Raw genomic sequence first — 57,671 nt, forward strand, 5'->3', positions numbered from 1 at the left:
ACCGGCCTGCCCCGCGGCACCACCACCGAGGCAACCCCCCAACCGTTCCGCTACACCGGCGCCTACCTCGACCCGACCGGCCTGTACAAGATGGGTCACCGCTACTACGACCCCCAGCTCGGCCGCTTCACCCAGCCGGACCCGTCCGGACAGGAAACCAACCCCTACCTGTACGCCGGCGGCGATCCCATCAGCAACAGCGATCCCAACGGGCTGTTTCTTCAGGCAGCCGTAGATGTGGTCGGGGATGCCCTGACGGGATTTGATGCTGGCACCGCTCTGGGCCACTTCGCACAGGGAGACACCCAGGGACTTCTCGGCGACCTGGCAGGCGCGGCCGGCGGGTTGGCCGGCGAGTTCGCCTGCTACTTCGCAGCCGGGTTCTTCGCCCTGCCCACCGCGGGCGTAGGCGGAGCCTTGGTTGCCGCTGGTTGCACCGCTGTGGGCTTTGCAGCAGGCCAGCTTGCGAGCAGTGCCGTGGGGTAAGCGAACGGAAATGTCCCGTGGGGTGAGCCCTCCTGCTCACCCCACGGGACACAGCGAAACGAGGGGAGAGAAAATGCCGCGATTCAATCGCGAGTTATACGGTTCCCGCTCCGCGATGCGTCGCAACGCCGCCGGAGCAATAGCGGCGGGAGCGTGCGCCATCATCGTGGGCCTGGTCATCGTGGTGGGAGGAAACAAGGGCGGTTGGGTCGTCGCCGCTATCGGTGCCGCTGCGGTCTCGCTGGTGACTGTGCTCCCCCGTGTCGTGGGACAACGACGTAACCAGCCCTGACCATGCGCGATTAAGGAGAATCATGAAACAGCTGAACCTCGCTAGCTTCGAAGAGTCCTGGCACCTAGCTCGTGGCGGAAGCCTCCCCGGTGGAATGACGACGGCATTAGTACTTGCCGTGATAGCCATCGTCTGTCTCACTGCGGCGTACCTTATGAAACGCAATCGGTAACCTAGGCATTCGAGTCGAGGATGTGCAGCTGGACGTCGGGGGTTTCGTCCTAGCCGACGGCGCGCCAGCGCGGGCCGGCCATGTGACAGCCGCCCGCGTGGACCTCGGCGGGCTCGCGGCCGGCGCCGATACCGAAGGCGGCGACCCACTCCGGGGGCGCGGGCCGCCGCTGACGGCCCCGCTCTTCCTCGGCCTGCCGCTGCCGCACTGCCGCGATCTTCCGGTCGATGCGCTGCAGCCACATCGCTTGCCACACCCGCAGGGTGAGCAGGCGCTCAAGGTCGGGCGGCAAGTCATCGAACATATTTTTGATTCTAACTTCGAAGATCGACCTCGCGACCTTACGTGTTCGATTTGCCGTCCGATAACGTGGTGGCGGAGGAGGGGAGGGTGATGAGCCCGAAGGCGCGGCCGCAGCGGCATGCGGTGGTGGCGATGTGCGCTGCCCCGACCGCCTGCCGGAGCAGACGTACCGCCAGGTCCTGGAGGAGCTGGCCGGTCTGTCTGCGGTGGTGCAGGCGCTGCCGCCCGCCGCGGCGCTGGTGAACCTGACCGGTGCCCTGTGTTACCACGGCACCACCGCGCACCGGCTCGGTCAGGTCCTGCGGATCCGTATGCTTTCCCGCCTCGGCACCGACGTCCGGGTCGGTATCGGCCCGTCCGTCACCGCCACCGCCTCCGCCACCGCCTCCGCCCAGATCCCCTTGCCCGGCGGCGTCCTCACCATCACCCCCGACCAGGCCGCCGACTGGCTCGCCCGGCTCCCGGTCGACGGCCTGCACGGCATCGGACCCCGCCAGGCCGCGGTACTGCGCGACTACGGCATCCACAGCGTCGGCCTGCTCGCCGCCGTCCCGCCCGCCAACGTCCAGCGCCTGATCGGCGGCCGCGCCGGCCGCCTCGCCGCCGACCGCGCCCGCGGCATCGACCCCCGGCCCGTCGTCCCCCGCGCCCTGCCCGCCTCTGCCACGGTGCGCTGCTCCTTCGACCGGCACACCCTGGACGGAGCCCCCGTCCGCGCCGCCCTCCTCGACCTCGTCGTCCGCCTCGGCGCACGCCTGCGCCGCCGCGGACAGGCCGCACGCGCCCTCACCTTCACTCTGCGTTTCGCGGGCGGCACCTCATGGGAGAAGACCCGCCGCCTGGCCGAGCCGTCCGCCCACGACGATGACCTACGGCAGCTCGCCAACCAGCTGATGGACGCCGCTGGCCTGCAACGTGGCCGCCTCACCGGCATCGTCCTGCGCGGCGAAGACCTCATCGACGCCGACCGGGTCGCCCAGCAGATCAGCCTTGATGACACTCGCGAAGCCCGGCTGCTGGCGGAGCGGACCGTGGTCCGCGACAAGTTCGGGCCCGCCGCCATCGGACCGGCGGCCGTCTTCCGCCGCGCTTCCTGACCAGAGTGCTCGGCAGCGACGTCGGGCCGGAGTCGGCGGGGCAGGGTTCGGGTCGGGTGCGATGAGTTCTGAACCGGGGAGGCGCTTGGTTGGGCTCCGGCATGCTCCCGTCCGCCCGGCCTGGACGAGTGCGGTGAAGAAACGCGCTCCCGCGGTCTCGGCGAGCGGCCAGGCGGCGCAGGTTGAGTCCCACGGGAGTTCGGGCGACGGGCTCCCTGGCTACGTGCATCCCGAGGATCGAGGCATAGGCGACGGACAGAGCCGTTTTGTCTGAAAGGCCCCTGTCATCTAGAAGTGGGTGAATGGTGGGATCACCTTCATGAAAAGGATCTTATCGCTCGCTGCCACCGCGGTATTCGCGGCTTCGCTCATGTCCGGGACGGCCAGTGCTGGTCCGATTGCGCCGATGCCTGTGATGCCGCACCCCTGGGACAAGCGGGTCAAGTGCGCAGCGCAGGAGGACCCGGAGGGCAGGCGCATTGTCACCCGCTACGGGAACTCGGAGCTGGGCTGGCACCACTTCACCGGACGTCACAACATCAAGAAGTGCGCCACTCTGTACGCAGCGTTGAAGGGTCGCGTGGACCGCAACGACCACCACGGTCACCTGGAGTACGACGGTGTTGTCTTCGAGACGGGCGTGCCGAGGCCAAGGCAGGTGAAGTTCACTGTCGTCGTTCAGTACACGCGCAAGACGAAGGATGAACGCTACGACGCCGGCCGTGGTCAGAAGATCGGCGTTATCACAGCGTTCTGCCACAACCAGCCAGGGAACAAGTGTCCAAAATGGGCAAAGATGTGAACACCTCTGAACCTGCCGATGAGCAAGCGGCCACAGGCCGCCTGCTCGATCTCGTTCGCTCCTTCGTCACCACCCATGTGGAATGGAAGCCGCTGTTCATCGGCGCGGTCATCACCGCAGACGACCGCATGCGCCTCTATTTCCGATCACCTGAGCGGGACCGTACGTACGGCGTGGATGTCTTGATCAGCCAAACAGGTCCCGGCCTGCTCGGCGCTCTGGTTTCCCCCGCGTTCCTGGCGAACGAGCACATGCACCAGCCCTCCGGCGATCCGCACTGCGATGTGGTCGTGGATCTCACCGACTACTGAAGGCCGGATGCCGGACGGACCTTTCCCGCAGCGGGGTGGTTGATTCCGTGCGGCAGTCTGGTCGCCGCCCGCTCCCGCTGCCATGAGGCGCGCTTCGGGCGGCCCTTGCTCCGTGACCACCTGCTTCTGTTCGTAAGGGGCAGGGCGTGGACGCGGAATAGGGCTCATTCCCCACCATGGAGCTGCACGAGAACACCGTGGCCTCCGCGCTCTACGACGAGATCGTGGCCGCTGAGGTCTGCGAGGCGTTGGGATTGGCGACCGGACTGGGCACCGTCACCCTGGGGCGCTGGCCTGTGATGGAGATTCCGGGGTGCCGCACGAGCTGATCCGTTGGTGCCTCACGGCGCAGCGACCAGATCGCCACTTGCCTCTCCGAACTGGAGCACGATTACGTCACCGCTTCGACGACGACGGCCACCGGAAGTTCTTGCCCGTGGTCTCCGAGGGGGCACGCGCCGGCTGAACCGGATTGCCGCCCGCGAGAGGCGCCGGACCCATGCAGAAGGCCCGGTCACTCGCCCAGTTGCGCGCGTGGTGGAAGACGAGCGCGGTCCTCACCTCGGGAGTGGCGTCGACATCCAACTCCCTCCTCGAGTACGTCGGCGCCGTTGCTGTGGCGATCGGGGCCTCGGGCGCCACCTGGTCGACGTCGCCCTGGCGGCCGTGGACGTCGCCGCGACGGAGTTCGTGATGAACGGCGGCGGCCGGTTCCACCGCCGGCCCCAGGCCGCGAAATCGCGGCGGGCAGGCGTGGCCGTCGGCGGCGACGTTCGTCGGTTCGTGGCACACCCTCTAGTAGTGCTTCGTTAGGTTCTGGTTCTGCGTGTGGTGAGGGGGCGGCCGCAGGTGGTGCAGGTGCCGGGACAGCACCTCAGCAGGTCCTGGAGTGCGTCCAGGACCTGGTAGAGGGTCAGGCCGGCGTGCTTTTGGGTCGTGCCGCCGCAGGGTGGGGAAGGCCTGGGCGGCGGTGACGAGGGTGACGTGGTGGTGCCAGCCGCGCCAGGTGCGGCCCTCGAAGTGGTCCAGGCCCAGGCCGTGCTTGAGCTCGCGGTAGTCGTGCTCGATCCGCCAGCGCATCTTCGCCCATCGCACCAGGTCGGCGACCGGGGTGGTGGCGGGCAGGTTGGTCATCCAGTAGCCGGTCGGTTCGTCGGCTTCTTCGGGCTGCTCGACCAGCAGGGTCCGTAGCGGCAGCACCCCGTCCCACCGGCTGCGTCCGCCGGCCTGTTCCTGAGCCGCGCGGCAGGCTTCCTTGCCCGACGGCCTCACCTCCAGCACGGCGAAACGCGAGGTCATCATGCCCTTGCTGCCTTGCCGCCAGGTGACCTCCTTGAAGGAGGTGTCAACACCGACGAACTGGGTCAAAGGCCGGGGGCTTCGCGGTAGCGGGGCAGGGTGGGTGGGTCCCAGCCCGCCGTAGAGGGGCTGACAGGCTCGGCAGTGGCCGGGCGGGCTATCTCCTTGGGGGCCACCGCCACCACGTATGACCAGCCGCGTTCCTCCAGAGCGAGCCGGAAGGCCACGCTGCGGCCGTAACCGGCATCGGTCACGATCACCGGAACCACCAGTCCCTGCGATGCCAGCCGGTCCAGCAAGCCCATAGCCAGGCGCGTCTTGGACACATGCCCGACCTCCTCAGGGACCCCCGGTCCGTCGGCGCCGCTGGTCGTCGTCCACCCACTCCCGGGGCAGGAACAACTCCCACTCCAGCGGGCACGACGCGCTGTCGGTGGCCGCGTGGACGCTGACCGCGACCTGGCAGTTCGCCCGTTTGCCCAGGCTCCCGCAGTACTGGTGGGCCACCCCGACCGACGCAGTGCCGCACTTGGGAAACGACACATCGTCGACCACCCACACCTCGGGCCGGATCGCCTCGCACAACCGCTGGGCGATCCGCTGCCGCACCGGCAGCGGATCCCACGGCGACTGGTTCACGAACTGCTGCAGGGCCTGCATGTTCCCGTCCGGCAGCCGCTCGGCCATCGGCTGGATCGACTTCCGCCGCCCGTCCAGCATCAGACCCCTCAGATAACACTCACCCCACCGCCGCTGATCCCGCCGCGGCAACGAGGCGAACACATCGGCAACGAACTCCGCTAACTCACCCCGGCGCCGTTCCACCTCCCCCAGCCTCATACCGGAGAAGATGCCCACCACCAGACGAGATCACCCAACGTAACGAAGCACTACTAGGCAGTTTCGTTTGGATCGCTCGGTGGTTGGTCCGGTTGTGCCGTTGACCGACGCGCAGTGGGCGCGGATCGAGCCGTTACTTCCGGACCGAACACCGAAGCGGGGTGGTCGCTGGCGGGATCATCGTGAGGTGATCGACGCGATCGCCTTCAAGTTCCAGACCGGCACGCAGTGGGTGCAGCTGCCGGAGAAGTACGGCAACTGGCGGGGTGTCTACAACCGGCTGCGGATGTGGGCCGTCGATGGAACGTGGGAGCGGGTGTTCACCGCTTTGGTGGCCCAGGGCGACGCGGACGAGGACCTCAACTGGGCCGTCTCGGTCGATTGCACGATCGTGCGGGCCCACCAGCACGCGGCTGGGGCCCGCAAAAAGGGGCCCCGGCCGGCGAACCGGACGACCATGCCATCGGCCGGTCCCGCGGCGGACTGACCACAAAGATCCACCTCGCTGCCGATGCCCGCTGCCGGCCCCTCGCGTTCGTTCTCGGCCTTGGGGAACATCGTTGGCGCTGAGAACGATCATGGTCGGCTAGCACAGCGATCATCCCCAGAACTGGGGTTCGCCGAAAGATCGTCGATCACGGGTGGGGCCTGGCTACGGTCCGCGTCATGCCGGTGGAGTTCTTAACTGGTGATCAGGCCGAGGCGTACGGGAAGTTTGCCGAGGAGCCGACGAGACCCGAGCTGGAGCGGTTCTTCCTGGACGACGTGGACCGGGATCTGATCGCTGCGGCGTACGAAGCATCATCAGCTGGGCTTCGCCCTCCAGATGTGCACGGTCCGCTACGTGGGGCTGTTTCTGGAGGACCCTCTCATGGTGCCGTGGCCGGTGGTCGAGCACCTGGCCGTACAGCGCGGCATTCAGGACCCGTCGTGCGTGAAGCGGTGCACCGAGCGGCTGAAGACGGCGTACGAGCACGCGTGGGAGATCCGGGACGCCTACGGCTACCACCCGTACGAAGATGCGGAGTGGGGGCGGAAGTTCCGGACGTTCCTGCACGGCCGGGCGTGGACCCATGCGGAGGGGCCGGTCGCACTGTTCAACCAGGGGGTGGGCTGGCTGCGGCGGAACCGGGTGCTGCTGCCGGGTGTCTCGGTGCTGGCCCGGCAGGTGGCGGAGGTTCGCACGATCGCGGAGAAGCGGCTGCACACCACCGTGGCCGGGGCGGCTCACCGCGCGGACCCTGCGCTGCCGGCGGACCTGGTGGCCACGCTGGTGACGCCGGAGGGCGGCCGGTACTCGGAGTTGGAGCGGCTGCGCCGGCCGCCGACGCGTACGACGGGCACGGCGTTCGCGCGGTCGCTGGAGCGGGTCGACGAGATCGGTGCGTTCCAGCTGGGGCGGTTGAAGCTGTCGCAGATCCCGCCGAACCGGCTCGCGGCGCTGGCCCGTTACGGGCTGGGGTCCAAGGCTGCGAGCCTGAGCGGGCCGCGGAGCCCAAGCGCACGGCGATGCTCACCGCGGTGATGCGCGTGAGCGCGGACGGCCGCTGCCGCCCGCTGTCCCCGATCGTCACCGCAGGCCAGCGAGCGGACTGCACCCAGTTCAAGCCCGTCCCGGACAAGGCCCGCGTGCCCCGGCCAGGGCCGGGCAGACCCCGCAAGAGGCCGGACAGTCTCGCCGCCGACAAGGCCTACAGCAACGGCCCCGTCCGCGAATACCTGCGGCGACGCGGAATCCGGCACACGATCCCAGAGAAGACCGACAGCCTGGCCGCCCGCCTGCAAAGGCCCACGCGGCGGACGGCCACCAGGCTTCGACGAGGACCGCTACAAGAAGCGCAACACCGTCGAACGAGCGATCAACCGCCTGAAACAGCACCGGGCCGTCGCCACCCGCTATGACAAGCGCGGCTACGTCTACCTCGGCACCGCGACCGCGGCAGCCCTCACCGTCTGGCTACGAACTTGATCGGCCGGACAAGTCCTAGGCGACGCGCGCGTACGAGTGTTCAAGGGCAAGACGGACGGCTGCGTTCGCGCGGTCATCCGCCCGGGCGGATGAGCCGAGCAGTGCCGGGTGCTGGTGTCAGGTGGCGGCGGGCCGGGCCTGGGGCGCAGCCACGGTCGGATGGGCGGTGCAGGCGGGGTCGGTCGGCGGCTGACGTTCACTGGCCGGGGTGGACGGCCTGGACGCCGGTGCCCGCGTACGCCTTCGGCGTCAGGGTGAGCAGAAACCGGCCGCTGGGGTGGGCGGCGGAGGGCCGGGCGGCGTGGATGGCGTGGACGGCGGCCCAGGAGTGCCCGAAGCGCAGCAGTTCGGTGGCGGTGACCGCGGCGTCGGTGTCGAACGCCTCGATCCGGATGAACCGCAGTCCCTTGATGTAGCCGAGGAGCCCGGGCCGCTCGGCGTCGCCGGCCGTCAGCGACAGCACCGGTGCATACAGATCGCCGAGCCCACCGGAGGCCTGGACGTAGAACGCGGCGACCGCCTCGTTGAACGGGTCCTTCGGGTCGTACAGGGCCGTGGCGGTGGTGTGGTCCAATACGACCGCGATCGTCGCCACTACGCGGCCGCCCGCGGCCCGTGCGAGGCGGCGCCCAGGCGCTCGAGCAGAGCCCGGGCTTTCGCTTCGGCCTCCGGGCTCGGCGCGCTGCCGAGGGCGGAGGCGAGCTCGGCGCGGGCGAGCTCGGCCCGCTCGGCGTACTCGGCCTGGGTCGGAGTGCTCTGGGCGAGGTCCTCCACCAGGCCGCGGATGGTGGTGCCGTGCTCGGCCGCCAGCTGGGCGAGCCGGTCCCGCGCGGCCGTGCTCACCTTGATGCTCGTCTCGTCTGCTGCCATAGTCCCTACTCTACAGCGCCCCTCTACCGATGGTAGAGGAAGCGTGTCTATACGGCAGGACGCTTCGCAGTCACGCGCGGAAGACCGCGCTCGTAGGCGCCTCGTGTCCGGGCGGGGGCACGCCTTGCGCGCGGTGCTCGAGCAGGGCAGAGGTGCCCATGTCCCGAAGCCGGGCCACCGGCATCAGGCGGTGGTGGTCCGGCCGCAGCTCACGCCGCAGACTGAGACGCGCCTGCTTCTGCCGGCTGGCGTGGAGCTCTGGGTCCGCCCTCTTGCCACCTCCGGCAGGCGACAACGCCCTTCATCGGTGAAGAACAGCATCGTTCTGGGTCGTAGTTCCGCAGCTGGACGACTCTGAGTAGCTCTTTGGGGCGGAGCTTTAGGGACGACGGCCAGGTGCTGCTCGTGGACCGTGCGATATCGGACTCAGCTGCGTTCGAGGCGAGCGAGGAGATCGCCGCGGCCCGTGACGGGCCCGCACGTTCCTGGCGGACGTGCAGGCGGTGCATGGGCTACCGGTGTCGAGTGGGCGATGGACATGGTCGAGTTAGGAGCTGTTCGGCCGATCATGACGGGCGCCTCGCGACACGTTCAGGAGGCAGCTCTTGCGTGCCATGATCAACGCATGAGCGAGTACGCCTGGTCTTCTGAGAACGGCAGATGCCAAGCAGCCGGTGCCGCGGCGGCCTGGCCTGAGACGGTTCGCTCTCTGCCTGTCGGTACCTCGATCACCGGTGAGGTCATCGGTAGACAGCCCTTCGGTGTCTTCCTCTCCGTTGACGGCTGGCCTGAAGCTGTTGGCCTGGCCAGAGTCGACAGGATGCCCAGGTGCATGGAACTGCCGCCCGTAGGACAGCTCGTCACCGGCGAGGTGGTCTGGCATGCCGAGCACAATCACCAGGTGGGCATCGTGCTCCGTGAGTGGGCGGAGCACGAGGACTTGCTCCCTCGGTTCGTGGAGCGTGTCGGTCAGACTGTCACCGGACGTGTCACGAAGATCGCGCCGATTGGTTTCTTCGTGCGCATGGCCGACTGCGTCGAAGGGCTGGTTCCGCTCACCGAGCCGGTCGCGGACATTGCGAAGAGTGTCCGCGAGGGCCAGACAGTATGGGTGCGGGTAGTCGCCGTCGATCTGGAACGGACCCGTGTTGTCCTGGCAGCCGAAAGCGTCGCCTAGAAGTCCCCCAGACCCATCAGGTGCGGGAGCCAGATGGTCAGGGCCGCGACGGTGGCGGTGCCGAGGTAGACGTAGCGACGTTTGTCGTAGCGAGTGGCCACCGCCCGGGCCTGCTTGAGCTTGTTGATCGCCCGTTCGACGGTATTGCGCTTTTTGTACCGCCCTTTGGCGCCGGGGGCGGCGGCGGATCGGTTCGGGCGCGGGCCGCGTGCTGATGCGCCCGCACGAGCGTGGAATCCACCGCGATGTCCCAGTCGATCTCACCGGCAGCGTCGGCTGCGGCCTGCACCCGCTGCCGCAGTCGTTCCCAGGTGCCGTAGGCCGACCACAACCGGTGGCGTTCATAGACGGTCTTCCACGGGCCGAACCGCGAGGGAAGGTAGCGCCACTGCACACCGGTCCACACCCGGTGCAGGATGCCGTCGATCACCTGCCGGTGATTCCGCCGCCGGCCCCATCGGCCGTCGTGACCGGCAGGAACGGCTCAAGCCGTGCCCACTCCGCATCCCTCAAATCCCCGCCCCGTGCCCACATCAACGACCCAGACACGCAGCGGTCACATGATCTCTGGGTGGTGGTCGGTGAGGTGCTGGAGGTTGGTGACGAGGCGGTTCAGGAGGTGGGCGAGTTGGGTGTGTTCTTCGTGGGTGAAGCCGGTGAGGGCTTCGGCATCGATGCCCGAGCGGAGGGCTTGGACGTCGGCTTGGATGGTGCGGGCTTTGTCGGTGAGGTGGACCAGGGCGCGGCGGGCGTCGGCGGGGTCGGGGGTGCGGGTGATGAGGCCGTCGCGTTCCATGCGGCGGAGGTTGACGGCCATGGTGGGCTGTTCTACTCCGGTGCGGCGGGCGAGTTCGCTCTGGGCCTGGCCGTCGGTGGCGTAGAGGGCGAGGAGGGTGGGGAGCTGGCCGGTGGTGACGCCGAGGGCGGCGAGGCGGTGGGAGATGGCCTGGCCCAGGAGCCGGGCGGCGTGGTTCACGGTGTAGCAGACCATCGCCTCCGCCTCTGATGCGGCTGCTGGGCCGGCCGGAGTAGCGGGGTCGCTGTTGGTGCGTGCCGCCATGGCCACCTCTCTGCGTCGCGTGATGAATCGGGTTGCCTTGACATCATTCCATAGCTATCTATGCTTGGACGAGAAAGCATAGATGGCTATGGATGTGGTGCTGGGGTTTCCGGCACTGGTGACCGGCGGTTCCCGCGGGTTCATCCGGCTGTCACGAACGGCAGAGAAGTGTGGCCATGCGTGCCTTCGCGATCGACTCCTTCGGGCAGACTCCGCGGCTTAAGGACTTGCCAGTGCCCGAGCCGGGCCCGGGTGAGGTGCAGATTAGGGTTCGTGCGGCTGCGGTGAACCCGATCGACTGGAAGGTGGCCGCCGGGGCGCTGGCGCGTCCGGGCGCCGACTTCCCCTTCCCCTACACCCTCGGGTTCGACCTCGCTGGCCAGGTGACCGCTGCCGGTGAGGGCGCGGCGTTCGGGGTGTGGCAGGAAGTGTTCGGGATGCGGCGGCCCGCGACCGCGGCCCAGCATCCGCATGGCTCCTACGCCAAGTACATGACCGCGTCCCGTGACACCGTCGCCCTGGCTGTGCGGCCGGACGGCCTGGACGCGGCGTCGGCGGCGGCACTGGCGATGACCGGGGGCACCGCCCTGGCCCTGACCCGCTGGCTGGACCTCGCCGAGGGCGAGACGCTGCTGGTGGTCGGCGCGACCGGGGGAGTGGGCTCCTACGTCCTGCAGCTGGCCGCCGCCCGCGGTGTGCAGGTGATCGCGGTCGCCGCCGGTGAGGACCACGACTACGCCCGCAGTCTCGGTGCGGCCGAGGTGATCGACTACCGCACCAGCGACGTCGCCGACGCCGTCCGCGCCGCGCACCCTGACGGCGTGGATGCCGTGCTCGACCTCGTTGACGGCCGTGAGGTCGTCATGGGGAAGATCGCGCCGCTGGTGCGTGACGGCGGCCGGCTGGCCACCACCGTCTTCGCCGCCGACCCCGATGCCCTGGCGAGGCGGGGCGTGCGGGCGATCAACTTCGTCTACCAGGCGACCGACCAGGACATGGCCGAACTCGCCGAGCTGGCGACCTCGGGCGCTTTGCAGGCCGCTGAGACGACCACCTTCAAGCTGGCCGCCATGGACGAGGCGTACGCCGCTTCCACCAGCGGTCACGTCCGCGGAAAGCTCGTCATCACCACCGACTGACCACCCGGCCTACGGGCGGCGGCGGGCAGCCCGGCATTCCGCGTGCTTCCCGCTCGGCCTGCAGTACGGACACCATCCCTCCTCCCTACCTGGAAAGGCGCCATCGTCATGGCTGAGAAGTTCACCCCGTTCACGCCGCGGGACAGCGTGATGCTGCTCTCGACCACCAGCAGGGCACGCTCAAGTTCTGCCGCAACATCTCCCAGAAGACCATCGTGCAGAACGCCCGCGCGCTGGCCCGTATCGCCAAGGCCCTGGACATGCCGGTGGTGCTCACCACCAGCCAGGAAGACCACGCTCAAGGGCCGCTGATCCCGGACATGCAGGAGATTCTGCCCGAGGCGTACGAGGCGCGGATCAAGCGCTCCGGGATGGCCAATGCCTGGCACGACGAGAACTATCGCAACGCCGTCCTGAAGGCGGCCGACGGCCGCAAGAACATCATCATGGCCGGTCTGACCAACGACGTGTGCATCGTCTACCCCTCGATCAGCATGGTCGAGGAAGGCTTCCGCGTGCAGGTCGTTCAGGACGCCGGCGGCTCGCCGAACGCGATCGGCGAGGACGCCGCTCGCCGCCGCTGGGAGAATCACGGCGTGGTCACCACCTCCACCAACCAGCTGGTCGCCGAACTCGGCGTCGACTGGTCCACCGAGGCCGGCGGCAAGCTCATCCAGATCACCTTCGAGGAAGTCATCGCGCACCTGGACGAGATGTAGCCCCCGCAGCACCACGGCCGCCCGCACTCATCTGCGGGCGGCCCCGGCCGCCGCACCACCCATATCCCGCACCAACTCGACGGCGACCGCTCCCCGCCGCGCCCGCAAGGACACACCATGAGGTCCCTACCCAAGCCGGTCAGGCATCTGCTGCGCAGGCCGATGCGCGGCCGTGACCTCAGGGAGGAGCACGCACCGCCACCGCGCTGGAGCTCTTCTTCGACCTGTGCTTCGTGGTGGCGGTCTCCCAGGCGTCGACGCAGCTGGCCGAGCAGGTCGTCGAAGGCCACCTCGCCCGGGGCCTGGGCTATCACGCGGCCGTGTTCTTCGCGATCTGGTGGGCGTGGATGGGCTTCAGCTGGTTCGCCTCCGCCTACGACACCGACGACGTCCCTTACCGCATCGCGACTTTCGTACAGATCGCCGGAGCCCTCACCCTGGCCGCCGGCATCCCGGGCGCGTTCGAGGGCGACTTCACCGTCATCACCGCCGGATACGCCGTCATGCGCGTTGGCGTCGTCAGCCAATGGCTGCGCGCGTCACTGGAAGACCAAGACCCCGCCCGCCGTCGCGTCGCCCGCCGCTACGCCGCGGGCATCAGCCTCCTGCAGGCCGGCTGGATCGGACGGCTGTGGCTGCCCGAGCAGGGGCAGATGCCCTTCTTCGCCCTGCTCGTGATCGGCGAACTCCTCGTGCCCGTGGTCAGCGAGCGCGGCGCCCGCGCGGCCTGGCACCCCATGGCCTGCACGGTGAGCACTTCTTCGAGCTGTGCCTGATCGCGGCGGGCGGGCTGCTGACCGTCTTCACCATGTGGTGGATGTACTTCGCCCAGCCGGGAGCCGCGCTCATCACCACCCAGAGACAGGCTTTCCGCTGGGGCTACGGCCACTACCTCATCCTCGGCGCCGCCGCCGCGGTGGGCGCCGGACTCGAAATCGGCATCGCCCTGCTGGAACACCACAGCGACGTCTCCGGCTTCACGGCGGCATGGATCTTCTCCACCGCCGTAGCCGTCTTCCTCGTCCTGGCCTGGCTGCTGCAGTCCGCCCCCACGGCACCCGCCCCGCCCGCTCCTGGCTGCACCCCGCCATCGCCCTCCTGGTCCTGCTCACCCCCTTCACCGGACAGACCTACCTCACCACCGGCCTGCTGACGACCCTCCTCCTTGTCCTCTCCCTGGCCGCCGCAACCCGGCAACCCCACCCTGCCGGACACTGATCGCCCCTGCTGTCGGCGTTCGCTTCAAAGTGCACCGAGCGGTACACGCGAACGTGCAGCACGCGCCATGGCCGGCCTCACGGGAGTGTCATGGAGTGGCATTGCCGTCTCGGCCGAGACCCTCCAGAAACTGCCGTTGGTCGTCCAGGAATCCGTCCGCGAAGAGCGAGCGGGGGGCGAAGAGCGCGGTGAGCGTGGTCTTGAGGTCCGACTGCTCGATGGACCGTTTGAGCAGTGAATGGGCCGCGTCCGGGTAACGCTTGACCGTCAATGCACCGCCTGCGTCCAGCGCCTTGCGGTAGCCGCGCTCCGTGTCGGCGGTGTCCACGTTGATGTCGTGGCCTGCGAGGGTCAGCAGTACTGGTACGCCGCGCAGAGCGGGGAGATCCTGCGTGGCGTCCGCAGTGTAGTTCTTGGAGATGAAACCCCAGCGATCGACGGTCATGCCGTTCGCGTCCCCGCCCATCGCCGTGACGTACTCCTCGAAGGTCGCGTGGCGTGCCAGCAGCTGGCGGGTGTGGTCGCTCTTGGCGATCTCGGCCTTGGTGCGGGCTGCCGATGCGCCGTCGGCGCGCAGTTCGGCGAGGAGGTTGTAGCGGCCCTGCTGGAGCCAGTTGATCGCGGGTGAGACGGCGATGACGAAGCTCACGGGCGTCTTGGCGGCGACCTTCGGCAGAACCCAGCCCGCCTGGCTGGCGCCCCAGAGCCCGATCCGGTCGCGGTCGATGTCCGGGCGGGCGCGCGCCCAGGCGATGGCCGCGGCTGCCTCGTTGGCCCGGTCGTCCATGGACTGGTCGAGCCAGTCGCCGGGTGCGCCCGCGACGCCGGGCTTGTCCCAGGACAGGGAGGCGTACCCGGCCTTGGCGTTCGCTTCCCACATGGGCTTGTAGCCGTCGTCGTGGGTGGCGTCGATGGGGCCGTCGCCGTGGACGTACACGACCAGGCCATGGCGCTCGCGGCCGTCCTTGGGGGCGGCCAGTACGCCGTTGAGGGTATGGCCGCCATGGCGGATCGAGACCCGCCGCACGTCCATGTCGTAGGAGTTCTGCCTCAGCACCGCACCGGTGAGGCCGGCGGCCACGACCAGGACGGTGACGAGTGACCACACGGTGGCGCGGAGCCCGCGCCTTCGGGGCTGGATCTTCGGGCACATGAGATCTGACCGCCTCTGTCCGGGGTTACGGCACCGAAACTATCACTACAAGCACGACCGTAGGAGAAGTGATAGTTTTTGTGTGAGGCTGGACGAAGAAGTGGGGGCACGGACATGGGACTGGACGCGACGGGTGCCGGCATTGGGCCGGTGACGGTACGGCGGGGCGTTCCAGCGGGTGCCGAGCAGCGGGCGGCTGAGCTGTACTGGGACGCCTTCGGCCGCAAACTCGGCCCCGCCCTGAACCCGCCGGACAAGGCGGTGCCCTTCATCGCCGCCCACCTGAACGCCGACCGCGCGGTCTGCGCGCTCCTCGACGGGCAGCTCGTCGGCCTCGCCGGCTACCAGCTCGGCGGCCGGGCCCTCACCGGGGGCTCGGCCGCCGCCGTGCTGCGCGCGTACGGATATCTGCGGGGGCTGCACCGACTCCTGCTCCTCGCCCTGTTCGAACGCAAGCCGGCCCCCGGGCAGCTCCTCATGGACGGGATTGCCGTGGACCCAGGCATACGCGGCCGCGGCGTCGGGAGCCTGCTCATCGAGGAAGTGGCCGCCGTCGCGGCGGAGCAGGACTGCCGGGAGATCAGACTGGACGTGATCGACACCAACCCGCGCGCCAGGGCCCTGTACGAGCGGCGCGGCTTCACGGCCGTACGGACCGAGCACACGCCCTACCTGCGCGGGCTGATGGGCTTCGGTGCGGTGACCACCATGCACCGCCCCGTCGGAACGAGAGGAACGACAAGGCCGTGAGCGCCGAGACGGACTACATCGAGGTCCCCACCCGCATGCTCGTCCACGCGCTCATCCGCGAGGACGGCACCGTCGGCGCGGACGAGCTGTACAGCGTTGCCAACACCCTCGGCATGAGCGACCAGCAGGTACGACTGTGCATCAAACGCCTCGTGGCCGAAGGCCGGTTCTTCCATGAGGGCCGAGGCCGCAAGGCGAAACTGCACGCCACCGAAGACACCACGCGTACCCTCGCCCCGAACGCCGACTTCCTCCGGCACGCGTTCCAGCAGGACGCCGGGCTCGCGCCCTGGAACGGTGTTTGGCACCTGGCCGCCTTCGCGGTGCCCGAATCGGCGCGCACGGCCCGGGACTCCCTGCGCGAGACGCTCGTCCATCTCGGGGGCGCCCCGCTCCAGGGCGGACTGTACGTCTGCGCCAACACCTGGGAACCGTACGTCGAAGAAGCGGCCCGCCGCCTCGGCGCCCATGGCGCACTCACCCTCCTCACCACGACGGACCTGCGAAGGGGCGCCACCCAGGAGCCCGCCGAACTCGCCCGCCATCTGTGGCCCCTGCAGGAGATCGCCGAGCGCTACCGCCGCCTCAGCCGCCTCGCCCAGCCCCGCCTCGCCCGGCTCACTGGATCCGACCGGCTCTCCCCCTCCGCACTCCTCACCATCGCGGTCGAACTAGCCGCCGAACTCACTCGCGCCATGGAACCCGACCCACTCCTGCCGCCTCAGCTCCTGCCCCAGCCATGGCCCGGCACCCAGGCCCGGGAGCTCATCGCCCGGTGCTGGGCCGCCCTGCACCACCGAGAACACGGCGAAGCCCGCCCGGCCCTCTTTCGCCTCTACGCCGACATCACCCGAGAAGTAGCAGACCGTGCCGCGCACTGAAAAAGGGTGAGGCACCGCGAGAGCCCCTTCCGGGCAGACGGGCATCAGATCAACGTTGTGCGCTTTGATGCGTACCGACCGGTGCACGTTCGGGCGTACGCCGACACCCTGCGAAAGCAGCCGCGGCAGCGCCTCGTGACCACGACAGGTCAGGAGTGGGTGATGTGGTCGAACCCGCTCAGCACCGGTGTCAGCTCCTGAGCGCACCCGCACAGCGGGCCGTTACCACGTGCAGATCCCGAGCCGGACCAGGCGCGAGCTGGCTAGAGACTTCGACCTCTCCGATCACCGTGGATACCCGGACCGCTTCATGGCGCTGATGGGCCGACTGTGGCACCTGGACAACGACCCGCTGAGCGGGTGGGCCACCTCTAACAACAGCCTCCGCGACCAGATCAACCGCCACGTCGTCAGGTTCCCGGGCGACTGGTCGACCGAGGAACTCTTCGAACAACTCGGCGCCTTCGAAGCCCCCCATCCACGCTTCGGAGCCTTCCTCGAGGGGCTGGCCTCCGCAGCCGTCCTTCCCGACGAGCAGGCACAGCACCGCTGCGTCGAGCTCGTCAACCGGCATCTTCAACCCGTGGGCGCCATGCTGAGCCAGGACGGAGAAGTAGACGGCTACCCCGAGTTCCACCTGGTCCAGCACGGCCGCGGCACCGCGCGCCGGCCGCGCAATCTCATTTTCGCCACCTTGGGAAAGCCGGACATCCGCTTCACCAGCGCCCTCGACAACGACATTGAGGTCGCCGAACGCGCCGACGAGGTGTTGGTCTACGACCGCCCCGTCGGCAAAGAGGGACTGCTCTGGCACCACTTGCTGTCCTGGTGGCAGGAGACCGGCTCGGCCTGGAGTGGGCGGAGCCGTAGCGGCGCGAGGCAGCGTTAACCTCATGAACGCCGGTCATGTGCGATCGCAGGTGCGAACGCAACTGCGTACGCGAAACCCCACAGTGGAACTCGACGAGACGACGAAGGGTAGCGGGAGCGGACTCTGGCCAGGTACGTGCGCTGGCAAGGCCGTACCACTCCGGTGTGTGGACGCGCTTGAGCCGTTTTGCGCCCGACGATGTTTTCGCCGCTTGACCTTGACGCAACGGCAGGGTTTCTACTGGCGGCATGCGAATCGGAGAGATCGCCGCGCTCGTGGGGCTCACCACCCGGGCGATCCGGCACTACCACCATGTCGGGCTGCTTCCGGAACCGGAGCGGCGCCCCAACGGCTACCGGGCCTACAGCGTCCGCGACGCCGTCCTGCTCGCCCGGGTGCGCCGGCTCACCGAACTCGGCCTCGGCCTCGATGAAGTGCGCGACGTCCTCGCCGACGATGCCGGGCGCGAACTGACCGAGATATTGGAAGAACTCGACGCCGACCTGGCCCGCCAGGAAGCCGACATCAGGGAGCGCCGCGGCCGGCTCGGCGCCCTGCTCGCCGAGCCGCCCGGCGCGACCGGGCCCGTCTCACCCGCCCTCGCCGCACTGCTGGCACAGGCCCTCCGAACAGACTCGCCGAGCGCGGCCAAGGACCGCGAGTACCTCACGCTGCTGGACGCCACCAGCACCGGTAATCAAGAGATCTTCGGGCTGCTCGGGACGCTGGTCGCCGATCCTGCGGTTGTCGAACTGTATGAGCGCCTTGACGCGCTCGGCGATGCCACCACCGACGATCCGAGGATCGCGCCCCTGGCAGCTGACCTGGTGGCAGCCGTCCCCGAGGAGCTGTTCGCCGCGATCCCCGAGGACGGGGTGGTCGTGACCGGATTCAGGGAGGCGCTGCTCGCCGAGTACACCCCAGCTCAGGCGGAAGTCGTGGGCCGACTCATGGAGGTTCTCGTGGAAAGGGGTCGGGGATGAGCGGCCGGGCAGGGGGCGTACGGGCGGCGCAGGTCGCGGTAGCCGCCGTACTGCCGGGGGAACTGGCACTGGCGGCCTGCCTGCTGGCCGGGGTCCGGCCGCCCGGGTGGGCGCTGGCGGGCGCCGAGGCGCTGGTGCTCGCAGTGTTGCTGCTGGAAGCCTGGGTGCTGCGCTCTCTGTACGTTGCCGCGCGCGCCCGCGGCGCGGACCGCCGGGCAGCGCGGCGAGCCGCCGTACGGGAGGCGGTGCCGGTGACGGTCCGTCGCCTGGTCCTCCACGAGCTGCGCGCCCTCGCCTCCCTGGGGCGGTGGGTCCGGCGCGGCACGCACGGGGTGCGCCCCGGAGACCTCGCTGCCGCGTACACCGGGCCCCAGACCGCGATGATGTACGGGCTGCTCTTCGTGATGGTGATCGAGACGGTGGGCCTGGCCTTCCTCATCCCTTGGCCGGCAGTCCACCGGGTGATCCTGGTACTCGACCTGTACGGCGTCGTCCTCGTACTGGCATTGCACGCCGCCTGCGTCACCCGACCGCACGTCGTGCGCCCCGACGGTTCTCTGCGGATCCGCTACGGAGCCCTCTTCGACCTCGCCGTACCGCCGGACGCGGTCGCCTCGGTCCGGGTCGACCGGCGCTATCCCGAGGGCCGCCTCATAAACCTCTCCGAGGACGGGGTCCTCGACCTGATCGTGGGCAGCCAGACCTCGGTGACCCTGGAGCTGAACCGGCCACTCCCCTTCACCCGCCCGCTCGGCGCGACGGAAGAGGCCCACACCATCCGCTTCCATGCCGACGCCCCGCGCGCACTGGTCAGCGCACTCCGTCAGCCCGCCTGAGCACATCTTCGCCGCGACGTGGCGCCAGGCAAGGCGCTCCGATCGGTTACACGTCCGGCTTCTCGGCATTCTCACAAAGCTGACCGCTTCGAACGTGAGTGCAGGAAGTGTTCCGGTCGAAACACTTCGCAGGAGGAGACCCGGAAACGTCACGACTGGAACGTTCCCGACTTGCCTTACTTGCCTGACACCCGGTGAAGCTGCCTGCCTGCACAAAGCGCCTCTGCACCCTAGATAAAGCCCGCAGCACAGGACATCCCAGCTCGCTGTGCTCGCCGCGTCGGCCAGGACCCCCACGCCCAGGGCGCGGCCAAGATTCGCCCGGTTCTCACGAAGCAACGGCGAAGTGAAGTAGCCCTCTTATTCGCGGGCTTCGGTGTTCTCTCGGATCGCCGCGGCAACGTCCAGCAGTGCGTACGCGATCGCCGCCAGCCCCTCCCCGATGGCCGCGGTCTGCTCATCTGGTCCTCGCCAGCTCTTCGCGCCCTCCGCGAGGATGTCCGCCTGGTGCCCGTGCGTGCTTGCCTCCGCCATGGTGTGTCCTCCCCGCCCGCCGGTCTGTCCGGCGGGTGCCTGCACCCTCCCCACCCCGGGCGGTGCTGAACCTCCGCACCTGGCCGGGCCGCCGGAGCCGGGCTCGCTACAGACAGCTACTTGTCACTTCGCCGTTGCTTCGCGAGAACCGGGCCGGTTCCCGTGCGTTCTCATGTCTCCCCTTTTGACGTCGGATAACCTCTCCTTATCCGACGCCAGAGCTGCTCAGGACTTTTGGGCCTTGAGATAGGGCGGCCGTCCTGGTTCCGCCGGCCCCGCGACACCGCGGGCACGACCGTGCTGCGGACCGACCCACCCGCCCGGCTGCGCGGCCGTGTCCTCGGCGTGTGGGGCAGCATCGGCACCCGCTGGGGTCTGGCGGGTCCGCCCGCGCTCGGCCTGCTGATGGACCTCGCCGGCGCCCTCGTCGCCGGCGGCCTGATCATCGCCGCCGCCATCACCACCGGCCACCTCCTCCACCGCCGCCGCACCCGGCCCGCGGTCACCCGCTGCGCACCCTGGAGCGCATGCCGCAGGTGGAGACGGCGGCCTGAGAGTGCGGCCGTACGGCGCGGTCGCGGGCGGTGCATCCGGCTCAGCGACGGGTCGGCACGTTCACCGGTGGGGGAGCGGCCGTGCCGTGCCGTGCCGGGGTGCGGGCGGGGAGCGGTTCCGGGAGGTTCCGCACGGCTGCCAGGACCTCGTCCACCGTGATGCGGAGCAGCCGCTCGTCCGGCATCCGGCCGTGTGCGTCGCCGGGGCGCGGGGACGGGTCGTCGCCGGGGTGCCAGAGGACGTGGTGGCGGGGATCGGGCGGCGGGCCCCACAGGCGGGGGGAGACCGGGCCGAAGAGCACGACGGACGGGGTGCCCAGGGCGGTGGCCAGGTGGGCGAGGCCCGTGTCGCCGGCCACCACGCAGCGGGCGCCCGCGACCAGCGCGGCGAGCCGGTCGAACGGCACGTCGGCGGTCCCGCCGACGACGTGGTCCGGGGGCAGTCCGGCGCGCGCGGCGACACATCCGGCGAGGGCGGTCTCGCCGGCCCCGGCGGTCACCACCACCCGGTGGCCCTGCGCGCGCAGCGCCCGTGCCACGGCCGCGAAGCGCTCCGCGGGCCAGCAGCGGGCGGCGGCGTCCGCGCCGGGGTGGACGACGACCGCGCCGGGCGCGGGGGAGGGCGTCGCGGGCACCGGGATCGACAGGTCGGCGGGGTCGGCGGGGATGCCGTACCAGGTGAGCAGCCGGCACCAGCGGTCCCGCTCGTGTTCGTCCTCCCGCCACACCGGGCCCGGGACGCCGGGGGTGCCGGGGTGGGCGTAGGCCAGCAGCCGGCCGGGCCGCAGCCGCTGGAGCAGGAGGTGGCTCGGCGGGCCGTTGCCGTGCAGGTCGACGGCGAGGTCGGGGCCGGGTCCCGGCCAGGCCAGGGTGGTGGGCACGGCCCGGCCGGGGGCCTCGGCGGGCAGCAGCCGGTCCACGACACCGGTCGCGGCGGCCGCCCCGGCCAGCCGCTCGGGTGCGGCGAGCACCAGTTCGTGGCCCGGCAGATGGCGGCGCAGCGCCCGCAGGGCGGGTACGGCGGTCAGCAGGTCGCCCAGCCCCAGCGCGCGCAGCACGAGCACGCGCGGATGGGCGGTACGCCGGGGCGGCTGTGGGGTCGCGCTCACGCCGCCGGTCCTCCGGGCTTCAGCGGGACGGCCGCCAGCGCCGCCCGGCGGGCCAGCACGGTGGTGGACCGGCCGTCGAGGTACGGCAGCACCACCGCCTGCCCGCCCCACGCGCGCAGCGTCTCCGCCTCGGGCAGCTCCTGCACGGAGTAGTCGCCGCCCTTCACCCACACGTCCGGCCGCAGCCGGCTCAGCAGCCGCTGCGGGGTCGCCTCGTCGAACACCGCGACGGCGTCGACGCTGCCGAGCGCCTGAAGGACCCGGGCGCGGTCCGCCACCGGGTTGATGGGCCGGCCGGGTCCCTTGAGGCGGGTCACCGAGGCGTCCGAGTTGAGGCACACGATGAGGCAGTCGCCGATCCGCCGGGCGCTCTCCAGCAGCCCGACGTGCCCGGCGTGCAGCAGGTCGAAGCAGCCGCCGGTCGCCACCACCGTGCCGCCGCGCGCCCGTACCTGCTCCGCGAGCGCGAAGGGGTCCGTGGCCGGGGTCTGCCGTACGGAGGTGTCGGGCTCGGTCCGCCACAGCGCCGGGTTCCCGGCGCCGCCCGCCGACACGAACGCGGCGGCCTCGGCGACCGCCCGCTGCACCGCCTCCTCCGGCAGCGCGCCGTCCGCGAGCGCGGCGGCGGCCGTCGCGGCGAAGCAGTCGCCCGCCCCGCACGGATCGCCGCTCGCCCGGTACGGCGCCGGGACCAGCATCGGCGTGCCCCCGGCGGGCCGGGTCAGCAGCACCCCGCGCTCGCCGAGCGTCACCGCGACGCCCGCCGCCTGCCAGCGGTCCGCGAGCCGGGATCCGCGCTCGGCGTACGCGCGCAGCGACTCGCCGTCGCCGGGGCACAGGCTGCGCGCCTCGGCCGCGTTCGGCGTGACCAGGCGGGCGCCCGGCACCGGCGGATCGCCCTTGGGGTGCGGGTCCCAGACGAGCGGGGTGCGGGGGACGACCGACTCCAGGTGGCGGCGCACCGCGCTCGCCGTGTGCCGGCCGTAGTCCGCGACCAGCACCGCGTGGGCCTGGGCCAGCGCGTCGCGTACCGCCTCGTCGGGTTCCCCGGGCTCGCCGCCGCCCCGGTCGATGCGGACCAGCGGCCGGCCGCCCGCCAGCACCCGGGTCTTGACCGGCAGGCTGCCGTGCAGCGGAATCTCCACCAGCCGTACCCGGCCGCGCAGCTGCCGGCGCACCGCGTGACTGGCCGCGTCGTCGCCGAGCGCGGTCACCAGGACCACCTCGCGTCCGCCGCGGGCGGCCAGCGCGGCGGCGAGGCCCGCCCCGCCGGGGTGGCGCCGGTCGTCGGTGACGTCCACGACGGGCGCGGGCGCGTCCGGGGCGAGCCGGGTGGCGACGCCCTCGACGTCCTCGTCGAGCAGCACGTCCCCGACCACGACCAGCGGCCGCGGCGCCGTCACGACGCCCTCCCGGCGATCGTGGCCCGCTCCCGGACGGCGCTCCCGGTGCCGAGGGCCGCGTCGAAGGCCTCGCAGAGCAGGTGTACGGCGACCAGGTGGGCCTCCTGCACGGTGGCCGTGGTGTCGGCGTCGACGCACAGCGCCTCGTGCGCGGCCTCGGCGAGCGGGTTCGGGCCGGGCCCGGTCAGCGCCCACACCCGCAGCCCCGCCCGGCGGCCCGCGACGGCCGCGCCGATCAGGTTGGCGCTGCGGCCGGAAGTGGACAGCAGCATCAGCACGTCCCCGGGCCGGCCGTGGGCGGCGACCTGCCGGGCGTACACCTGGTCGAAGCCGTAGTCGTTGCCGATGGCGGTGAGGCTGGAGGTCTCCGCGTGCAGGGAGATCGCCGAGAACGCGGGCCGCTCCTGGCGGTAGCGGCCGACCAGTTCGGCGGTCAGGTGCTGGGCCTGGGCGGCGCTGCCGCCGTTGCCCGCGGCGAGCAGCCGGCCGCCGGGCGGGAGGACGGCGGCCAGCCGGCCGCCCCAGTCCGTGATCCGGCCGAGGCCGTCGGTGCGCAGTCGGACGAGTGTCTGCTCCAGGGACCGGCAGTGCAGTCGGGCGGCGGCGAGTGCAGGGGATTCGCTCATGCTGGTCGGGCGTGACCGCGTCGCGGGGACGGCGGCGGGGCCCGCACCTCCTTCGGACGTCGGGGGTCGCGGCGGGGACGGGGGGACGGTCGGTGCTCCCTCGGACGCTGCCTGGGGGGACGGTCGGTGCTCCCTCGGACGCTGCCTCAGACCACCCCCGTCACGGCCGCCGGGGCGGCGTCCAGGACGGCGCAGTACGCCGCCTCCGTCTCGGCGGCGACCCGGTCCCAGGTGTAGCGGCGCAGCACCCGGCGGCGGCCGGCGGCGCCGCAGGCCAGGCGGGTCTCCGGGCGGGCGAGGAGATCGGCGACCGCCCGGGCCAGGGCCCGCGGGTCGCGCGGCGGCACCAGGCGGCCGGTGCCCGGGTCGGCGACGGTGTCCAGCTGGCCGCCGACCGCGCTGGCCACGACCGGGACGCCGCAGGCCATGGCCTCCAGCGGCACGATGCCGAACGGCTCGTAGTCCGCCGGGCACAGCACCACGTCACAGCCGCGCAGCAGCGGCGGCACCTGCCGGCTGGGCACTCCGCCGGTGAACCGGACCCGGTCGGCGACCCCGGCGCGCCGCGCGATCTCGCGCAGCCGGCGCACCTCGGGGTCCTCGTCCAGCCGGTCCGCCGGGGGCCCGCCGGCCACGACCAGTTCGGTGTCGGGCAGCAGGCTGAGCGCGGCGATGGACACCGCGGCGCCCTTGCGCGGGACCAGGCGGCCCAGCTGGAGCAGCCGGTAGGGCTGGGGGCCGCGCGGGGCGGCCGGGCCCTGCGGGGTGAACAGCTCGGTGTCGACCCCGCACGGCACGACGCTCACCTTGCCGGCGGGCACGCCCATCCGGGCCAGTTCGACGACCTCGTCGCGGCAGGTGGCGATGACCCGGTCGCAGCCGAGGCCCACCTCGGTCTCCAGCGTGACGCGCTGCGGCGGGCTGGTGTCGGCGAGCCGCTGGTGGCGGCGCTTGACCGTGCCGAGCGCGTGATACGTGTGCAGCAGCGGCAGGTCCAGGGCGCGCACCGCGTGCAGCGAGGCCAGGCCCGACATCCAGAAGTGCGAGTGCACCACGTCAGGGGAGCGGGCCCGCCACACCCGGGTCAGGTAGTGGCCGAACTCGTCCATGTGCGGGAGCAGTTCGTCCTTGGGCAGCGGCTCGGGGGGTCCGGCGGGCACGTGGTGCACCTCGACCCGGTCGCGCAGCGCCACCCGTTCGGGCAGCTCCCGGCTGTCCCGGCGGGTGAAGACGGTCACCCGGTGCCCGCGGTCGGCGAGCGCGCTCGCGAGCGCCGCGACGTGCACGTTCTGCCCGCCCGCGTCCACCCCGCCGAGCGCGGCGAGCGGACTGGCGTGCTCGGAGACCAGCGCGATGTCGAGGGAGCCGGGGCCGCCGGCGTCCGGTGCGGCGGTCAGGGAACCGACCGATGCGGTCATGAGCACACCTCCGTGATCAGGCGCTCCCAGTCGTTGAGGAAGCGCTTGAGCCCGTACCGTGCGAGGGCCGCCTGGCGGGCCCGCGCCCCGTCCTCGGCCGCCGCCTGCGGATCCGCCAGGTAGCGGCGGGCGGCCTCGGCCAGCACCTCGGGCCGGGTGGACAGCACGCCCGCGCCGGGCGGGACGGCCTCCACGGCCTCCGTGGTGGCCAGCGCGACCACCGGCATGCCCAGGTGCATGGCCTCCAGCAGGGACAGGCCGAGCGAGGTCCAGCGCACCGGGTGCAGATACACCCGCCGTTCGGCCAGCGCCCCGTGCAGCTCGCCCTGCGGCAGGTCGGCGGACCGGCACCGCTCCTCGGGCAGCCCCAGCCGGCCGGCCAGGCCCTCGGTGCGCATGCCGAACACGTCCAGCGGCGCGGCCTCGGCGAGCGCGGGCAGCAGGTCCGTACCCGTGTACCGGCCGCGCCGTACGGGCTCGTTGACGACGACGGCCGCGCGGGCGAGCCGGCCGGTGTACCGGTGGCCCGGGTCGACGATGCCGTGCTCGACGACCTCCGTGCGGGTGCCGCCGTTGTCCCAGAACAGGCGGTTGAAGTGGGTGACGTGGACGAGCGTCAGGTCGTCGCGGTCGGCGAACGGGTGCCGGGTGTCCGGGACGTCGCCGTCCGGGGCGTTGTGCTCCAGGTAGACGGCGGGCACGTCGCGGCCGGGGCGGCGGCCGCCCAGCCAGCGTTCGGCCAGCTCCATCTCGTGCGGCCGCTGGAGGACGACCAGGTCGACCTCCGCCTCGCGCAGCTCGTCCGGGGTCAGCTCCCGCACCGAGGCCGGCCAGGGGAACGTGCGGGCGCGACCGCGGCCGTCCGGGCCGCGGTCGGGGAGCAGGGGGACGAGGTAGGTGTGCGGGCCCTGCACGAACGCGGTCGTCCAGGAGCCGTGCACATGCCACAGCAGGATGTTCACCAGGCCACTCCTCGCTCTTCTGCCCCTTTTGTCACAGTTGTCTCGTTTGCCGTCTTTCTTGTCTCCGTCAAGTTATTCATCCCGACCGGTCGGTCGGCCCCTCGGCCGTTTCCGCCACGGCCGCCGCTCAGCGCCGCGACCGCGGCCACCACCTCCGCGTCACCGACACCGTCCAGGCACGGATGGCCCGGCGTGGGACAGCGACGGGCCCGCGTCCCGGCGCAGGCGGCCCGCTGGTCGCCCAGCAGCACCGACGGCACGCCGTACGGCCGCCACCGCTCGGCCGGCACCACGGGCGCGAACAACGACACCACCGGAGTGCCGACCGCCGCGGCCAGATGCGCCGGACCGGTGTTCCCGGTCACCGCCACCCGGGCCCGCGCCAGCACCCCGGCCAGCTCCCGCAGATCGGTGGCCCCGCCCAGGTCCAGGGCGTGCCGCCCGGCCACCCGCGCGGTCAGCTCGCGCTCCCCGCGCCCGCCGGTGACCACCACCCGGTGGCCCGCCGCGGCCAGCGCCGCCGCGGCCCGCGCCGCCCGGCCGGGACTCCAGGCGCGGGCCGGCACGGCGGCACCCGGATGCAGCACGACATACGGCTCCGGGCCGGTCAGACGCGTGGTGTCCGGCGGCGTCCGCACCCGCAGCGTCCCGTCGTCGCCCGGCGGCAGCGCGAACCCGGCGGCCTCCGCGAGGTCCAGGGCCGCCCGCGCCTCGTGCCGGCGCGGACGCCGCCGGTGACGCAGATCGAGCAGCGCGCCCGGATAGTCCTCGCAGTCCGCCGCCGTCCAGCCCACGCCCGCCAGCTTCAGCAGCAGGGCCGCGGGCAGCGGGCTCTGGTGGTACGACACCAGGATCAGCGCCCGGTCGAACCGCCGCTCCGCCAGCGTCTCCAGCAGCCCCCGCGTCTCCTCCCACGACACCGGGGCGGGCTCCAGACCCACCCACGGGGCGTCGTGCACCAGCACCTCGTCCACGCCCGGCAGCATCCGCCCCGCCTGCTCGCCCTGCGGCCCGCACAGCAGCGCCGTGTACGCCGACCCGGCGGCCACGGCCCGTACCGCGGGCCCCGCGAGCAGCACGTCTCCGGCGCTGTCGAGACGGACGACGAGGGTCCGGTAGGCCGCGCTCATGAGGGGGCCGCCGTTCGGACGGTGCCGGGGGAGGCGGGGGGAAGGGCGGTGGGGTGGGGGGTGAAGGTCATGGTGGGCGGTGGGGTGGTGGCGTGCGGGGTTGTGGCCTGCGGGGTGGTGGGGGTCTGCGGGGTGCACGTGATCTGCGGAGTGCAGGGGGCCGGGGCGAGTGCGGCTTGCGGAGTGCCGGGGCCATCCTGGGCGAGTGCGGCCCGCGGGGCCCGGGTGGCATCGGGGGCGCCGGTGGACGGCGGGGCGCCGTCGCCGGACGCCGAGCCGGGGGCACCCTGGGGCGCCTCGCCGGCAACCGGCAGCGCCCCGCCCTCCGCCCTCGCCACGTCCGGCGGACTCGCGGACCCGGCGGGGCCCGGCCGCCCCGCGCCCAGGGCCAGCCGTACCGCCGACAGCAGATCCGGTGCGGTCCGATCGGCGGCGGCCGTCTCCTCCGGGCGGGTCGCCGGGGTCGGCACGAGGATGCCGCGCGCCCCGGCCGCGCGCGCCGCGCCCAGGTCGGCGGCGATGTCACCGATGACCACGGCGCGCGCCGGGTCCGCGCCGAGGCGCGCGCAGGCCGCCAGGACCAGCCCCGGCGCGGGCTTGCGGCAGCCGCAGCCGTCCTCCGGGCCGTGCGGGCACACCGCCCACACCCCGAACGGGCCCAGCACCTCCTCCACCCGCCGCTGCACGGCCTCCACCTGCGCCCGCGTCAGCAGCCCGCGCGCCACCCCCGACTGATTGCTCACCACTCCCACCGCGACGCCCCGCGCCCGCACGGCGTCGACCGCCGCACGGGCCGTCGGCATCGGCACGACCCGCGCGGGATCGCCGTTGTAGGGCACGTCGACGACGAGCGTCCCGTCCCGGTCGAAGAGAACGGCGGAGGGGAGGCCGCCGCCGAGGCCGACGGCGGGAACGGAGGCCTCGCGCCCGCGGGCCGGCCTCTCCTCGCGGCCGCGGGCCGGCCTCTCCTCGCGGCCGCGGGCCCGCGCACGGACGAGGGCACCTCCGTGCCCGTCGCCGGCGCGCTCGCCGGAGCCCGTGTAGATCCAGGGACGTGTGCTCATGAGCCCACCTGTTCCGGTGCGGGCTCCCGCCGCCCCCGCGGAGGTCCCGCCGTCCCCGACGGGACGAACGGGGCGGTTCCCCGGTGCGCGACCCGGCCCCGGAGCCAGTGCCACACGGCGGCCGGCGGGATGGCGAGGCTGGTCAGGGCCATGGTGACGACCTCGTCGCGGGTCCGGGGGCCCGGGCGGATGCGGGCCAGCGCGAACTCGGCCGTCCCCGCGAGCCACAGCGCCCCGCAGAGCGCGGCGCCCCGCGGCCGGCGCAGGGCCGCGCAGGACAGGGCGGCCCCCGCGGCCGCGGTCACCGCCGCATGGACGGGCAGGCGGCCCCGCGGCGCGTCCGCCCGGCGCCACCAGCCGCGGCCGTGCAGCCGGGTCATCAGGACGTCGTCCGCGTTGCCCGCCTGGAGCCGCACCGACACCCAGCGGTCGGCGGGCCGCACCGGATGGGTCGTGGTCCTGGACCCCTCGGCGACCGACCACCCGGCGGCCGTCACCCGCAGCGCCAGGTCCGCGTCCTCCCGGAACGCCCGCCGGAACCGCTCGTCGAAACCGCCGGCGGCCTCCAGCGCCGTCCGCCGGTACGCCATGTCGGCGGTGATCCAGCGGGCGGTGGCGAGCCCGGCGGTGTTGCGCTCCCAGTCGGTGGGGCGCCGTTCCCGCGGCAGCGGCACCTCGATGCGCGCGGTCACCGCGGCGGTCCGCTCCGACGCCGCGGCCAGGTCCCGGGCGAGGTCGGCGGCCCAGGTCGGGCCGGGCACCACGTCGTCGTCCAGGAAGACGATCCACGGCACCGCACCGGCCGCCCGCCAGCCGGTGTTGCGCGCCGCGGCGGGCCCGCGGGCGCCGCCCGGGACGACCGTCGTGCGGGGCCGCAGCGACTCGGGCACCTCGGTGAGCGGTGACGCCCCGCCCTTCGCGCCGGGCCGGTCGTCGACCAGGACGACCCGCCGCGGCGGCGGCCCCTCGGCGACGGCCAGGGCGCGCAGACAGGCGCCCAGGCTGGGCCGGCCCAGGGTGGGGATCACCACGGCGTACGCGGGCTCGTCCATCACGCCCTCCCGTCGCCGCCGGCGCGGAAGAAGTCGCCGCGCCGGATCGCGTACGGGCCGATGGCGAGCAGGTCGACCGGTGAGGAGCCGAAGCACTCGAGCGCGTCGCGCGGGTCGTCCACCATGGGCCGGCCCGCCGTGTTGAGGCTGGTGTTGACCACGACGGGCAGCCCGGTCAGCCGTTCGAACTCGCTCAGCATCCGCGCGACCAGGGGCTCGCGCGCCGGGTCGACGGTCTGGATGCGGGCCGTGCCGTCCACGTGGACGACCGCGGGGATACGGTCCTTCCACTCCTCGGCCACGTCGTGCACGAACAGCATGTACGGGCTGGGCAGCGGCCCGTCGAAGATCTCGGCGGCACGGTCGGCGAGCACCATCGGCGCGACCGGCCGGAACTGCTCGCGGCCCTTGACGTCGTTGAGGCGTTCGAGGTTGCCCGCGTGCCCCGGGTGGGCCAGCAGCGAGCGGTGGCCGAGCGCCCGCGGGCCGTACTCGGAACGCCCCTGGAACCAGGCGACGATCCCGTTGTCGGCGAGCGTGCGCGCCACCGTCCGCGCGATGTCCGGCGGCCGCTCGAACGGTACGGCGGCCGTCTTCAGCCACGCGCCCAGCTCCGCGTCCGTCCAGTCCCGGCCCAGGTCGGCGCCGGTCATCGGCTCCGGGGTGTCACCCTCCCCGGCGGCCAGCAGCAGCGCGCCGCCCAGCGCGGTGCCCGCGTCACCGGCCGCGGGCTGCACCCACACCCGGGAGAACGGGCCCTCGCGGGCGATCCGCGAGTTGGCGACGCAGTTCAGGGCGACGCCGCCGGCGAGCGTGAGCACGCTGTGCCCGGTCCGGCCGTGCAGCCAGCGCACCAGGTCCAGCAGGGTCTCCTCCAGCACCGCCTGGGCACTCGCCGCCAGGTCCGCGTGCGCCTGCGTCCACGGCTCCTCGGCGCCGCGCGGCGGGCAGAACTCGTGCCACGGCACCCCGGTGGCCCGGAAACCGCCGTCACCGGTCGGATGGACCCAGCGGCGCAGCTCGGACAGCATGCGCGGGGTGCCGTGCGAGGCGAGGGCCATCACCTTGAACTCGTCGGAGGAGCGCAGGAACCCCAGATGCGCGGTCAGCTCCTCGTACACCAGACCGAGCGAGTGCGGCAGGTCCTGGGCGTACAGCGGCTCCAGCTTGTCCCCGACCCGGCGCGCGGCCAGGTGCGAGGCGCGCTCGCCGCGGCCGTCGAGGACCAGCACCGAGGAGTCCTCGGCGCCGTCCGCGCAGAACGCGCCGGACGCGGCGTGCGCCATGTGGTGCGGCACGAAGCGCACGATGTCCGGGTCGAGGCCCGGCAGCACCTCCTTGAGGAAGTTCGGCGCCTCGCGGGCGTACGTCTGCCGCAGGTGGTCCCAGGGGTCGTCCAGGCCCATCGCGTCGGCGGGGCGGGCCAGCGAGGGATCGTAGGAGTACGCGACCGCGTCCAGGTCCTGAGGGCGCAGACCGGCCCGCCGCAGACACCACGCGGCGGCCTTCTCCGGCAGCTCCCAGGCGGAGAACGGCAGCGGCCGCTTGCCGTGCTTGCGGCGGGAGAACCGCTCCTCCTCGGCCGCGGCGACGGTACGGCCGTCGATCACCAGAGCGGCGGCGGGGTCGTGGAAAAGGGCGTTGATTCCGAGGATGCGCATGGATGGCCAGGCCTTTCGGCGAAGGGGCGGTCGGCTTGTGACGGCGGGGTCAGCGGTGCGCGCCCGAGCGGAACCAGTCGATCGTGCGGCGCAGCCCCTCCTCGGCGTCCACCTCCGGTTCCCAGCCGAGCTTGTCGCGGGCCAGGGTGATGTCCGGGCAGCGCACGGTGGGATCGTCGGTGGGCCGTTCGATGAAGCGGATCTCGGAGTCCGACCCGGTCAGCTCGATCACCAGCCGGGCCAGGCCGAGCATGGTGATCTCGGCCGGGTTGCCGATGTTCACCGGGCCGCGCATGCCGTGCGCCGCGGCGGCGAGGATGCCGCGCACGGTGTCGTCGACGTAGCACAGGGAGCGGGTCTGGCGGCCGTCGCCGGTCACCGTCAGGGGTTCGCCGTCCAGCGCCTGGCGCACGAACGTCGGCACCGCCCGGCCGTCGTGGCCGCGCATCCGGGGGCCGTAGGTGTTGAACAGCCGCACGATGCAGGTGTCGGTGCCCTCGCTGTCCGCGTGCGCGGTGGTCAGCGCCTCGGCGAAGCGCTTGGCCTCGTCGTAGACGCTGCGCGGGCCGACCGGGTTCACATGGCCCCAGTACCGCTCGTCCTGCGGGTTCTGCTGCGGGTCGCCGTAGACCTCGGACGTCGAGGCGAGCACGAACCGGGCGCGGGAGCGGTGCGCCAGCTCCAGGGCGTGCCGGGTGCCCAGGCTGCCGGCCTCCATCGTGTGCAGGGGCAGGCGCAGATAGTCGGCCGGGGAGGCGGGCGAGGCGAAGTGGAGCACCAGGTCCGGCGGCCGGTCCACGGGGATGCCCTCGGCGACGTCCGCCTGCACCAGGGTGAAGCCGGGGCGGTCGAGCAGCGGCGTGACGTTCTCCGGCCGGCCGGTGCTGAAGTCGTCCACGCAGGTGACGGCGGCGCCCGACGCCATCAGGGCTTCACACAGGTGCGAGCCGACGAACCCGGCGCCGCCGGTGACCACGGCGTGCTGCCAGGTCCGGGAAGAAGTCCCGGAAGAAGTCCCGGAAGAAAGGGTGCTCATTCAGCCTCCTCCGTTGGGGCGACGGCGAACCGGTGCTCCGGTGCCGAACGCGGCGGGCCCGCGTCCGGCTGGTGGCCGTCCGACCGCCGTCCGCCGGGTGGCGGGCGGTCCGTCGGCACCGCCAGGACACCCGAACAGCGTCCGTCGTCCGGGCGGCGGGGGCTCGGTGATGTACTGCAACGGGGTGAGGCACGGAGCGTGACGGCGCCGTGCGCCCACCGGCCGACGCGACCGGCGCCGCCGCTTTTCCCAGTCCCTGCCTTGCGCGGCGGGGCCGCCGGAGGAGGCGCGGAGGGAGGGCCGGACCGGTTCGAGAGCCCGAGCCCCCGAGGTGGCCGTCTCGATGACGGTGCCCCGGCGACCCGGCAGCCGCCCGGCGTGGGCGGCCTGCGGGGCGGCGGAAGGGCGCCGTGATCCCGATGGTGGGCCGCCGGGAGGCGTGGAAGGATGGGCGCGGGAGTCGGCCGCCGCGCCGGCGTCCGGGCCGGTCCGGGCAGCAGCGGACGCGGTCCCGGCCACGGCCCCCGGCGGTGACGGGCTCCGCCGCGACACCCCTCGCGGCTCCCGTGCGTACGACACCGGTGGCGTACCGGCCGTCCGCCGCCTGACCCGCCCGGACACCGCGCCCGCCGCCGGACCCGCCCGGACACCGTCCGCCGTCGGACCCCGCCCGGACACCGTCCGCCGAAACTGCCCCGGCAGGGGGTTTCTCCCGATGTGTGACAGCAACTCGGGCCCGAACCCGCGGCAGCGACCCGCCACGGAACAGGAGTGCCGGATGACCACCACCGCTCAGCCTCCCCGGCTCACCGAAGTCAGCCCGCGCATCGGACTGCTCGGTTCGTACGGAGGCTTCAACCTCGGCGACGAGGCCATCCTCAGCTGCGTCCTCAGCTGCCTGCGCAGCCACCGCCCAGGCGCGCGGCTCATCGCCCTCAGCCGCAACGCCGAGCACACGCGCGCCCACCACCCCACCCTGGACGAGGTGGTCGACTGGGAGGGCGTCCCGCAGCGGCAGGTGCTCGACGTCGTCTCCCGCCTCGACCTGCTGGTCGTCGGCGGCGGCGGCATCCTCTACGACGGCGAGGCCCGCCGCTACCTCCGGGTGGTCGGAGCGGCCCAGGCGCGCGGCGTGCGCACCTTCGCCTACGCCATCGGCGCGGGCCCGCTGCGCGAGGCGGAGGACCGCGAAGCGGTGCGCTCGGTGCTGGGCGCCATGGACGAGGTGGTCGTCCGCGACGAGGAGTCGCACCTGGTCCTGGAGGAGGCCGGAGTCGACCGGGACATCATCGTCACCGCCGACCCCGCGCTGCTGCTGCCGCCCGAGCCCTTCACCGACCAGATGATGCGCCAGGAGGGCATCCCCGCCGACGCCAGCCGGCTGGTCGGCATGTCGGTGCGGGAACCCGGCCGGGCCGCCGAGAAGCTCGACGAGGGCGACTACCACGCGCTCCTCGCCGACGTGGCCGACTTCCTCGTGCGCCGCCTCGACGCCCACGTCGTCTTCGTCCCGATGGAACGCCAGGACGTGCACCACGCCCACGGCGTGCTCTCCCGGATGACCGCCCCGGACCGCGGCCGCATCCTGCACAGCGTCTACAGTCCCGGCCAGGTCCTCGGCTTCATGAGCCATCTCGACCTCGTCGTCGGGATGCGCCTGCATTTCCTGATCTTCGCCGCGCTCTCCGGGCTGCCCGTGCTGCCGCTGCCGTACTCCGGCAAGGTGTTCGACTTCGCCCGCCGCCTCGGCGCCCCCGCCCTCGTCGGCGTCGCCCGTGAGCAGGCCGGGCTGCTGCTGGCCGAGGTGGACCGGCTCTGGGACGAGTTCCCGCAGCGGCGCGGCGACTTCGAGGGGCGCGTGCGTCAGCTGCGGGCCCGCGCCCGTGAGACGTGTACGCGCCTCGGCGCGGTGCTCGACTCGCTCGACGTGGCCGCCCCGGACCCCGAACCGGGCCTGCAGTTGCTCAGGCCGGGTACCGGAACCTGACGTCCGCACCGCAACCTGACGTCCACACCGGGACCCGACGTCCGCCGCCGCACCCGCCGCGCGCCGACGGCCGGACGCCGGGCCGCCGGCGCAGCGGATCCACCTGCCGACGGGAAGAAGCGATGCCGATCCTGGAACCACCCGCACAGTCCCGGACCATCACCCTGCCGCCGCGCCCCGCCCGCGACGGCGGTCGCACGGACGTCCTGGTCGTGGGCGGGGGACCGGCCGGCACCGCGGCGGCCTGCGCGGCGGCCGAGGCCGGCGCGGAGGTCGTCCTCGTGGAGCGCTACGGCTTCCTCGGCGGCAACGCCACCGCCGCCCTCGTCATGCCGCTGATGTCCTTCCACAACGAGCGCAAGCAGGCGGTGTTCGCCGAGCCCGGCGAGGACGGCGTGCCGCTGCTGCCGCCCGACCACGGTGAGGGCGAGGCGGTGGTCGCTGGGTTCCTGTGGCAGCTCCTGGACCGGCTGAACACGCGCGGCGGCTGCGTCCCGCCGTCCCTGAAGACCGGCTACACCGTGCCGTTCGACCCCGAGATCTACAAGCTCACCCTCCTCGACCTGCTCGACGAGGCCGGAGTACGGCTGCTGCTGCACTCCTTCGCCTCCACCGCGCTGCCGCTCGACAACGGCTGGCGGGTGGTCTTCGAGACCAAGTCGGGGCCGGTGGTGATCGACGCGGACGTCGTCGTCGACGGCACCGGCGACGGCGACGTGGCCACCGCCTGCGGGGCGTCCTTCGAGATCGGCCGCCCCAAGGACGGACTGGTGCAGCCGATGACGCTGATGTTCCGGATCGTCGACTTCCTGCGGCCCCGGTTCGCCGAGTACGTCCGCGAACACCCCGACCAGTGGAAGGGCGTCCACGGCCTGTGGGACCTCGTCGAGCAGGCCACCGAGGCGGGCGAACTCACCCTGCCCCGCGAGGACATCCTCTTCTTCGGCACCCCGCACCCCGGCGAGGTGAGCGTCAACAGCACCCGCGTCACGGGCGCGCTGGGCATCGACGTGTGGGACCTGACCCGCGCCGAGTACACCGCCCGCCGCCAACTGGAGCAGATCGATCGGTTCCTGCGGCAGCACGTGCCCGGCTTCGAGACGTCGTACGTCGTGCAGAGCGGCACCCAGATCGGCGTCCGCGAGACCCGGCGCATCGCCGGCGACTACCACCTGACCGGCCACGACATCATGGAGGCCCGCTCCTTCCCCGACGTCATCGCGCACGGCGCGTACCCCGTGGACATCCACAACCCCAAGGGCTCCGGCACCATCCTCATGCGCGTCCCGCAGGGCCGGTTCTACGACATCCCGCTGCGCTGTCTGCTGCCGCGCGACACCGAGCGCGTCCTGGTCGCCGGCCGCTGCATCTCCGGCTCCCACGTGGCGCACTCCTCCTACCGCGTCATGCCCATCTCCATGGCCACCGGTCAGGCCGCCGGTGTCTGCGCCGCGCTGGCCGTCCGCTCCGGCCGCACCCCGCGCGAGGTGCCCGCGGAACTCGTCCAGGAGGAACTGCTGCGCCAGGGCGCACGGCTGCGCCTGGGCAGCGGCACGGAGAGCAGGCCGACGGCCCCCCAGCCGCGCTGAGGACCCGACTGCGTGCCGAGAACCCGCCTGCCGCGCGGTTGGGCAAAGCCGGTGCGGCGGGGCGTCACTGCGTGTCACTCGGCCTCACTCGTCGTTGTCCCGCCACCGCACCCCCGCCGGCGCCGTGTCGAACCGGGTCGCCGCGGCGGTGTTGCCCGAGAAGTCGTTGCCGCGCACGCGCCCGCCGGTCATCCGGCCGCCGGCCGTGATCCACAGGCCGTACGCCTGCGACGGGGGCAGCCGGTCGTCCCAGACGCGGTTGCCGTCCAGCTGGACGTCGGTCACCGGCGCGTCGACGGTGATCCCGGCGCTGTCCCCGGGACCGTCCGGGAGCCGGTACGCCGCGCCGGGCGCCGGTGTGCCGTCCCGCCAGGCGGTCGGCACGCCCGGCCGCCACGGCGCCAGGCCCAGCCGGGTGGCGGTGTTGTACATCACCAGCGCGCTCTGACCGTCCACCGTCACCCGCTTGCCCCGGTGGCCGTCCGGCGGCCAGTCGGCGCTCTCGTCGACCAGCGTGAGCGGCGTACAGCGCACGCCGTCGCCGCCCCCGGAGGCTCCCGGCGCGACCCGCCGCCCGTTGTCGCGGACGCGGTTGCCGAGCAGGGCCGGGCCGCGCAGCCCGGCGTCGACCCGGACGCCGTCCAGGGCGTTGTCGCGGATGTCGTTGGACTCCAGGACGACGTCCGAGGCGGGCCCCTGGTCACCGCCCTCCAGGTTGTGGTCCCAGAAGCCGAAACGGCCGTTGCTGCTGATGCGGTTGCCGCGGAAGGCGTACGGGCCGGGGCTGTTGCCGAAGCCGATGCCGTCGCGCACGTTGCCGTCGATGACACAGCCGGTGACGATGCCGCCGCGCCCGCCGACGCTCGTGGTGCCCTGCGAGGACACGTCGAACCCGGCCTCGTGGTTCGCGATCATCGTCGAGGCGGTGACGATCAGCCCGTCGGCGCCCCAGTCGGAGATGCCGAACCGGTTGTCCTCGCAGTGGCAGGAGGTGATACGGATCCCGCGCGGCGGCTCCCAGTCCTCCTGCTGCAGCTCCAGGAAGATGCCGTTGGTGCCGTTGCCGACGGCCGTGCAGTCGCTGACGGTCAGCCGCTCGACCGGGCCCCAGCCGCCGACGCCGATCCCGAGGCCCGCGCCGCCCATCTGCTCGCCCGGGTCCTGCCGCCCGCACCGCTGCGCCAGCACGCCCTCCACCACCGTGTCCTGGAGGAAGTCGCAGCCGAAACCGGTCGCGGCGGTGTCATGGATGTACAGATCGCTGAACCGGCCGCGCAGCACGTACTGCAGCCCCAGTCCCTTGGCCAGCACGTTGTACTCGTCCGTCGACACCCCGGACCCGTCGATCGCGAAGTGCGCGAAGGTGACGTCCGCGATACAGCGGTCCCGGCCGGCGCCGTGCTGCGCGGTGGTGAACCAGGCCAGCGGCACCGGAGTGTGCGGAGCGCCCGGGTTGGCCAGGGCGAAACAGGTGGCGCCCCGGCCGGCCCCGATCAGCGACACCCCGCTGCGCCACAGCGTCGGCCGGTCCCGCATCACGTACCGGCCCGCCGGGACCCGGATGGTCCGGGGGCGGCCGTCCGCGGCACAGGCGGCGCCCACCGTGTCCACCAGCCGCTGGAACGCCGGCTGGTCGTTGGTGATCCCGTCACCGGTCAGCCCGTGCTCCCGGGCGTCGACCGTCAGCGGCACCGAAACCGACATGGACATACGCACGCTCCTGCCTCGACGCGTTCGTGCTCGTGACGTCCGCCCCCTGACGTCAGCCCTCCACGGCCTGCTGCGTCCCGGTCCAGGCGTACTGGAGCCAGTCCGCCACCGTCACCGCGCTCAGCCCCGCGCACACCAGCCGGGCCGGCCGCGGCGCCCACGCGTAGTAACCGGTCAGCCCGGCGGCGGCCCAGGTGGCCACGCAGAACGGGCAGGAGACGAGATCGCCGAGCGCCCGCCGGGCCGGGCCGCCGCGCGGCTCGTCCATGACCTCGCCCGCATGGCCCTCCTCCACGCGGCGGGTGAACGGCGCCCGCAGGAAGCCGGTCACCTTGCCCTTGGTCAGCACCCGCGCCACCTTGAACGTCGCGGTCCCCAGCAGCAGCACGTCCCACGGCGGCACCCGTTCCGGCACCCGCCGGCCCGTCCGCCGGAACACCGTCGCGTACGCCGCCACCCCCAGCGCGAACCCGCTCGCAATCCCGGCGTAACCCGCCAGGGGCACACCGCCCTCGTCGTCGTAGCGCCGATCCTCCACCTGACCGCACCTTCCCTCGGGCCTCACGGACCCGCCCCGAGTGCCCGGTCCCGGCCACGACCACACGCGGGAAGGCGGGGGAGCGACGCACCCGTCTTGGCGCCGGCCCGGTCCCGCCCGGGCGTCGCGGTCGACGGGCCGCGCGAACGTGACGGTCAGCGTGCCGTCCGGTAGCGGCGCCCGGCGGTGGCGGTCGGCGGTGACGTCCGGCGGTGGCGTCCGGCGGTGGCGGTCAGCGGTGACGTCCGGCCGTGGCGGTCGGTCCAGGCCGTGGCGGGTCGGCCCCAGGCTGGCTTGTCGTCGCCGGTCTTGAGGTTGTCCGGGACGGGTTTCCCGGTCCGCGGATCGATCCACGGCCCGAGGAAGCCGTAGTCGATCTGAGCCTCCGAACCGGGCTGGCTCACCCGCCGGCGCATGCCCCGCCCACTGATCCCCCTCAACTTCGCTGTCCGGGCCGCCATCACCCTGTGGCGTACACGACGGATGCCCACTGCGGGGGATGTCGTCGGCGTGGCGGCGGATCTCCATCTTTCCGTAGTAGAAGTCCGCGGCCCCCGGCTCGTGCTTTCCGTCTTCGAAGGCCTTGCGCAGTGCCCGGTACACCGGAGCCCGCCGAAGAGGCCGACCAGCGCGGGGGCGGTGGGGAGTTGCAGCGGCCCGGTCCGTCCGGCGCCGAGGACCGCCACGTTCCAGCCCCGCACTGCTCCCGGCTGGTTCTGGAGCTCGGAACACCCCCGCGTCCGCGGGGGTGATCCGTAGTCGTAAGCGAGGCTGTTCTCCGTGTGTTGTTCCTCGGCCAGGACGCGGCGCTCCTCGCCCGTGGTTCTGATGGCCGATGGGCAGCCCGGATGGCGAGGAGAACGTTCGTCGTGGTCGACATCATCGAGATTTACGTCCACTGGTACGCGGGCCGCTCGAAGAGCGGGCTGGCTGCGTCGCTAGGGGGTGGATCGCAAGACGGTCAGGAAGTACCTGGCGCCGGCGGAAGCATCCGGGATCAGCCCGGGCGGCCCGCCGATGAGCGAGTCCGACTGGTCGAACCTGATCAAGGAGTGGTTCCCGGGGCTCATCGACAGAAGGCTGAGGCAGGTGACCTGTCCGAACATCGACCAGCACCGCGACTACATCAAGAGCCTGCTCGGGACGGTGACCGTCTCGACGATTCACCAGCGCCTGCGTGACGAACACAAACTGCAGGTGCCGATCTCCTCGTTCCGTCGATGGATGCACACGACGCATCCGCACGAGGTGGCGAAGTCGCACGTCACAGTGTTGCGTGACGACATCGAGCCCGGTTCGGAGGCTCAGATTGACTACGGCTTCCTCGGGCCGTGTATCGATCCGCGGACCGGGAAGCGCCACCGGGTCTGGGCGTTCGTGATGGTGCTGCCGTGCTCGCGGCACAAGTTTGTCCGGCCGGTGCTGCACCTGGACCAGCACGCGTGGACGGAAGCGCACGTCGCGGCCTTCCGCTACTTCGGCGGCGTCCTGCGCCGGCTCGTCCCGGACAACCTCAAGACCGGCGTCGACCCGAAGATCAACAAGGCGTATGCCGAACTTGCAACGCACTACGGAGTGTTAGTCGACCGGGCGGCCTGCTCCTCACTAGCCGTGCATCATCGCGGCCACCAGGCGTGCCAGGGCAGGCCGTGGGTCCGGCGTGCTGGGCCAGCCGGTCATCAGGAGGTGGTGGGCAGTGCCGACTATGGCGAGGGCGACCGTGTCCGGGTCGATCGTCTCAGCCACCCGGCCAAGCCCCTGCTCGGCCTTGAGGTAGCCGGTGATGGCCTCCCGAATCGCGATGAAGCCGGGCGCCCCGCCTTCGAGAGCCTCGCGGATACGCACCGCGGCGGCAGGGCGGGTCATGGCCAGGCCCGAGATGGCGGGACCGCCGGAGTCGAACAGCGCGAAGGCGACGGCTTCAAGGTTTTGCGCCACCGCGCCCTGCCCGACGAGCCCCGACAGTGACTGTGCCTTCGCCGCCGTCCGCGCGAACCGGTCGAGACAGAGCTCGGCCACGAACTCGTCGAGCCCTGCGAAGTGCGTATGCAACAGCCCTTTGGCGCAGCCCGCTTCGGTCGTGACGGACCGGCTGGTGAGCGCGCCGGGGCCACCTCTTTCCACGACGCGCTCGGCGGCCGTGAACAGCCGTTCGCGTACGTCCGGCGTCGCCACTCCGCGCGGTGACATGGGCCAACCCCTTCCGTTCTGACTCCGCCGCCCTCAAAGAGCACAACTGTTTGAACAGTAGCGATAAGCGCCAGTTCGGGTGCGTGCCCTTACTGTTTTCACGCCCTGAGTGGGAAGGAGCGGGGCGCGCCGCACGTGCACGTCCAGGCATACGGCTCGGGGCGGGTGACGTCGCGGGTCGCGGTGCCCTGGAGGGGAAGCCATCGTGGCTCCCATGGAAGGTGCCGACCCACAACTCGGTCTCCGCCAACTGCGGCTTCCTCAGGTTCCCTCGGTGCTCGGTTGTGGTGCTGGACGAGGTGGGATGCGGTGTCAGCGCTGGAGCGGGTGGACGTTGTCGGGTTCGTCGTCCAGGTCGTCGTGCTCGGGCGTGGACTGCGGCGGAAAGTGGAACGCGGGGTAGACGTTGAACTGCGGCGCAGCGGGGGCGGGTTGTTGATGACCAGGCGCAGGCTCAGGCCGCGCAGGGCGACGATGCCGGCCGGCGCCCACAGAGGGCATTGCTGGCCCGGGACCCCGCCGCACACGCCGCCCTAGACCATCCGGGGGGCGTCGCCGCGCTGGTGAACACGCTGCGGGAGGCCGGGGCGCACGAGCAGTTCACCTAGCGGCGTGAGCTGCTGCTTCGCTGTCCCCATGGATAAAGAGACTGACTCCGGCGACCGGCGCGTCCTCGGCCTCGTTGACCGGGGTGCTGATGGAGAAGCCTGAGCCCTCCTGATCGCCCCACCCATTCGGTGAGTATTCGATGCCCGGCAGCACCTCTGCAAGGACAGCGCGAACACTTCGGCCCGCCCCCGGACTCGGCGGCTCTCAGTCCTCGTCCACCTCGTCGACCGCCGCAACCTCGGGCGAAAGCGCATGATGAATACATCCCGGCTCACCCGCTCAACCTACGCGCCGGCACTGACGCCCAGCCCGCCTCCGAACCAGCCTTCAGGTTGGACGGCAAACTCATGCCCACGGGCACCTCAAGCCGGCACCGAAGCCGGTACCGGCCCGACGCGATGCGCGGCAGAGGTATGCGTCCGAAGGCGTGCTGCCGCTCGCCGGCCGGGGCAGGCGGAGATCCGGTCCCTGGAGGCAGCCCGCCTGCGCGTGCCGTCCCCGCCACTGCATTGACAGGCTTTGCCCATCTTCAGGTGGAAGGACTGGGCGCAGAGAAGTACTCGCAGGAGCCCGTACAGCCCGCGCGTAGGCGCACCCGCCCGAACGCGATCACACCACTGCGTAGCCAGGCGCCATTGCGGCCGAATGGCCGCTGCCCGGCCCACTCCTGTCAAGTCTTCCCCAAGGTGCGGGCAATTGCTACGCGTTCAGGCCTGGTTGTCAGTGCCCGGGAGCACAATGAGGGGAAGTAACCCCTCTGGAGCAACGGGACCCGGTGGCCGGGCCCGGCCGCATGTCGAAGGGTGAGGAGGCCTATGGCGAGGAAGGATTCTTGGATCAAGCCACTGCGCGGTGCCGCCGATGCTCGCGCGCGGGTGTTGTTCTTTCCGCACGCCGGAGGCGCCGCCTCGTTCTACGCTCCATTCGCGCAGCGGTTCCCCGAGGGGTACGACGTCGCGGCCGTTCAGTACCCGGGGCGGCAGGAGCGTTGGGGTGAACCGTTCGTGACGACGGTCGAAGGGCTCGCCGACCGGCTGGTGCCGTCCCTGCGGCGATGGGCGGCAAAGCCCGTGCCGCTCGTGCTTGTCGGCCACAGCATGGGAGCGTCCGTCGCCTTCGAGTCGATGCTCCGGCTCGGGCATGACCGGCTGACGGCCCACTGCCGCCTGGTCGTCTCCGGTCGTGCCGCCCCGTCGGTGACGCAAGAGGCCCAGACGTTCGACTCCGACCAGGACCTGCTCGACCACCTCGCACGCCTCGGCGGGACCGACGCGGCGATCCTGAGCAGCCCGGACCTGATGGACCTGGTGCTGCCCGCCGTACGCAATGACTACCGGGCAGTCACCTCGTATCGGCCGGCCCCCGACGCGGTGGTGGAGACGCCGGTCCTGTGCCTGACCGGGGACCGGGACCCCCAGGTGACGGCGGAGGAAGCCGGAGCCTGGAAGAGGCACACCACGGCCGGCTTCCGGCTGAAAATGCTCCCTGGCGGACACTTCTTCCTGTCGGACCACCCGGACACTGTCGTGCGCCTCGTCGCCGAGTGCGCTGAGTTCGGCGACCGATGACGGACGGTGCACCCGCAGCCCGCCGGGGCCCCACCGAACTGCTGCTCTTCCCTTGACGCGGCGCCCTCGCGCGTGGGCGACTGTGCGCGCCTTCGGCTCCCTGCGTGCGCCGGCTCCGCCTCGGCGCCGCGGCTGTGCCGAGGGACCGACAACCCGGTGGGCCCTGGGGGGAACCGCCGCCTTTCTGGCTGAAACTCGCGGGGTGGGTGGCTGTGTGATCGAGGCAGTGGTACGGGGGTGATGGGGGTTGTCCCCCCGGATGTCGAGGACGGCCGAAATCCTGCCAGCAGCACCAGGTTTGAGTGTGCAGCACCGGGATACACGCCCTTCTCAGTGGGACACCTGACGGCCATCTCCCGCGCGATTTCGGGGGGTTGCCATCTCGTGACTCGACGTGAAAACTGTGAGCGCAATCGGCCCGTATTGATCTGTCGAAGGCGCGTTTTCGGCATGTGAAGTGCGGAATCGTGGGTCACGGGAGTTCCTGCGCAGGGTTGCTGCGCGGGAGAAGTCGCCGGGGGGTTGTTGTGGTGTCTGCTTGGTGCCCGGGGCCTGTGCTGCCAGGCTGCGCAGGTGCGGGCCTGCCCGCCGCTCGGCGGGCGCCCGGAACGCTCGCATCCGCAGCCCGACTGTCCGGAAGCTGTTCTCAGGTGCGCTGACGCCAGGGCCGGCATGCCGTGAACCGCCGGACAGGGCCGGTCGCTCCCGGCCCGGCCCCGCCGGGGCCGCGCGGCGGCCACCTGGCGCGAAGCGAGGGCCGCCTCGTGGTGCCACGTCCGGTGGCCGCGGCCATGAAGCCCACTGTTGCCCGCGGCGACCCACGGCACCGTCGCATCGGGGCATCGTCGGTAACCCACCGTCGGGCCGGCGCGTTCTCACCCAAGGAGAAACGGTGACAAGCACACAACTGACCGGAGCCACATCGCCACTTGATGCCTTACCCGAGCGGTGGCGGTCCTTACGCGATGCGGGCCCCGTCACGTACGACGAGGACCGGCAGCAGTGGCATGTCGTGGACCATCAGGGCGTCTCGGCAATACTCGCGGACCCGGCGACGTACTCCTCCGACATGACGCCGATCGCCCCCACGCAGGAGGACTTCGAGGCCTTCCGGCAGGGCAACTTCGTCGGGATGGATCCTCCGGAACACCGCAAGCTGCGCACTCTGGTGAGCCAGGCCTTCACCCCGAGAGTGGTCCACGGACTCGCACCGCGCATCGAAGCGGTGTGCGCGCGCTTGCTCGACGGCGTCGCCGACCGCGACCGGTTCGACCTGGTGGACACCGTCGCCTACCCGCTGCCGATCATTGTGATAGCCGAACTCCTCGGTATTCCCGCCGAGGACCACAGGCTGTTCCAGGAGTGGGCCGGCATCCTCTTCGGCGGCGACCAGCTCGGCGACAGCCTCGACATGGCCGACCTGGAACGGGCGCTGGAGGCCATCGCCCCGACCGTGCGTGAGATGAACGGCTACGTGCTGGACCACATCCGGCACCGCCGCGCCCATCCCGGTGACGACCTCACCAGCAGGCTTCTCACCGCCGAGGTGGACGGTACACGACTGGCGGATCAGGAGATCGTCGGATTCGTCGCCCTGCTGCTGGTCGCCGGGCACATCACCACCACCGCGCTGCTCGGCAACGCCATGGTCACCTTCGACCGGCATCCCGGCACCCTCGCCGCACTACGGGAGAACCCCGACCGACTACCGGACGCCATCGAGGAAGTCCTGCGCTGGCTGCCGCCCTTCCCCGAACTGGGGCGGCGCACCACCCGGGCGGTGGTGCTCGGCGGCCACGACATCCCGGCAGACACTCTGCTGATGGCGCACCTGGGGGCCGCCAACCGCGACCCCTCCCGCTTCACCTCTCCGGACGCCTTCGACGTGGCCCGCAGTCCGAATCCCCATCTGACCTTTGGCCACGGCATCCACTTCTGCTTCGGCGCCCCCCTGGCCCGGCTGGAAGCGCGCATCGCGCTGCGCGCCCTGATGGAACGTTTCCCCACCATCGAGGTGCCTTCCTACGACGACGTCACGTACCAGAACCCGGCCGTCATCGTCGGCGTACGCCACCTGCCGATCGCCATCACCAGGCCGTAACCCGCGTCAACGCGCACGTCCCGCACCGCTCTCCCCACGGGCCGCCTGCGTCCCTCACCCCACCCGCTCTCACCAGGAGTCAGCTCCCCATGACGCATCCGACCGCCGCTCCGGCCGCCGACCGGCCCTCGTCCCTGTTGTACGAGGAGGTGCAGAGCCGCCTCGACTCCCTCGCGCGCGCCCACCGCGTGCCCGGTGCCCAGCTGACCGTGCACACCGGCACCGACACCCTCAGCGTGTACACCGGCACGGCTGAGGCCTTGACGCATACCCCGCTCACCGCGCAGACAGCCGTACCCCTGGGCTCCGTCACGAAGGTTGCGACGGCCGCTGCCGTCGTGCTCCTCGCCGACGACGGAGACCTCGACCTGGACGAGCCGGCCGCCGAACTGCTGCCCGAGTTACGGGACATACCCGAGATAACGGCGCGTCACCTGCTCAGCCACACCGCCGGTCTGCCCACCGGACCCGACTCCGACAGCGCCGCCGGCACCACCGTCTCCCGCTACCTTTCCGCGGTCTGCACCGCGCACAGCGCCCTCTTCCCGCCGGGAACCGGCTTCTCGTACTCCAACGCCGGTTATGTCGCCGCCGGCCGCATCCTGTCCGAAGTGACCGGCATGACCTGGCAGGAAGCGCTGGGGGCGCTCCTACTGGGCCCCCTGGGCATCGTCCCCGCCTTCCTCGGCGAGGCCGCCCCCGCGCGGCCGGTCGCCTCCGGCCACGCCCTCAACACGGCCACGGGCCTGCTGCGCCCGGCCCACCAGAACCTCGCCCCGGTGGAGGCCCCGGCCGGCGCCCTCCTGGCGAGCGCCGAGGACCTGGCCGCCCTGGGCCGGGCCGTCGTCGGCCGGTCCACCGCGCTGCCCACCGCCGTCGCCGACCGGATGCGACGCCCCGAACCCGCCGCCGACCCCGGTGCCCTGGCGGACTCCTGGGGCCTGGGCCTCGCCCTCTTCAGGCAGGACGGGCGAGTGTGGTGCGGCCACGACGGGAACGCCCAAGGCACCTCCTGCCACCTGCGGGCCGATCCGGACAGCGGCGTGGTCGTCGCCTTCACCGGCAACGCCGGCGGTGCCACCGCCCTGTGGCGCGACCTCGCCGCGGAACTCGCCCGGCTCACCGGCGTACGGGTGCCCACCGGCCCGGCCGCCGACTCCCGCCGCGGTCCCGTCGTACCGCTCCCGGACTGCGCCGGCACCTACCGCAATGGAGGCACCGAGTACGCGGTCAAGCTCGACGGGAACGGCACGCCCACCCTGTCCGTCGACGGCGACTATCCCATTCCGCTGATGTGTTATGCCGACCTGACCTGCGATCTGGTCGACCCGGCCACCGGCCGGGCGGAACCGGGCGGCCGCTTCCACCGCGACCCCGCCACCGGGGCCATCGACCGCCTGCAGATCTCCGGACGCACCGCGCGCCGCGCCACCGCCGTCTGAACGCGCCGCCGCCGCCGCACCGCCGCCGTCCGACCGCGTCCCGCGCCACCCGTCACGCACCCGCCCCGTACGCAAGGACCCCCGCACCGCTCCGGTGTGCCCGCGCGCCGCCCGCGAGCGGCGCGCCGGGTCCGCGCGCCGCCCCCGCCCGAAGGACTGCTCCCCGATGACGGACCTGCACGCCCCGCGCCCCGCCACGCCCGCCTCCGCCGGTCCCGTCCCGCCGGCCCGTGCCGACCACGCCGCCCGGCACGTCCCCCTCGGTGAGGTGTTCACCGGCTGGGTGACGCGCGACCCGCACGCCCCCGCGGTGACCGACGGCCGCCGCATCTGGTCGTACGGCGAACTCGCCCGGCGGGCCGGCCGGCTCGCCGCCCACCTCGCCGCGAACGGCGCCGGACCGGAGCGGACCGTGGCACTGGGCCTGCCGCGCTCGATGGAACTGATCGCCGCCGAGCTGGCCGTGGCCCTGACCGGTGCCGCCTTCCTGCCCGTCGATCCCGACTACCCCGCCGAACGCCGGGAACTGATGCTCGCCGACGCCGCACCGGCCGTCGTCCTGGACGACCTCGACCGGGTCCGCGCACTGCTGGACGACGAGGGCCGGGAGGCGACCGCGCCCGCCCACCGGGTGCTCCCCGACCACGCGGCGTACGTCATCTTCACCTCCGGCTCGACCGGTGTCCCCAAGGGCGTCACCGTCACCCACCGAGGCATCGCCGGGTTCGCCGCGGCGGCCGCCGAGCGGTACGCCGTCGGCCCGGGCGACCGCGTGCTGCAGTTCTCCTCGCCCAGCTTCGACGCCTCCGTACTGGAGCTGTGCGTCTCGGTGCTGTCCGGCGCCATGCTGGTCGTCCCACCGCACGGGCCCTGGCTGGGCGACGAACTCGCCGCCGTCCTGGACGAGCACCGCATCTCCCACGCCCTCATACCGCCCGCCGCCCTCGCCACGCTGCCCGACCCGGCGGACATCGGCGGCCTGCCGTCACTGCGGACCCTGATCGTCGGGGCCGAGGCGTGCCCGGCCGCGCTCGTCGACCGGTGGGCGCCCGGCCGACGCATGATCAACTCCTATGGGCCGACCGAGGCGACCATCGTCGCCACCTGGACCGGACCGCTGACCACCGGCACCGGCACACCGGCCATCGGCGGCCCGCTGCCCGGCACCGAGGCCCACGTCCTGGACGCGGCGTTGCGCCCGGTGCCCCCCGGCACCGAGGGCGAGCTGTACGTGGGCGGCGACGGGCTGGCCCGCGGCTACCTCGGCCGCCCCGGCCTGACCGCGACCCGGTTCGTCGCCCACCCCTCCGGGCCGCCCGGGGCCCGGCTCTACCGGACCGGCGACCGGGTACGCCAACGGGCGGACGGTGAACTGGAGTTCCTCGGCCGGGTCGACCGCCAGGTCAAGGTGCGCGGGTTCCGCATCGAACCCGGCGAGATCGAGGCCGCCCTGATCCAGGACCCGGACGTCCGCGAAGCGGTCGTCGTGGTCCGCGACGAGGAACCCGCCCGCGGCCGGCTCGTCGGCTACGTCACCCCCGCCGACCCGGCTCGCCGGCCCGAGCCCGCCCGGCTGCGCGCCGCCCTCGCCGCCGCCCTGCCGGCCCACATGGTGCCCTCCGCCGTCGTCGTCCTGGACGCGCTGCCGCTGACCCCGCAGCACAAGATCGACCTACGGGCGCTGCCCGCCCCCGGCGGCACCCGGACCGAGGAGCAGGTCGAGCCGCGTACCGACGGCGAGCGGACCCTGGCCGGGATCTGGGCCGACGTCCTCGGCGTCGACGCCGTCGGCGTCACCGACGACTTCTTCGACCTGGGCGGCGACTCGATCCTCGCCGCCCGCGCCCTCACCCGCATCCGGGAAGCCCTCGGCGCCCGGCTCACCCTGCGCGACGTGTTCACCGCGCGGACCGTCGCCGCGCTCGCCCCGCTGGCCGCCGAGCCGTCGGCCGCCGCCCCGCCGGAGCCGATCCCCGCCGCCCCGCGCGGCGAGCCCGTCCCGCTCTCCAGCGCCCAGCGGCGCCTGTGGTTCCTCGACGACCTCACGGGCGGCGGGACGGAGTACAACACCGGTGTGGCGTTGCGGCTGCGCGGCCCGCTCGACACACCGGCCCTGGACCGCGCCCTGCACCGGCTCGCCGCCCGTCACGACTCCCTGCGCACCACCCTCGCCACCGTCGACGGCCAGGGCGTCCAGCTGGTCGCCGACGAGGCCGTACTGCCCCTGCGCACCGCCGACGTCGGACACCTGCCCGCCAACCGGCGTGACCAGGCCGTCGAGCACCTGCTGACCGAGGAGCTGCGCCGCCCGCACGACCTGACGACCGGGCCCCTGACCCGGGCGCTGCTCATCCGCCGGGCGCCCGAGGACCATGTGCTGCTCCTGGCCCAGCACCACATCGTCACCGACGGCTGGTCGGTCGGCGTCCTGACCAGGGACTTGGCGGCGCTCTACCGCGCGGAGGCCTCCGGAGAACCGGACGGGCTTGCCCGGCCGGGCACGCAGTACCCGGACTTCGCGCTGTGGGAGCACGAGCGGCGCACCGCCGACGCCGACGCCGCAGACCTCGCCTACTGGAGACGCCACCTGGCCGGTCTCCAGCAACTCGAACTGCCCACCGACCGGCCCCGCCCCGCGGTGCGCACCACCGCGGGCGCGGCACACCGCCAGGACATCCCGCCCCACCTGGTGGACCGGCTGCGGCATCTGGCTTCGGGCCGCGGCACCACCCTCTTCACCCTGTTCGCCGCGGCGGCGGCCGTGCTGTTCTCCCGCTACTCCGGACAGCGGGACGTGGCGTTCGGGACCGTCACCAACGGAAGGGACCGCCGCGAACTGGAGGACGTGACCGGCTTCTTCGCCAACACCGTGGTACTGCGCGGCGAGGTCGACGACGCCGCCACGGTCGACCGGTTCGTCCACACCATGCGCGCGACCGTGCTCGACGCCTTTGCCCACGACGGCGTGCCCTTCGACCGGGTGGTCGAGGAACTCGCCCCGCCCAGGGACCCCAGCCGCACCCCGCTGGTGCAGGTGCTGGTGGTGCAGCAGGCGGCACCCGCCCGGCCGCCGATGGCGGCCGGGGTGCGGATCGAGGAGCATCCGCTGCCCCGCCCGGCCGCCCGCTTCGACCTCGTGCTGGAGTTCGCGCCGCGCGCCGACGGCGGCTGCGAGCTGACGGTCGAGTACAACACCGACCTGTTCGAGGCGGCGACCGTGGCCCGGATGAGCCGGCAGCTGCACCGCCTGCTGGAAGGCATGGCGGACGGCCCGCACCGGACGCTGGCCGAACTGCCGCTGCTGTCCGACGACGAGCTGCACACGCTTCTGGCCTCCTGGAACCCGCCCGCGCCGGCCGAGGACCGCGCCGACGACGCCACGCTCCCGGCACTGTTCGAGCAGCAGGTGGCCCGGACACCCGACCGGACCGCCGTGACCTGCGGCGAGACCCGGCTGGACTACGCCGGGCTGAACCGGCGCGCCAACCGTCTCGCCCGGCTCCTCACGGCGCGCGGCGCGGGCCCGGAGTCCTTGGTGGCGCTCTGCCTGCCGCGCACCGCCGACCTGCTGCCCGCGCTGTGGGCCGTACTGAAGTCCGGCGCCGGATACCTGCCCGTCGACCCCGGCTACCCGGCCGAGCGCATCCGCTTCATGCTCACCGACGCGGCCCCCGCCCTCGTCCTCGCCACCCGTGAGACGGCGCACGCGCTCCCCGGCGACTGCGAGGTGCTGCTGCTGGAGGACGTCGAGGGCGCCGACGGCGACGCCCACGCCGACCTGACCGACGCCGACCGGACGGCACCGCTGCACCCGTCCCACCCCGCCTACGTCATCTACACCTCCGGCTCCACCGGCCGCCCCAAGGGCGTGGTCGTCACCCATCACAGCGTGGCCGCGCTGGCCGCCTGGGCGCGGGACACCTTCGGCCGGAGCGGGCTCTCCCACGTCGTCGCGTCCACCTCCCTCAACTTCGACGTGTCCGTCTTCGAGCTGCTGTGCCCCCTGCTGGTCGGCGGGAGCGTCGAGGTGGTCGCCGACCTCCCCGCCCTCGCCGACCTCCCTGCCCCCGCCGACGGCTCCGGCCCGCGCCGGGCCGGACTGCTCAGCGGCGTGCCGTCCGTGCTATCCCGCGTACTCGGCGGCGGCACGGGCGCCGGCGCCATCGAGGCGGACACCGTCGTCCTGGCCGGCGAGGCCCTGCCCGCCCGGACCGTACGGGACATCAGGGACGCCATGCCCGCCGCCGAGGTGGCGAACATCTACGGCCCCACCGAGGCCACCGTCTACGCCACCGCCTGGTTCGCCGACGGCACCCTCCCCGACCAGCCCCCGCCCATCGGCCGCCCCGTCGCCCGCACCCGCGCCTACGTGCTGGACCGGCTGCTCCGCCCCCAGCCACCCGGCGTCACCGGCGAGTTGTACCTCGGCGGTGACGGGCTGGCCCGCGGCTATCTGCGCCGCCCCGGCCTGACCGCCGCCCGCTTCGTCGCCGACCCGTTCGGCGCCCCCGGGGACCGCATGTACCGCACGGGCGACCTGGTGCGCTGGCGGGCCGATGGCCAGCTCGAGTACCTGGGCCGCATCGACCAGCAGGTCAAGGTGCGCGGTTTCCGCATCGAACTCGGCGAGGTGGAGGAGGCACTGCGCGGCTGCGCGGGTGTCGCCGAGGCCGCCGCCACCGTCCGTGACGGCGACGGCCACCGCCGCCTGGCCGGATACGTCGTCGCCGCCCCCGGCGCCCGCGTGGAACCGGAGGCGGTGCGCCGGGAACTCGGGCGCACCCTGCCCGACTACATGGTCCCCTCGGCCGTCGTGGTGCTGCCCGCCCTGCCGCTCAACCCCAACGGGAAACTGGACCGCGGCCGGCTGCCCGACCCGGCGCCGGCCGGATCCGCCGCACGCCACGTCGCGCCCCGGACACCCACCGAACGCGCCCTTGCCGCGATCTGGGCCGACGTCCTGCACGTCGACCGCGTCGGCGCGGACGACAACTTCTTCGCGCTGGGCGGCGACTCCATCCTCAGCATCCAGGTCGTGGCCCAGGCCCGGCAGGCGGGCCTGACGATCACCTCGCGGGACGTCTACCGGCACCAGACGGTCGCCGCCCTGGCCCGCCGCGCCGACGAGGCGGGCAGCCGCCGGCCCGCCGCCCCCAGCGCACCGGTCGAGGCGACCGGCAGCGCGCCGCTGACGCCCATCCAGCACTGGCTCTTCGGCAGCGCTGCCGAGCGGGCCGGACACTTCGCTCAGACGCTTTCGGTGGCAGTGCCCGCCGATGTCGACGCGACCGCGCTGGAAGCCGCCCTCGACGACGTGCTCGCCCACCACGACGCACTGCGCTCCCGTTTCCTCACCGACGACGGGGGCGTACGGTGGCTGATCGACGGCCCCGGCGCGCGCTGCCGCCTCACCCGCCACACCGGCCCCGACACCGACACCCCGCACCTCGGCCCGTACGACCTGAGCCGCGGCCCGCTGCTGCGCGCCGTCCTGCACGACCGGGGCTCGGGACGGCCGCCCGTCCTGCACCTGTCCGCCCACCACCTCGTCGTGGACGGAGTCTCCTGGCGCCTGCTGCTCGAAGACCTCGACCGCGCCTACCGCGCCCGGCGCGAAGGCCGGGACGGAGCCTCGGCGCTGCCCCGCAAGTCCTCCCCGGTGCGGCAGTGGGCCGAGCGCCTGGCCGCGCACACCGCCGCCGGCGGCTTCGACGACGAGAAGGCGTACTGGACCGGGGTGGCCGAAGGCGCCGGGACCGTCCTGCCGGCGGACCAGGAGGGCGACAACACCTACGCCTCGCAGCGGTCGGTGACGGTGCGTCTCGGCCCCCAGGACACCGAAGCGCTGCTGCGGACCCTGCCCGAGACGTACCGCACGCAGGCCAACGACGTCCTGCTCGCCGCCCTCGGCCGGGTGCTGTGCGGCTGGAGCGGGTACGAGACGGTGCTGGTGGACGTCGAGGGCCACGGCCGCGAGGACCTCTTCGCCGACGTCGACACCAGCCGCACCGTGGGCTGGTTCACCACCCGCCACCCCGTCGCCCTGGCCGTCCCGCCCGGGGAGTCCTGGGACACCGTGCTGAAGCAGGTCAAGGAACACCTGCGCGCGGTGCCCCGGCACGGCATCGGCCACGGCGCCCTGACGCTGTCGGACCGCGACGGCACACCGCCCCCGGCGACCAGCGCGCAGATCAGCTTCAACTACCTGGGCCGCTTCGGACTGTCCGAGACATCCGAGGGGCTGTACCGCGGGCTGGCGCGCCCGCTGGAGCTGGACGCCGACCCCTCGGCACCGCGCCCGCACGCCCTGGAGGTCGTAGGACGGCTGGACGGCGACAGCCTGGAGTTCACCTGGTTCTACTCGGAGCGGCTGCACCGCCCGGAGACCGTCGCGGACCTCGCGCAACGGTACGCCGAGGCGCTGGCCGGTCTCGCCCGGTACGCGGCCCGCCCCGGTGCCGCCGGACGCACCCCCTCGGACTTCCCGCTCGCCCGGCTCGACCAGACGCACGTCGACCGCATCGCGGGGGAGGACCCCGCCGGCGTCGAGGACGTCCACCCCCTCACGCCCACCCAGGCCGGCATGCTCTTCCACCAGCTCTCCCAGGACGACCGCGGCGTGTACTTCCAGCAGCTGACGTTCGTCCTGGACGGCGTGCCCGACCCGGCTGTGCTGGCGGACGCCTGGCAGCGGGTCACCAACCGCACACCCGTGCTGCGCTCGCGCGTAGTGTGGCAGGACGTGCCCGAGCCGCTGCTCGTGGTGCAGCACCGGGCCACCGTGCCGGTGGAACTGCCCGACTGGCGCGGCCTGTCCGGCGCCGAACAGGAGCAGCGGCTGCGCGACCTGCTCGACCGCGACCGGGCCCGTGGCCTCGACCTGACCCGCGCACCGCTCCAGCGCCTCGTGCTGGCCCGGGTATCCGACCACGCGGTGCGTGTCGTGTGGTCCTTCGACCATCTGATCCTGGACGGCTGGAGCCTGTTCCAGGTCCTCTCCGACGTCTTCGCCTGCCACGCCGGCCTGTCCGGCACCGCACAGATCGCGCTGCCCGACCGCCGCCCCTTCCGCGACTACGTCGCCTGGCTGCGCGAACGCGCCGACCTGGCCGAGGCCGAACGGCACTGGCTCACCCGCCTGAACGGGCTGAGCGAGACCACCGCGCTGCCCTTCGACCGCGAGCCCCGCGAGAGCCACCGCGCGGAGTCGACACAGGCGGTGCGCGTCACCCTGCCCGAGGCCACCACCCGGGCCCTCACGGAGCTGGCCCGCACGGCGGGCCTGACGATGAACACCCTCGTCCAGGGCGCCTGGGCACTGCTGCTGAGCCGCCAGGCGGGCCGCGACGAGGTGGTCTTCGGCACCACCGTCTCCGGACGGCCGCCCGAACTGCCCGGTGCCGACGCCATCACCGGCCTGTTCATCGCGACCCTGCCCAGCCGCGTGAGCGTGCCGCGCGACGAGCCGCTGCTCACCTGGCTGGACCGGCTCCAGCAGGAGCAGAGCGAGGACCGCCGCCACGGCCACGTGCCGCTGCACCGGATGACGGCGTACACCGACCTGCCCGAGCGGGCCGCCCTCTTCGACAGCATCGTCGTGTTCGAGAACTACCCGGTCGACGACGATCTCGCCGCCGCGCACGGGCTGCGGCTGACCGGCCTGGACGGCATCGAGACCACCAACTACCCGCTCAGCCTGGTCGCCTACCCCGGCCCGGAACTCGCCCTGCGCCTCGGCTACGACCCGGACCTCTTCGACGCCCCGACCGTCGAACGGATGGCCGAGTACCTCACCGTCCTGCTGGAGAGCTTCGCCGCCACACCGCGGCAGACGCCCGCGCGCCTGCCCCTGCTGACGGCCGCCCGCCGCGCACAGGTCCTCCACGAGTGGAACGACACGGCCACCGGCACCCCCGCCGCGACCGCCGCCGGCCTCTTCGCCGCGCAGGTGGAGCGCACTCCCGACGCCGTCGCGCTGCTCGCCGGTACCGAACGGCTCACCTACCGCGAGCTCGACGACCGGGCGGCGGCCCTGGCCGGCCGACTGGCCGCGCTCGGGGTGCGCCCGGAGGCCGCCGTCGGCGTGCTCATGGACCGCTCGGCGGCCCTCGTCGTCACGCAGCTCGCCCTCGCCCGCCTCGGCGGCGTGTACGTCCCGCTCGACGGCAGGGCGCCGCGCGAACGGCTGCGCACGATGCTCGCGCAGGCCGGCGCCGATCTGCTGCTCACGGACGCGGAGTGGCAGGAGACGGCCGCGGATTTCCTCCCGGAAGGGCGCGTGCTGCGGCCGGACGACGACACCGCCGCGACCACCGGCCTCGCGACGGTGGCGCGCGTGCACCCGGACAACGTCCAGTACCTCATGTTCACGTCCGGCTCCACCGGCGTCCCCAAGGGCGTGGCGGCGCGGCAGCGGGACGTCGCCGCGCTCGCCCTGGACCGGGCCTTCGCCGGCCACGACCGCGTCCTCGTGCACTCCCCGCACGCCTTCGACGCCTCCACCTACGAGCTGTGGGTGCCGCTGCTGCGCGGCGGCACGGCCGTCCTCGCCCCGCCCGGCGACCTGGACGCGGCCGCAGTCCGCCACGCGATCACCGAACAGGGCGTGACCTGCCTGTTCCTCACGGTCGGCCTGTTCCGCCTGCTCGCCCAGGAGGACCCGGCCTGCCTGCGCGGCGCCCGGGAGGTGTGGACCGGCGGCGAGGCCGTGCCCGGCGCCGCGGTCCGGCGGGTGCTGGACGCCTGCCCCGACCTCACCGTCGTCGACGTCTACGGCCCGACCGAGACCACCACCTTCGCCACCCGGCGGGTCTTCCGAGCCGGTGACGCGCTGCCCGCGACGCTGCCCATCGGCCGCCCCCTGGACGACACCCGCGTCTACGTCCTGGACGGCGCGCTCCAGCCGCAACCGCCCGGCGTGCCCGGAGAGCTTTACCTGGCGGGCGCCGGACTGGCCCGCGGCTACGCCGGACGCCCCGGCGCGACGGCGGCCCGCTACCTCGCCGACCCCTACGGCCCGCCCGGCACGCGGATGTACCGCACCGGCGACATCGTGCGCTGGAGCGCCGACGGCGAACTGCACTTCGTGGGACGCGTCGACGACCAGATCAAGATCCGTGGCTTCCGCGTCGAGCCCGCCGAGATCGAGGCCCGGCTCACCGCCCACCCGGCGATCGCCGAGGCCGTGGTGTCGGTGTCGCGGCACGAGGGACGCAAACGCCTGGTCGCCCACCTGGTGCCGGCCCCCGGCGCGGCCCTGCCGCAGGCGGCCGAACTGCGCGCCCACGTGTCGGGGGAACTGCCCGACTACATGGTCCCGGCCGCGTTCGTCACCGTCGCCGAGCTGCCCCTGACCGCGAACGGCAAGGTCGACCGGCGACGGCTGCCCGAGCCCGAGTGGTCGGCGGCGGCCGACACCGCCTACCGCGCGCCGCGCACCGGGGCCGAGCGGGTGCTCGCCGGGATCTGGGCCGAGCTGCTCGGTGTGGAACGCGTCGGCCTGGACGACCACTTCTTCATGCTGGGCGGCGACTCGATCGTCAGCATCCAGGTCGTCTCCCGCGCCCGCACCGCCGGGCTCGCGCTGACCCCGAGGGACCTGTTCCGCCACCCCACCCTCGCCGCCCTGGCCGCCGCCGCGACCGGCGCCGCCGCGACCGTCGCGGGCACCGGCCCGGTGACCGGGAAGGTCCCGCTCACCCCGATCCAGCACTGGTTCCTCGACGCCGAACCGTCCCGCCCGGAGTACTTCAACCAGTCCCTGCTCGTCGAGACGGCCGAGGACGTCGACCCCGGCGCGCTGAGCGCCGCCCTGGCCGCGCTCTGGGCCCACCACGACGCCCTGCGCGCCCGCTTCACCCGCGCGGCGGACGGCACCTGGCACCAGGAGTACACCGCCGCGGACACCGAGGTTCCGGAGCTGCTGCGGGTGCACGACCTGCGCGGCCTGGACGCCCGCGCCGCCGAGGAGGCCGAGGCCCGCCTCTCCCACGAGGCGCACACCGGCTTCCGGCTGGACACCGGTCCGCTGATCGCCGCCCGCCTCTTCACCGGCGAGGGCCGGACCGCCCGCCTGCTGCTGACGGCCCATCACCTGATCGTCGACGGCGTCTCCTGGCGTGTCCTGCTGGAGGACCTGGAGACCGCCTACCGGCAGGCCCGATCCGGCGAGCCGGTGCAACTGCCGCAGCGCACCACGTCGGTGCGGGAGTGGGTGCGCAGGCTCACCGAACGCACCGGTGAGGCGGACCTCGCCGCCGAGCGTGCCCACTGGGAGGACGTGTCCCGGCACTGCGCCGAACCCCTGCCCGTGGACCTCGACGGCGGCAACACCGTCACCGACCTGCGCGCCGTGACCGTACGCCTCGACCGGCAGCGCACCGACGACCTGCTGCGCAAGGTGCCCGGCGTCTACCGCACCCGCGTCGACGACGTCCTGCTGACCGCCCTCGGCCGCGTCCTGGCCGACTGGACCGGCCGCGGCACCGTGGCCGTGGGACTGGAGGGACACGGCCGCGAGGACCAGCTCTTCGACGACCTCGACCTGTCCCGCACGGTCGGCTGGTTCACCAGCCTCTTCCCGGTCGCCCTCCACCTGCCCCACGGCGACTGGGGTGCCGCGCTGAAGGCCGTCAAGGAACAACTGCGGGCCGTGCCCGACCGGGGAATCGGCTACGGCGCCCTGCGCCACCTCGCGGGCGACGAACGGCTCGCCGCCGCGCCCCTGCCCGCCGTCAGCTTCAACTACCTGGGCCGGTTCGACTGGTCGGCCGCCGACGGCGCGCTGGTGCGGGGCGTTCCGGGCGGTCTGGGCGGTGCGGAGGACCCGGGCGCGCCGCGTCCGCACCTGCTGGACGTGATCGCCCGCGTCGAGGACGACCAACTGGAGATCACCTGGCACTACAGCGGCGGACGCCACCGCGAGGAGACGATCGCCTCCCTCGCCGAGGGCATGCTGCGATCGCTGGAGGAGGTCGTCGCGCACTGCGCCGACCCGCGGGCCGGCGGCCGCACGCCCTCGGACTTCCCGCTGGCCCGGCTCGACCAGGCCGCCGTGGACCGGGTCGTGGGCGACGGCCGCGGCGTCGAGGACGTGTACCCGCTGACGCCGATGCAGGCGGGCATGCTGTTCCACAGCCTCATGGACCCCCAGGCCCGCACCTACGTCAACCAGGTGCAGGTCGTCCTGCACGGCGTCACCGACCCGTACGCGCTCGCCGAGGCCTGGCAGCGCACGGCCGACGCCAACGCGATTCTGCGCACCCGCCTGGTGTGGCAGGAGACCGCAGAACCCCTCCAGGTGGTCGAGCGGCGGGCCGCCCTGCCGGTCACCCACCACGACTGGACCGGGTGGTCCGCCGAGCGGTGCGCGCGGGAGACGGAGTCGCTGCTCGACGCGGACCGGGAGGCCGGGATCGACCTGGGCGCGGCCCCGCTGACGCGGCTGGCGCTGATCCGGCTGGCTCCGGACCGGGTGCGCCTGGTGTGGACGTTCCACCACGTGCTGCTCGACGGCTGGAGCGCGGCCCAGGTGTTCGACGAGGTATGCGAGCGGTACGCGGCCCTGACCGCCGGCCGCCGCCCGCAGGTGCCCGACCGGGTGCCCTTCGCCCGCTACCTGGAGTGGGCGGCCGCCCAGGACACCGGCCGGGCGGAACGCTACTGGCGCGAGACCCTCGCCGGATTCACCAGCCCCACCGAACTGCCGCGCGACCGGCGGCCCGCCGACGCCCACCGGGCCTCCTCGTCGGGCACGGTGCGGGTGGCCCTCGGGCAGGACGTCTCGGCGCGGCTGCGCGAGACCGCCCAGCGGGCCGGGCTGACCGTCAACACGGTGCTCCAGGGCGCCTGGGGGCTGCTGCTGCACCACTACGGCGGCGGTGACGACGTCGTCTTCGGCACGACCGTCTCCGGCCGCCCGGCCGAACTGCCCGGCGTGACCTCCATGGTGGGCCTGTTCATCAACACCCTGCCCACGCGGCTGCGCATCGACGGGCGGCGCCCGGTGCTGGAGTGGCTGCGCGAGGTGCAGGCCGCTCAGTCGGAGTCGCGGCGCCACGACTTCGTCTCCCTCGCCCAGTTGCAGTCGTGGAGCGAGGTGCCCGGCGGCACCAGCCTGTTCGACAGCATCGTCGTCTTCGAGAACTACCCGTTCGACGCG

General features: G+C 72.8%; 42 protein-coding genes and 7 pseudogenes (1 of these 49 running past the window's edge). 26 read left to right on the forward strand and 23 right to left on the reverse strand.

All coding sequences use genetic code 11. The features are described from left to right. Positions 1 to 486, forward strand: a 486-nt coding sequence (locus AB0K92_RS22080) for an RHS repeat-associated core domain-containing protein (protein ID WP_365925355.1), incomplete at its 5' end; no start/stop codon positions are given. 513 nt (positions 487 to 999) lie between these two features. On the opposite strand, the gene AB0K92_RS22085 is transcribed toward AB0K92_RS22080, so the two are convergent. Continuing rightward, entirely contained in the window at positions 1,000 to 1,254 is a 255-nt protein-coding gene (locus AB0K92_RS22085; protein ID WP_365925356.1) for a hypothetical protein, read from the reverse strand. A gap of 133 nt (positions 1,255 to 1,387) precedes the next feature. Between AB0K92_RS22085 and AB0K92_RS22090 the strand changes: the two genes are divergently transcribed. From AB0K92_RS22090 to AB0K92_RS22105, 4 genes are all read left to right on the forward strand, one after another. Next, positions 1,388 to 2,350, forward strand: coding sequence for a hypothetical protein (locus AB0K92_RS22090; RefSeq protein WP_365925358.1), 963 nt, complete (start codon positions 1,388 to 1,390; stop codon positions 2,348 to 2,350). Positions 2,351 to 2,669: 319 nt separating this feature from the next. Continuing rightward, entirely contained in the window at positions 2,670 to 3,152 is a 483-nt protein-coding gene (locus AB0K92_RS22095; RefSeq protein ID WP_365925360.1) for a hypothetical protein, read from the forward strand. Then, positions 3,149 to 3,463, forward strand: a complete 315-nt coding sequence (locus tag AB0K92_RS22100) for a hypothetical protein (RefSeq protein WP_365925362.1) — start codon at positions 3,149 to 3,151, stop codon at positions 3,461 to 3,463. Before AB0K92_RS22095 ends, AB0K92_RS22100 begins: the two co-directional genes overlap by 4 nt. A 176-nt stretch (positions 3,464 to 3,639) precedes the next feature. Then, positions 3,640 to 3,792, forward strand: a complete 153-nt coding sequence (locus AB0K92_RS22105) for a hypothetical protein (protein WP_365925364.1) — start codon at positions 3,640 to 3,642, stop codon at positions 3,790 to 3,792. Positions 3,793 to 3,859: 67 nt separating this feature from the next. On the opposite strand, the gene AB0K92_RS22110 is transcribed toward AB0K92_RS22105, so the two are convergent. Both AB0K92_RS22110 and AB0K92_RS22115 read right to left on the reverse strand, forming a co-directional pair. Next, entirely contained in the window at positions 3,860 to 4,255 is a 396-nt protein-coding gene (locus AB0K92_RS22110) for a hypothetical protein (protein WP_365925366.1), read from the reverse strand. Between the two features lie 82 nt (positions 4,256 to 4,337). Next, positions 4,338 to 5,602 (reverse strand): annotated as a pseudogene (locus AB0K92_RS22115) (IS701 family transposase). Between the two features lie 94 nt (positions 5,603 to 5,696). On the opposite strand from AB0K92_RS22115, the gene AB0K92_RS22120 reads away from it, so the two are divergent. The 3 genes and pseudogenes from AB0K92_RS22120 to AB0K92_RS22130 all read left to right on the forward strand — a co-directional run bounded on the left by AB0K92_RS22120 (position 5,697) and on the right by AB0K92_RS22130 (position 7,504). Continuing rightward, on the forward strand, positions 5,697 to 6,089 hold the full coding sequence (locus tag AB0K92_RS22120) for an IS5 family transposase (RefSeq protein ID WP_365925432.1): 393 nt from the start codon (positions 5,697 to 5,699) through the stop codon (positions 6,087 to 6,089). A 179-nt stretch (positions 6,090 to 6,268) separates the two neighbouring features. After that, positions 6,269 to 7,132 (forward strand): annotated as a pseudogene (locus tag AB0K92_RS22125) (DUF4158 domain-containing protein); the annotation flags it as partial. Then, positions 7,127 to 7,504, forward strand: a complete 378-nt coding sequence (locus AB0K92_RS22130; RefSeq protein ID WP_365925434.1) for a transposase — start codon at positions 7,127 to 7,129, stop codon at positions 7,502 to 7,504. The pseudogene AB0K92_RS22125 and the gene AB0K92_RS22130, both read left to right, overlap by 6 nt. Before the next feature lie 263 nt (positions 7,505 to 7,767). Here AB0K92_RS22130 and AB0K92_RS22135 read toward each other — a convergent pair whose 3' ends face one another. Continuing rightward, a complete protein-coding gene (locus tag AB0K92_RS22135) occupies positions 7,768 to 8,166 on the reverse strand; it encodes a hypothetical protein (protein ID WP_365925368.1) in 399 nt (132 codons plus the stop codon). Beyond that, positions 8,166 to 8,441 carry a hypothetical protein gene (locus AB0K92_RS22140; RefSeq protein WP_184829677.1) on the reverse strand — a complete coding sequence of 92 codons (276 nt, stop codon included), beginning with the start codon at positions 8,439 to 8,441 and terminating at the stop codon, positions 8,166 to 8,168. Before AB0K92_RS22140 ends, AB0K92_RS22135 begins: the two co-directional genes overlap by 1 nt. A 625-nt stretch (positions 8,442 to 9,066) precedes the next feature. Here AB0K92_RS22140 and AB0K92_RS22145 point away from each other — a divergent pair. Beyond that, a complete protein-coding gene (locus tag AB0K92_RS22145; RefSeq protein ID WP_365925370.1) occupies positions 9,067 to 9,618 on the forward strand; it encodes a S1 RNA-binding domain-containing protein in 552 nt (183 codons plus the stop codon). On the opposite strand, the pseudogene AB0K92_RS22150 reads toward AB0K92_RS22145, so the two are convergent. After that, a pseudogene (locus AB0K92_RS22150) lies at positions 9,615 to 10,152 on the reverse strand (IS5 family transposase). The gene AB0K92_RS22145 and the pseudogene AB0K92_RS22150 overlap by 4 nt on opposite strands. 22 nt (positions 10,153 to 10,174) lie before the next feature. Further along, on the reverse strand, positions 10,175 to 10,678 hold the full coding sequence (locus AB0K92_RS22155; protein WP_365925372.1) for a MarR family winged helix-turn-helix transcriptional regulator: 504 nt from the start codon (positions 10,676 to 10,678) through the stop codon (positions 10,175 to 10,177). A 284-nt stretch (positions 10,679 to 10,962) separates the two neighbouring features. On the opposite strand from AB0K92_RS22155, the gene AB0K92_RS22160 reads away from it, so the two are divergent. From AB0K92_RS22160 to AB0K92_RS22175, 4 genes and pseudogenes are all read left to right on the forward strand, one after another. Further along, positions 10,963 to 11,817, forward strand: coding sequence for an NADP-dependent oxidoreductase (locus AB0K92_RS22160; RefSeq protein ID WP_365925374.1), 855 nt, complete (start codon positions 10,963 to 10,965; stop codon positions 11,815 to 11,817). A 173-nt stretch (positions 11,818 to 11,990) separates the two neighbouring features. Then, positions 11,991 to 12,536: pseudogene (locus AB0K92_RS22165) on the forward strand (isochorismatase family protein); the annotation flags it as partial. Positions 12,537 to 12,742: 206 nt separating this feature from the next. Continuing rightward, positions 12,743 to 13,312 (forward strand): low temperature requirement protein A, encoded by a 570-nt coding sequence (locus tag AB0K92_RS22170; protein WP_365925436.1) that lies wholly within the window; start codon positions 12,743 to 12,745, stop codon positions 13,310 to 13,312. A 41-nt stretch (positions 13,313 to 13,353) separates the two neighbouring features. After that, the gene (locus AB0K92_RS22175) at positions 13,354 to 13,689 is read left to right on the forward strand and encodes a low temperature requirement protein A (protein ID WP_365925376.1); all 336 of its coding nucleotides are present in this window, start codon (positions 13,354 to 13,356) and stop codon (positions 13,687 to 13,689) included. Positions 13,690 to 13,842: 153 nt separating this feature from the next. On the opposite strand, the gene AB0K92_RS22180 is transcribed toward AB0K92_RS22175, so the two are convergent. Beyond that, complete coding sequence (locus tag AB0K92_RS22180; RefSeq protein ID WP_365925378.1) at positions 13,843 to 14,907, reverse strand: alpha/beta hydrolase; 1,065 nt, start codon at positions 14,905 to 14,907, stop codon at positions 13,843 to 13,845. 114 nt (positions 14,908 to 15,021) lie between these two features. On the opposite strand from AB0K92_RS22180, the gene AB0K92_RS22185 reads away from it, so the two are divergent. The 5 genes from AB0K92_RS22185 to AB0K92_RS22205 all read left to right on the forward strand — a co-directional run bounded on the left by AB0K92_RS22185 (position 15,022) and on the right by AB0K92_RS22205 (position 19,228). Beyond that, the gene (locus AB0K92_RS22185) at positions 15,022 to 15,657 is read left to right on the forward strand and encodes a GNAT family N-acetyltransferase (RefSeq protein WP_365925380.1); all 636 of its coding nucleotides are present in this window, start codon (positions 15,022 to 15,024) and stop codon (positions 15,655 to 15,657) included. A 35-nt stretch (positions 15,658 to 15,692) separates the two neighbouring features. Continuing rightward, positions 15,693 to 16,538 (forward strand): PaaX family transcriptional regulator C-terminal domain-containing protein, encoded by an 846-nt coding sequence (locus AB0K92_RS22190; RefSeq protein WP_365925439.1) that lies wholly within the window; start codon positions 15,693 to 15,695, stop codon positions 16,536 to 16,538. 229 nt (positions 16,539 to 16,767) lie between these two features. Next, a complete protein-coding gene (locus tag AB0K92_RS22195) occupies positions 16,768 to 17,427 on the forward strand; it encodes a hypothetical protein (RefSeq protein WP_365925382.1) in 660 nt (219 codons plus the stop codon). 230 nt (positions 17,428 to 17,657) lie between these two features. Then, a complete protein-coding gene (locus AB0K92_RS22200) occupies positions 17,658 to 18,392 on the forward strand; it encodes a MerR family transcriptional regulator (protein WP_365925384.1) in 735 nt (244 codons plus the stop codon). Continuing rightward, positions 18,389 to 19,228: a hypothetical protein gene (locus AB0K92_RS22205; protein WP_365925386.1), complete on the forward strand. Its 840-nt coding sequence runs from the start codon at positions 18,389 to 18,391 to the stop codon at positions 19,226 to 19,228. Before AB0K92_RS22200 ends, AB0K92_RS22205 begins: the two co-directional genes overlap by 4 nt. A gap of 360 nt (positions 19,229 to 19,588) precedes the next feature. On the opposite strand, the gene AB0K92_RS22210 is transcribed toward AB0K92_RS22205, so the two are convergent. Then, a complete protein-coding gene (locus tag AB0K92_RS22210) occupies positions 19,589 to 19,762 on the reverse strand; it encodes a hypothetical protein (RefSeq protein WP_365925388.1) in 174 nt (57 codons plus the stop codon). Between the two features lie 279 nt (positions 19,763 to 20,041). Here AB0K92_RS22210 and AB0K92_RS22215 point away from each other — a divergent pair. After that, positions 20,042 to 20,254: pseudogene (locus tag AB0K92_RS22215) on the forward strand (MFS transporter); the annotation flags it as partial. A gap of 103 nt (positions 20,255 to 20,357) precedes the next feature. Here AB0K92_RS22215 and AB0K92_RS22220 read toward each other — a convergent pair. The 10 genes and pseudogenes from AB0K92_RS22220 to AB0K92_RS22265 all read right to left on the reverse strand — a co-directional run bounded on the left by AB0K92_RS22220 (position 20,358) and on the right by AB0K92_RS22265 (position 31,777). Further along, positions 20,358 to 21,425 (reverse strand): glycosyltransferase family 9 protein, encoded by a 1,068-nt coding sequence (locus AB0K92_RS22220; RefSeq protein WP_365925390.1) that lies wholly within the window; start codon positions 21,423 to 21,425, stop codon positions 20,358 to 20,360. Beyond that, complete coding sequence (gene rfaE2, locus AB0K92_RS22225) at positions 21,422 to 22,828, reverse strand: D-glycero-beta-D-manno-heptose 1-phosphate adenylyltransferase (RefSeq protein ID WP_365925392.1); 1,407 nt, start codon at positions 22,826 to 22,828, stop codon at positions 21,422 to 21,424. The genes AB0K92_RS22220 and rfaE2 overlap by 4 nt, the downstream gene beginning before the upstream one ends. Beyond that, complete coding sequence (locus AB0K92_RS22230; protein WP_365925394.1) at positions 22,825 to 23,454, reverse strand: SIS domain-containing protein; 630 nt, start codon at positions 23,452 to 23,454, stop codon at positions 22,825 to 22,827. Before AB0K92_RS22230 ends, rfaE2 begins: the two co-directional genes overlap by 4 nt. Positions 23,455 to 23,600: 146 nt before the next feature. Continuing rightward, positions 23,601 to 24,872: a glycosyltransferase gene (locus tag AB0K92_RS22235; RefSeq protein ID WP_365925396.1), complete on the reverse strand. Its 1,272-nt coding sequence runs from the start codon at positions 24,870 to 24,872 to the stop codon at positions 23,601 to 23,603. Beyond that, positions 24,869 to 25,834, reverse strand: a complete 966-nt coding sequence (locus tag AB0K92_RS22240; protein ID WP_365925398.1) for a glycosyltransferase — start codon at positions 25,832 to 25,834, stop codon at positions 24,869 to 24,871. The genes AB0K92_RS22235 and AB0K92_RS22240 overlap by 4 nt, the downstream gene beginning before the upstream one ends. Continuing rightward, the gene (locus AB0K92_RS22245; RefSeq protein ID WP_365925400.1) at positions 25,831 to 26,964 is read right to left on the reverse strand and encodes a glycosyltransferase family 9 protein; all 1,134 of its coding nucleotides are present in this window, start codon (positions 26,962 to 26,964) and stop codon (positions 25,831 to 25,833) included. The genes AB0K92_RS22240 and AB0K92_RS22245 overlap by 4 nt, the downstream gene beginning before the upstream one ends. A gap of 383 nt (positions 26,965 to 27,347) precedes the next feature. Continuing rightward, positions 27,348 to 27,803: pseudogene (locus AB0K92_RS22250) on the reverse strand (HAD family hydrolase); the annotation flags it as partial. A gap of 221 nt (positions 27,804 to 28,024) precedes the next feature. After that, a complete protein-coding gene (locus tag AB0K92_RS22255) occupies positions 28,025 to 29,080 on the reverse strand; it encodes a glycosyltransferase (protein WP_365925402.1) in 1,056 nt (351 codons plus the stop codon). After that, on the reverse strand, positions 29,080 to 30,741 hold the full coding sequence (locus AB0K92_RS22260) for a carbamoyltransferase C-terminal domain-containing protein (protein WP_365925404.1): 1,662 nt from the start codon (positions 30,739 to 30,741) through the stop codon (positions 29,080 to 29,082). Before AB0K92_RS22260 ends, AB0K92_RS22255 begins: the two co-directional genes overlap by 1 nt. Before the next feature lie 49 nt (positions 30,742 to 30,790). Continuing rightward, positions 30,791 to 31,777 carry an NAD-dependent epimerase/dehydratase family protein gene (locus tag AB0K92_RS22265; protein WP_365925406.1) on the reverse strand — a complete coding sequence of 329 codons (987 nt, stop codon included), beginning with the start codon at positions 31,775 to 31,777 and terminating at the stop codon, positions 30,791 to 30,793. A gap of 778 nt (positions 31,778 to 32,555) precedes the next feature. On the opposite strand from AB0K92_RS22265, the gene AB0K92_RS22270 reads away from it, so the two are divergent. Both AB0K92_RS22270 and AB0K92_RS22275 read left to right on the forward strand, forming a co-directional pair. Continuing rightward, the gene (locus tag AB0K92_RS22270) at positions 32,556 to 33,764 is read left to right on the forward strand and encodes a polysaccharide pyruvyl transferase family protein (RefSeq protein ID WP_365925408.1); all 1,209 of its coding nucleotides are present in this window, start codon (positions 32,556 to 32,558) and stop codon (positions 33,762 to 33,764) included. 122 nt (positions 33,765 to 33,886) lie between these two features. Further along, positions 33,887 to 35,353, forward strand: a complete 1,467-nt coding sequence (locus AB0K92_RS22275) for an FAD-dependent oxidoreductase (RefSeq protein ID WP_365925410.1) — start codon at positions 33,887 to 33,889, stop codon at positions 35,351 to 35,353. An 84-nt stretch (positions 35,354 to 35,437) separates the two neighbouring features. On the opposite strand, the gene AB0K92_RS22280 is transcribed toward AB0K92_RS22275, so the two are convergent. From AB0K92_RS22280 to AB0K92_RS22290, 3 genes are all read right to left on the reverse strand, one after another. Then, the gene (locus tag AB0K92_RS22280) at positions 35,438 to 37,063 is read right to left on the reverse strand and encodes a right-handed parallel beta-helix repeat-containing protein (protein ID WP_365925412.1); all 1,626 of its coding nucleotides are present in this window, start codon (positions 37,061 to 37,063) and stop codon (positions 35,438 to 35,440) included. A 52-nt stretch (positions 37,064 to 37,115) separates the two neighbouring features. Then, on the reverse strand, positions 37,116 to 37,601 hold the full coding sequence (locus AB0K92_RS22285) for a DUF1360 domain-containing protein (protein ID WP_365925441.1): 486 nt from the start codon (positions 37,599 to 37,601) through the stop codon (positions 37,116 to 37,118). A 155-nt stretch (positions 37,602 to 37,756) separates the two neighbouring features. After that, positions 37,757 to 38,005 carry a hypothetical protein gene (locus AB0K92_RS22290; protein ID WP_365925446.1) on the reverse strand — a complete coding sequence of 83 codons (249 nt, stop codon included), beginning with the start codon at positions 38,003 to 38,005 and terminating at the stop codon, positions 37,757 to 37,759. Between the two features lie 820 nt (positions 38,006 to 38,825). Between AB0K92_RS22290 and AB0K92_RS22295 the strand changes: the two are divergent. Beyond that, positions 38,826 to 39,185 (forward strand): annotated as a pseudogene (locus AB0K92_RS22295) (DDE-type integrase/transposase/recombinase); the annotation flags it as partial. A gap of 21 nt (positions 39,186 to 39,206) precedes the next feature. Here AB0K92_RS22295 and AB0K92_RS22300 read toward each other — a convergent pair. Next, the gene (locus tag AB0K92_RS22300; protein WP_365925444.1) at positions 39,207 to 39,791 is read right to left on the reverse strand and encodes a TetR/AcrR family transcriptional regulator; all 585 of its coding nucleotides are present in this window, start codon (positions 39,789 to 39,791) and stop codon (positions 39,207 to 39,209) included. 1,424 nt (positions 39,792 to 41,215) lie between these two features. Between AB0K92_RS22300 and AB0K92_RS22305 the strand changes: the two genes are divergently transcribed. The 4 genes from AB0K92_RS22305 to AB0K92_RS22320 all read left to right on the forward strand — a co-directional run. Further along, positions 41,216 to 41,968 carry an alpha/beta fold hydrolase gene (locus AB0K92_RS22305; RefSeq protein ID WP_365925414.1) on the forward strand — a complete coding sequence of 251 codons (753 nt, stop codon included), beginning with the start codon at positions 41,216 to 41,218 and terminating at the stop codon, positions 41,966 to 41,968. A gap of 892 nt (positions 41,969 to 42,860) precedes the next feature. Continuing rightward, positions 42,861 to 44,069 (forward strand): cytochrome P450, encoded by a 1,209-nt coding sequence (locus AB0K92_RS22310; protein ID WP_365925416.1) that lies wholly within the window; start codon positions 42,861 to 42,863, stop codon positions 44,067 to 44,069. Between the two features lie 89 nt (positions 44,070 to 44,158). Next, entirely contained in the window at positions 44,159 to 45,511 is a 1,353-nt protein-coding gene (locus AB0K92_RS22315) for a serine hydrolase domain-containing protein (protein WP_365925418.1), read from the forward strand. Between the two features lie 166 nt (positions 45,512 to 45,677). Next, positions 45,678 to 57,671, forward strand: the 5' portion of a protein-coding gene (locus tag AB0K92_RS22320) for a non-ribosomal peptide synthase/polyketide synthase (RefSeq protein ID WP_365925420.1). 6,597 nt of this gene lie beyond the right edge of the window; 11,994 of the gene's 18,591 nt are visible here — the first part of the coding sequence; the start codon lies at positions 45,678 to 45,680; its stop codon lies beyond the right edge, outside the window.

The sequence above is a fragment of the Streptomyces sp. NPDC052687 genome (genome assembly GCF_040678395.1).
Classification (GTDB): Bacteria; Actinomycetota; Actinomycetes; order Streptomycetales; family Streptomycetaceae; genus Streptomyces.

What these genes read in the sequence shown, in the direction of transcription:
- AB0K92_RS22245 (WP_365925400.1), bottom strand. Translation starts at nt 26,964, where the DNA reads ATGAGCGCGGCCTACCGGACCCTCGTCGTCCGTCTCGACAGCGCCGGA.
- AB0K92_RS22200 (WP_365925384.1), top strand. Translation starts at nt 17,658, where the DNA reads ATGCGAATCGGAGAGATCGCCGCGCTCGTGGGGCTCACCACCCGGGCG.
- AB0K92_RS22270 (WP_365925408.1), top strand. Translation starts at nt 32,556, where the DNA reads ATGACCACCACCGCTCAGCCTCCCCGGCTCACCGAAGTCAGCCCGCGC.
- AB0K92_RS22190 (WP_365925439.1), top strand. Translation starts at nt 15,693, where the DNA reads ATGCTCGTCCACGCGCTCATCCGCGAGGACGGCACCGTCGGCGCGGAC.
- AB0K92_RS22260 (WP_365925404.1), bottom strand. Translation starts at nt 30,741, where the DNA reads ATGCGCATCCTCGGAATCAACGCCCTTTTCCACGACCCCGCCGCCGCT.
- AB0K92_RS22140 (WP_184829677.1), bottom strand. Translation starts at nt 8,441, where the DNA reads ATGGCAGCAGACGAGACGAGCATCAAGGTGAGCACGGCCGCGCGGGAC.
- AB0K92_RS22305 (WP_365925414.1), top strand. Translation starts at nt 41,216, where the DNA reads ATGGCGAGGAAGGATTCTTGGATCAAGCCACTGCGCGGTGCCGCCGAT.
- AB0K92_RS22185 (WP_365925380.1), top strand. Translation starts at nt 15,022, where the DNA reads ATGGGACTGGACGCGACGGGTGCCGGCATTGGGCCGGTGACGGTACGG.
- AB0K92_RS22235 (WP_365925396.1), bottom strand. Translation starts at nt 24,872, where the DNA reads ATGACCGCATCGGTCGGTTCCCTGACCGCCGCACCGGACGCCGGCGGC.
- AB0K92_RS22205 (WP_365925386.1), top strand. Translation starts at nt 18,389, where the DNA reads ATGAGCGGCCGGGCAGGGGGCGTACGGGCGGCGCAGGTCGCGGTAGCC.
- AB0K92_RS22300 (WP_365925444.1), bottom strand. Translation starts at nt 39,791, where the DNA reads ATGTCACCGCGCGGAGTGGCGACGCCGGACGTACGCGAACGGCTGTTC.
- AB0K92_RS22085 (WP_365925356.1), bottom strand. Translation starts at nt 1,254, where the DNA reads ATGTTCGATGACTTGCCGCCCGACCTTGAGCGCCTGCTCACCCTGCGG.
- AB0K92_RS22315 (WP_365925418.1), top strand. Translation starts at nt 44,159, where the DNA reads ATGACGCATCCGACCGCCGCTCCGGCCGCCGACCGGCCCTCGTCCCTG.
- AB0K92_RS22230 (WP_365925394.1), bottom strand. Translation starts at nt 23,454, where the DNA reads ATGAGCGAATCCCCTGCACTCGCCGCCGCCCGACTGCACTGCCGGTCC.
- AB0K92_RS22265 (WP_365925406.1), bottom strand. Translation starts at nt 31,777, where the DNA reads ATGAGCACCCTTTCTTCCGGGACTTCTTCCGGGACTTCTTCCCGGACC.
- AB0K92_RS22175 (WP_365925376.1), top strand. Translation starts at nt 13,354, where the DNA reads ATGTACTTCGCCCAGCCGGGAGCCGCGCTCATCACCACCCAGAGACAG.
- AB0K92_RS22095 (WP_365925360.1), top strand. Translation starts at nt 2,670, where the DNA reads ATGAAAAGGATCTTATCGCTCGCTGCCACCGCGGTATTCGCGGCTTCG.
- AB0K92_RS22255 (WP_365925402.1), bottom strand. Translation starts at nt 29,080, where the DNA reads ATGGACGAGCCCGCGTACGCCGTGGTGATCCCCACCCTGGGCCGGCCC.
- AB0K92_RS22275 (WP_365925410.1), top strand. Translation starts at nt 33,887, where the DNA reads ATGCCGATCCTGGAACCACCCGCACAGTCCCGGACCATCACCCTGCCG.
- AB0K92_RS22145 (WP_365925370.1), top strand. Translation starts at nt 9,067, where the DNA reads ATGAGCGAGTACGCCTGGTCTTCTGAGAACGGCAGATGCCAAGCAGCC.
- AB0K92_RS22180 (WP_365925378.1), bottom strand. Translation starts at nt 14,907, where the DNA reads ATGTGCCCGAAGATCCAGCCCCGAAGGCGCGGGCTCCGCGCCACCGTG.
- AB0K92_RS22130 (WP_365925434.1), top strand. Translation starts at nt 7,127, where the DNA reads ATGCGCGTGAGCGCGGACGGCCGCTGCCGCCCGCTGTCCCCGATCGTC.
- AB0K92_RS22210 (WP_365925388.1), bottom strand. Translation starts at nt 19,762, where the DNA reads ATGGCGGAGGCAAGCACGCACGGGCACCAGGCGGACATCCTCGCGGAG.
- AB0K92_RS22280 (WP_365925412.1), bottom strand. Translation starts at nt 37,063, where the DNA reads ATGTCCATGTCGGTTTCGGTGCCGCTGACGGTCGACGCCCGGGAGCAC.
- AB0K92_RS22105 (WP_365925364.1), top strand. Translation starts at nt 3,640, where the DNA reads ATGGAGCTGCACGAGAACACCGTGGCCTCCGCGCTCTACGACGAGATC.
- AB0K92_RS22155 (WP_365925372.1), bottom strand. Translation starts at nt 10,678, where the DNA reads ATGGCGGCACGCACCAACAGCGACCCCGCTACTCCGGCCGGCCCAGCA.